Here is a 54,305-nt window from a genome sequence, read left to right as displayed (position 1 = left end):
CGAGCCGCTTCTCCGCAATCTTGACCGGAATATCATCATCCTCGTCGGGCTGGCCGTGAACCTCGGCATCGAGATGACCGCCAGGACCGCGAGTGAGAAGGACTATGGCGTGTGCGTTCTCTCGGACTGCACCGATCGGATGTTCGGCGCCTATTCCGAAGCGACGATGACCACGATCCTTCCGCATTTCGCACGCGTGACCACGTCCGACGTCGCGGTTCGGGAACTAGGATCACAATAGCGCGGAAAGGCGGGGCCGATCGTCAGGAGAGGAGCGATCGACCCGTCTCACCGCAACGATGAGGATCGACTCAGGTCTCGATCCTCAACTCGGCTTTTCGTTCGAAAATATGAAGTGGGGAGGGTGTAATGAAAAAAGAGATACTAGGAATCCTTTTGGGGTCGTCCGCATTGTGCAGCCAAGCGGCCCATGCGCAGGCGACGCAGATTGAGACCGACGGCGAGATCGTCGTCACGGCGCAGCGTCGCGAACAAGCGCTGAGCGATGTGCCGGTTTCAGCTAACGTTACCATGGGCTCCGAACTCGCACGGGGCAGCATCAAGAATATGGAGGATCTCAGCTACCGGATCCCGAACTTCCGGATCGCGCAGAACCCGTCATCGGATACGATGGCCATTCGCGGTGTTACCTCGGGCGCCAATACCGGCTTCGAACAGTCGGTGGCGACCTTTGTGGACGGCATCTATCATGCGCGATCCAAATCATCGCGCCTGATGCTGTACGATATCGAGCGTGTCGAAGTGCTACGTGGCCCGCAGACGACTTTCTTCGGCAACAACGCCATCGCCGGTGCGATCAGCGTGACCACACGTAAGCCCGGTAAGGAGTTTGAGGCCAATGCACAGGCTTACTACGCGCCGGGCCCTGGCGAATATACGCTCGACGCAGGCATCACCTTGCCTGCGACTGACGATCTGTCGTTCCGACTTGCTGGCCGCTGGAGCGGGATGAAAGGCTACATCAAGAATAATTATCTTGGTAGTAAGGGACCCAATCTCGACGATAAATATGGTCGTGCGTCGGTATCCTGGTCGCCCAGCGACACCGTGAAAATCACGTCGCGGCTTGATGTCGGCAAGATGCGCGACAATGAGAACTTCAACGTCGAGTTGCTGGGCTGTCCGCCGAACGCCATCTTCGGCGCGCCGCGCGGTGCCTGTGCCTCCTACCTGGCGGCCAAAGGGCCCGCGGCCGACAGCAAGCTTAATGGCGAGAGTGATGCCCAGCTTGGCTTCTTCAACATGAACTTCGTCGAGAATGCGACCACCGCCGAGATCGATCTGGGTGGCCCCAGCCTGATCTTCACCAGCGGCTACTATCATCACAAATATGACCAGATCACCGATCTCGTTCCTGTCGCTGCAACGGCATCTGCGGTCGGCACGCGATTTGTCCTGCCGGTACGCTATCTCGAGCGCTACACGCAGATCTCGCAGGAAGTCCGACTGCAGTCCGCGACTGGCGAGAAGCTGGAATATATGGTCGGCGCCTACTACGCGAACGCCAACTATTCGGTCGACAATTATCTTGGCGCCTATTTCGTGAGACTGGGCGCGGCGACTGGCGGCGCGCTGCCAGCTACGGCACCCGTGGTCTTCTTCTCGCGCAGTAAGGAGAAAGCCGAGACCAAGTCGGTTTTCGCGGCTGCGACGCTGCGGCTAGGGGACAGTCTGCGGATTAACAGTGGATTGCGCTATTCGATGATCGACAAGGATGTTCGGCGCTCGACCCAAGCGGGGTCGGCCTCGGCAGCGATCGAAGGCGGCTTGCCAGGACCAGGCAATTTCACGCCGACCACGACGGCTGGTCAGGCGGCTATCATCGGCGCATTGGGCTTTACGCCAGGTGACTTCGCGCGCCCCGCGCGTAGCGACAAGAAGCTGATGCCCACGATCGGCGCGCAATATGATGTCGGTCGCGATGCGATGACCTATGCGACCTACACGAAGGGCTTCAAGGCTGGCGGCTACACCGTTGGAACGGTGTCGTCGGACTTCCGCCCCGAAAATGTCGATGCTTTCGAGGTCGGCGTGAAAAGCGCATGGTTCGACAAGCGGCTGACCGTCAACGTCGCGCTGTTCCTGAGCAAGTACAAGGATCTGCAGGAGACCGTGACGCTCCCCGGTGCGGGCGTGGGCACCGGCATTCCCTTCGTTTCCAACGCAGCCAAGTCGCGATCGAAGGGCGTCGAACTGGAATCGACCCTCCGCGTGACGAGCGGTCTAAGGTTGATTGGGAACTTCGCCTATCTGAATGCGAGATACAGCTCCTATACCAACGGCGTCTGCACCATCCAGCAGGTAGCCCAGCGTCCCGCGCCCTGTATCCAGGACATGAGCGGGAAGCGCCGGACCTTTTCGCCCAAATATAGCGGATCGTTCACCGCCGACTTCACTCAGCCTCTGTCGGACACGCTGATCATGCGCCTTCAGGGGACGGCGTTCATGAGCTCGAGCTATTTCATGCAGGCGACGGCTGATCCGTTGACCAGCCAGAAGGCGTTCGAGAAATATGATGCGCGCGTTTCGATCGGGTCTTCCGATGGGCGCTGGGACGTGGCCGTCATCGGCAAGAACCTGACCAATACGCGGACGGCGGGTTATCGCTTCACTGTTTCCACGGCACCCGGCGCAACCCTGGCCTATCCCGAGCAGACACGGACGATCGGCCTGCAGCTTTCGACGCGCTTTTAAGGAACTACCACCGGCACGGGACTGCGATCTCGTGCCGGCGAAAGCAAAAGGGCGGCGGCATGAAGATGCCGTCGCCCTTTTCGCGTCGAGGGAGCGAGGCTCCTATCGCCGGTCGATCACCCGCCCGTTTGGTCCAGCCCATAGACACGGGCCGCAGTGCCGCTGAAAAGCTGGGCGCGATCTGCCGGATCAAGCTGTGCGGTGATCCGCTTGAAGGCGTTCCACAATATGGTCGCGCCGGTATCCATGCGATCGACCGGGAAATTGCTTTCGAACATGCAGCGATCCGCACCGAACAGGTCGATAGCGGTCAGAATATGTTCGCCATGGATCTCGGCGATCTCGATCGAGGTGCGTGGCCGCTCGGCGCCGACGCGGCCCATGCCGGTGAACCAGAGGTGCAGGCCGCCGAGTTTGACGAAGCTGTTCTTCTGGGCGGCGAATGCGGCCATTCCATCCTTCCACTCGTCGAAGCTCGCTGCGGTGCCGTTGAACCGGCCGATGCCGACCGGCCCGCCGACATGGTCGATGATGATCTTCGTATCAGGGAATGACCGTGCGAGATCGGCGACTTCGGGGAGCTGAGGATGGAGTATGAAAGCATCGTAGGACAGGCCACGCTTCGCGACCTGTTCGAAGCCGGCACGGAATGCAGCGCGGCCCATCATGCCCGGCTCGGTATCGAACGGCGGCGGCATCGGTATGTCGGCGTCATTGGCTGTCATGTACCGGGTTCCACGCAGCCTTTTGGGTGACGCGGCGCGGTGCGCGTCGAGTACCGCCGCCACGTCCGCGCCCAGCATCAGATCAGCATTGGCGATGATCGCCGCGCAGAGCCCGGAAAGCTTGCCTCCTTCCTGCTCGGCCTCTTCGCCGACGCGATTTACATATTCGGTTTCGCCGACCGGCCTCAAGGCCTCCGGGCCATCGGTGCGATAATTGGCGTGCGCCTCACAGAACACCGTCGCGACGATGTTGTGGCCGCAGTTGCGCTTGTACGACCGCAAGTCCGGCACATCCCAGTTTTCGAGCCCGGGTGCGGGAGCGACGGGCCAGATATGATGATGGGAATCGATGATGGGGAGATCGCGTTCCAGCGCGTCTTCCTGAACCAGATCGCGCCAGCTGTTCGGATCGGACATTACTTTAGACTCCCGATAATCGCTTCAGACATTCTGGATAGGTTAGGGCCCGCCAACGCGACACGATGACGGGCCCGGTAATGATCACACCGGATCTCTGGTCAGTGGCTCGGAGTGAGCGCCACGTTGAGCTTGGTGGAATAGACGAAGCTCAGATCACCCATCTGGCGAGGCTCGGCCTCACCGGCCAGGCCGAAATCCGAGAAGGTCTGGACGAAGCGCGGCAGGAAGATCTTGCCCTCCAGCCTCGAAATCTGCGAGCCGAGGCAGAAGTGGCGGCCGCCGCCGAACGACATGTGGCGTATCGACGGACGCTCGATGTTGAACACATCCGGATCTTCGTAGACATCTCCGTCCCAATTTGCCGACGCCAAGCCCAGCAGGATGCGAACGCCCGGCTGAACTTCGTGGCCCAATATGGTGAACGGTTCCCGGACGTAGCGATGGCGGAAATGGGATGGCGGCTCAAACCGCAACACTTCTTCCCAGCCGCGCGCGCCCAGCGACGGATCCTCGCGGAGCACGCGCTGCTGATCGGGGAACAGCGAAAGCGCGTTCACAGCATTTGTCAGCCCCACCATCGTCGTATGGTAGCTGCCGATGAACGCATCGACGATCGCGGAGGTGAGTTCCTCCTTATCCAGCGCTCCAGCTTCTTCAGCGTTGAGCAGAGCGCCCATGAAATCCTTTTCGGGAAGGCCGCGCTTCGCCCTGATATGCTCCTCGAAATAGTCGACGAAGAACTTGCCTGCGGCATCGGTGCGCGCCAGCGTCTCGGCGTCGAGATCGCCCTGACTGAAGATGGCATTGATGTCGTTGGCCCTGTCGATCATCATGCCGATATCGGCTTCGGGGACGTGCAGCAATCGACAGGCCACGTCCGCCGGGATCGTCTCGCCAAGTCGGGAGACAACGTCGATTTCTGTCTCGCCGCTGATTTCCTCGAGCCGGCGATCAATGATCTCAGTCATCCACTCGGTCATCCGCGCGACCGCGCCTGGGCTGAACACGGGGGTCAATATCTTGCGTAGGCGGGTGTGATCAGGCGCATCCAGGCTGACGATGGAGAGTTTGTAGAAATGTGCGGCTGGGCCGTTGCCGATCCGCGCCGGAAAGGCATTGGCCGCCGGCTGAACGCACAGATCCGGATTTTGCAGAATGTTCGAGACTTCGTTGTAGCGTGTCACGACGACAGCTGGCTCGCCATTCATATTGGCCAACGCGACCGGCGATTCCGTCCGCAATTTCCGGTAGCTACCCCTGCGATCGTTGAGAAAATTGGGATCGTCCAGATCAACAGTTTCGAGCACAAACACCCTCCAGGAGTTCAGAATTTTCGGGCGGGTTGGTTCATGCACCCGTTATTTGCATACAAACAGAGATTCTTCGGGTGTTTGTCAAGCCGCATTTCAGCGAAATCATACAGATTGCATACTATGTTATTGAACCCTACGGTGTTGCGGCCGTCGAGCTGCCATGCTCTGCGTAAGTATCGAGCGCGGGGCGCTCAGCAGGGAGAGAATATGGCCGGGGGCTTTCCGCAGCGTCAGATGTTTCGCGCGTGGCTGACAGTGTTGATGCTGTGCCTTCTCTACGCGCTTTCGATGGTGGATCGGTATCTGCTCGCGCTATTGGCCGATCCGGTAACGAAGTCGCTGGGCCTCAATGCTACGCAGATGGGCCTACTGCTGGGCATCGGCTTTGCACTGTTATATTCGCTGGTGGGTCTGCCTATGGCGCACTTGCTCGACAATGGTGTGCGAAAACGGATCGTCGTCTTTGGCGTGGTGATATGGTCGCTGAGCACGGTGCTATCGGGTTTCGCAGCGGATTTTCCTCAGCTTCTACTCGCGCGGGCCGGGGTGGCGATGGGTGAGGCCGTCCTAACCCCAGCTGCGATTTCGATGATCGGCGATCTTTTCGAGCCGGAGGAGCGCGCTTTTCCGGTGGCCATCTATTCCGCGGTCGCGAACGTCATGTCGACAGCTGCGTTCATCCTCGGAGCGGCGGCGCTCCAGCTCGCGACACATTGGAGCGGTACCGTGGATCTCGAGCCGTGGCGGCTGACATGCATCATTGTGGGCGTGCCGGGCGTCGGTCTTGCGGTCTTGTTCGCGATCTTGGTGAAGGAACCGACGCGCCGCGCCGTCGTCGGCGAACCGGCTGGTGAGCGCAGCAGCATCGGCGATGTGGTCGCCTATCTGCGAGATCGCTGGCGCTTCTATCTCGCTTTTTTCGTCGGCATGGCCGTGGTGGGTATCCAGCTGCTGGGGACGATGGTGTGGGCGACCACGCTGCTTACCCGCGATCATGCGCTCGAGCCCGCTACCGCAGGCTATTATTTCGGTCTTGTCGGAATGCCAGCCGGACTTGCCGGTGCGTTCACATGGGCCTTCCTTTCCGGCAAGTGCATCAGTTCGGATCGGCATGACGGCCCATTGATCATGATGCTCGCCTGTACCCTCGTGGGTGGGGTCGGCGCTGCACTGGTCGTTGTCTCGCACTCTCTCGGCCTTGCGCTTGCGGGACTTGCGCTGGGCGTCTTCGCCCTCATCCCGCCGACGACCGTGCTGGCCTCGATGCTGATCCAGGACATAACCCCGCCGCGCATGCAGGCGCGGCTGATCGCGCTCCATCTTCTTGTCGTCGGGCTGATATCCTACACCCTCGGCCCGCTGCTGATCGGTCTTTATCTTGACGCGTCAGCCGACAATAGCGTCGGTATCGGTCTTGCGCTGATGGCGGCGGCGACCTGCCCGATCGGGATATTGTCCTTTGAGGTAGCTCGAAGGAACCTGTGGCGTCGCGCTGCGGCGTGAGGTCTCCCGGTCCGGCCCTCGCCGGGCGATGTCTATAGGGTATGGCTGCGGCCCGTCTCAAGCCTCTGCGAGCGCAGATTTCGGACGTCGCGGAGCAAGCGGGCCGATCGCGCTCAGGCGTCGACCGGACGGCTCTCGAAACCCGTCTTCTTGCGCGTTTCCCATGCGTCGAGGAGCGCTTCGGCTTCGGCGCGATAGCGATCGAAATCCTCCGGCCGGTTCTCGACCCAATAGGTCATTTCCAGCCGGTGGCCATTAGGATCGAAGAAGTAGATCGAATGCGCAAAACCATGATCGACGGGCCCCAGCACATCAACGCCATATTGTTCCAGCCGCGCCTTGCCGGTCGCCAGGCATGCGTCGTCGGCAACATCAAACGAGATATGCTGCACCCAGGACGGTGTATTCCGGTCCGGTATGGCCGGCGCTGCCAGCGGGACTTCGAAGAAGGCAATGTAGCTGCCGTCATCTAGCTCGAAGAAGATATGGATATGCGGGCAATATTGCTGGATCGACGGAACGATGTCGTTCGTCACGGCATGCGCGAAAGGAAGTTTTAGGGCCTTGGTATAGAAGTCAGTGGTCTCGCGGGCATTCGTGCAACGAAACGCCACATGATTGAATCGGCGAAGCATGATGAGCGCCTTCTTCCTTCCGGACAGGCGCAGATTTTGCATACATTATTGATGCTGGTCAAGCGCGCTACCGGCGAGCGCTGCAAACCGCGGCTCCGCACCGATTGACGAAAGGCCGGTGTGACAACCTCTTTTCAGCGTTTGCGACGGGTTTTCGCGCTTCGTTTCGGCGGAGCGATAGCCTTTTTGATCTTCGCTGGCGCCTCGGAGCCGCAATTCGTGAACTTTGCCCGGATGTGATCGGCGGCATAGCCGATATGGCCGCGCATCACGGTTTCGGCGCGATAGCCTTCGCCTTTGCAGATCGCATCGACGATTGCGTGATGCTGCGCGTGGACGGTGCGCAACTGGAAAAGCCCCGCAAGATCGCCTTCAGCGAACCAATGCACGACCCTGCTCGACGAATATGGAATGTTCGTTGCGGACGTCAGCGCTTGTGCGAGCGGTATATTATCGGCTGCGGCGATGATCAGCCGGTGAAGCCGGTCGTTGACCTCTCCCCACGGCTCGCGCGCGGACGGGCTGAGCCTGTCGTCCGCCAACAGCCGGTCACCGTCCTCAAGGCAGCGTCTCAAGGCGTCCCGCATGGGTGTATCGATGCCCTTTTCTGCTGCCAGCCGGCATGCCAGCCCCTCGAGCGTCTCACGAACCGTGTAGGCATCCATGATGTAGGGCAGCGTGAAGCTGCGCACGACATAGCCGCGATTGGGCCGGTACTCGATCAACCCATCCTCGGCCAGGACGATCAGGGCTTCGCGGATCGGTGTGCGGGAAACGTTGAGTCGCTTGCTCAGCGGGACTTCGAGCAGCCGATCGCCTTCTGCGAACTGGCCGTCCATGACCATTTCGCGGAGTTGGTCCACGACGGCCTGTTGCCGTGTGGGCATCGTTTGCAGAGCAGTTTCAGGATCAGTCATTGCGGGTCTCTATGATCGGCCAAGCATAGATCGTCGATCTGTGCATGCAAAAGCCTTTTTGATCATTGTTGTAACGCTCTTCGCACGGCGCGAAAAGGCAGTCGCATTGACTATTGCATACAAAGACGCAAAACGGCCTCGCCGGAATGCGGCCGGCGCCATGCGCTTTTCGGCCGGAGCGGGATGTTCGGCACGTAATAAGGAGAGAATTCGTTGGTCATGCTGACAGGAAAAGTTGCGTTGATCAGCCAATGGATCGCGGCGGCACGGCAATCGCGGTTGAGTGACGATGCGCGGGGCTGAAGCAACCATGGGGGCCGTTCCGCACGGCCGGACAGCATTTTTGGAGAAGTTCTTATGACGCGTTTGGCTTTAGTGGTCGGGGGTGCGAGCGGAATCGGCGCGGCTTCGGCGGAGGCTCTAGCGGCCAACGGCGTTACGGTAGTCGTAGCCGATCTGAACCTTGAAAAGGCGGCGTCGATCGCTGCCGGACTTGAAGGCGAAGGCCATTTCGGCCATGCGGTGGACGTCTGCGACGAGATTAGCGTGGCAGCGCTGTTCGACACCGTCGAGAGGGCGAGCGGGCCGATCGCGATCCTGGTCGTCGCTGCCGGTGTCTCGGGCTTCATAAACAACGCACGGCCGACGATTAAGACGATCACAATCGAAAGCTGGGATCATGTCATGGCGGTCAACGCGCGCGGACCCTTCCTTTGTCTTCGGGAGATATTCCGGCGCCGCGCGGTCATGCCGGTCGACAATGGTCGTGTCATCCTGGTCGCGTCGATGGCGGCGCAGATGCTAGCGCGAAATGGTCCCCCGTCTTATGTGACGTCAAAGGGAGCTGTGCTCTCGCTGACGAAAGTCGCCGCTGGCGAGGCGTCGGAACATGGGATGACGGTGAACGCGGTCGCCCCTGGCGCAATTGACACGCCCATGCTGCGCGGCGTCATGTCGCCCGACAAGGACGCCGATTACTTCGGAAAATCTATCGCGGAACGGGCAGGTCGGCCTAGCGAAGTAGCGGCGGCGATCGCGTTTCTCGCGACGCCTGAGGCCGCCTATATTAACGGCGCTTGTATCGACATCAACGGCGGTATGCTCATGCGCTGACGAGGTCCGCCTCTACGGAACTGTATCGATTTCTGACGATCCGCCCCCATGTAAGGCGCGAAGAATTGAGCGAGATGATAGTGACCGACATTAAGGCCATTCAGATGCTCGGGATTTCCGGAAGCCTGAGAAAGCTGCTTTCAAAACAGCTGTTCTCAGGAATATGCAGGGGCTTGCCCCCAGCGGCATGGATATCCAGATTTATGACTCTCTCTCAGATATTCCTCCTCACGACGACGAGTGCGGTCATCCGGGCTGCCGCCATCCGTCGCTGCTTTGTGTAAAGCCATATCCGAAGCGGATGCGCTGATTTTTGCGACGCCCGAATATAATCGATCTTTCTCGGGCGTACTGAAAAATGCCATCGACTGGGTATCGCGTGCCGCGGAGCGCCCGCTTAGCGGAAAGCCTGCGTTCGTTACGGGTGTCGGGCCAGGAGCGCTGGGAACGGCGCTGGCGAACTATCAGCTCCGGCAGGTGCTGTCGATTACCGGCGTGCATGTCCTTCGGGGATTAGAAGTGCTGATCAACGCGGCCGCGGCCAAGTTTGATATCAGCGGGAAATTAACTGACGATCCGACGCGGCGTGCCCTGCGAGCGGCGTTGATCGGACTGTCCCGCCTTGCGCATGTCACTCGTGTCGCCCGCCAGCAAGATGGTATCGGCGCCGTTCGCCCGGGCGTGCTCTGCCAGCTTGCTGAGCACCGCATGGCGGGCTTCTCTCAACCGCCCTGGCAGATCGGCGGAGAAGTTCCCGAACCTCTTACCAAGATGGAGATCACTCGAATGGATGAATTTGGTCCTTGCCGCATGCGACGAGTCAGTAAACAGCCTAATTTTCAACATCCGCACATTCCATTCGACTTCGTTTCGGAAGGGAGCATTGCTGTGCTAGTGAGTCGCGGCCCCGGTACGCGGGCGAACTACCCCGGCAGGATGGTCCGCCGGGCTTCAGGTGGTGGAAGCGGCGCTGGTGCCGCTCCTTGGAAAAGGAACCACCTCCATGGCGAAAACGCTTCACATCGACGACCTAGCGGGAGCCCTGCTCGCATCGGCTGCCAAGATCGAGAACGGCATGCTGCTGCCGCCCCCTGCGGCCATCGCCAAATATGACGTGCTGGTCCGCGAAGCGGCCGGCCTTCTCATCGACCGTGGTCTGGCGGATGAGATCGAAGTGACTGAGCCCGCCATGAGTTGGCGGGCGGATGACACGAAGTTGTATGGCGCCGACCTAAACGATGCTGGCCGAGAAGTCGCAGATACTGACGGCACATCGCCTCCACTACCTAAAAAGACGGCCGGCAAACGGGATCAGGTCATTGCCCTTATGAAGCGCCGAGAGGGTGCCTCCCTAGCCGAGATAACTGAGGCAACCGGTTGGCTCCCGCACTCGGCACGAGCGGCGCTGAGTGGGCTGCGCAAGAAGGGCTACGAAATCAGCCGCACGAATAGCGACGCCGGTAGCGTGTATCGCATCACCAAGGCACCGAAATGAGCCGGAAGCTGGAAGAGGCGCTCGCTGCGCTGGTGACTATGTCGCCAGCGCAGCTCCGTGGCGAGTGGCTCCAGACTTTCGGTAGAGCCGCGCCACCGCTGGGCCCACGCCTTCTTGCGCTCGCCATCGCTTATCGTCTGCAGGAGAAAGCGAAGGGTGGCTTGCCCGCCAAGCTGGCTCGCGAAATCGACGCGATGATTCGGCAATTGGATAAGGGCGTGGATATCAGGGCGTCGGCATCAGCGACGCTCCGACCTGGCACGCAACTAATCCGCGAATGGCATGGCAGTACCCATAAGGTGCTGATTCTCGATGGCGCCTACCTGTATCGCGACGAGCGATATGGCTCACTCAGCGATGTCGCCCGCAGGATCACTGGTGCACATTGGTCGGGACCGCGATTCTTCGGACTGACGAAGGCCGCCGAGGTGCCCGTATGAGCCGTAGCAAGCCCGTCCAACCGCAGAAGCGCGAGAAGATCCGTTGCGCCATCTACACACGAAAATCGACGGAAGAGGGACTGGATCAGGAGTTCAACAGCCTCGATGCCCAGCGTGAAGCCTGCGCCGCCTACATCATGAGCCAGCGGCATGAGGGCTGGATGCTGGTGCCTGACCATTACGACGACGGTGGCTTCACGGGCGGCAATATGGACCGACCCGGCCTGAAGCAGATCCTAGCGGACGTGAAAGCCGGCAAGGTTGATGTAATCGTCGTGTATAAGGTCGACCGCCTTACCCGGGCGCTCTCGGATTTTGCGAAGATCGTGGATGTGCTTGATGAGGCGGGTGCCAGCTTCGTCAGCATCACACAGGCGTTCAACACGACCACAAGTATGGGGCGGCTCACGCTTAACGTCCTGCTGAGCTTTGCGCAATTCGAGCGCGAGGTGATCTCCGAGCGTGTTCGAGACAAGGTTGCGGCCTCGAAGCGGAAAGGCATGTGGATGGGCGGCAATTGTCCGCTGGGCTACGACATCCGGGATCGCAAGCTCATCGTCAATGAAGCTGAAGCCAAAACGGTTCGGCTGATGATGGAGCGCTATCTCGCGTGGGGTAACGTCTACGACCTCGTCGCCGATCTTCGTGCGCGGGGCATCACCTCCAAGGTTCACCGGAATGAAACCGGGAAGGTGTGGGGAGGTCAGCCCATCAAGGCCAGCGCGCTGTATCACCTCCTCCAAAATCCAATCTTTCTCGGTCGGATTGTCCATAAGGGGCAGATCTATCCCGGCGAGCACGATGCGATCGTCGATGAGAAGCTTTTCGATGCTGTCCAGGAAAAGCTCGCTTCGAACAGGCTGAACCGGCGCAATCAGGTCGGCGCCCGCGATGTCAGTCTGCTCGCCGGGATGATCCGGGATGGGGAAGGGCGCCGGATGACGCCCAGCCACTCGATGCGCGGCGATATTCGCTACCGCTACTACAACTCGGTCAATGCCGAAGACGGCGGACCGCATTCTCGACCGATCCGGGTCACGGCGAGGGATATCGAGAAGGCGGTGATCGAAAGCTTCGAGAGGCTGATTTCGGATCAAGCTCAGCTCATGTCGCTCTACCAGCAGCATGCCAGTGAAGGATATGAAATCGCCGACCTGTTGCGGACAGCCGGGTTACTGCGCCAATCGATCCCGACGATGGCGCCCTCCGCACAGCGCGGTCTTTATCTCGATCTCGGTTTGAAGGTGACGGTCTACACCGATCGTATCGAAGCAACGATGGCTCATGCCGGTTTGGCCCAGGGGCTGGGGATCGAGCGGGCCGACCTAGATCAGCCGCCCATCGAGCTAGGCATTCCGACGGTGCAGGTTCGTCGCGGCGATGACGTAAAGCTGAAAATCGAGTTCGATGCACCTGCGGTAGCAGCGCGACGTGATCCGAGGCTGCTCGAGCTGATCGCCAAGGCGCATCAAGCAAAGCGACAGCTCGGCCTCGACGGCAGCCCTCCGGACGAGGCAGCGATCTCCGATTATCAAACTCGGAATGATCTGGCCCGGCTAGCGCGGTTTGCCTTCCTAGCTCCCGATCTTACGATGGCGATTCTCGAAGGATCGCAGACTGAGGGTTTGTCGGTTCGCAGGCTGATCCGGACACCGGAACTGCCATTGGACTGGAAGCGACAACGCGATATTATCGCTGCCAGCTGAACCTCCAGCAGCCAAGAATGACGGGCGGCACCTCGGTGTCGCCCTTTTTCATTCGAGCCCCCTCGAATCTGCTCCATAAATTCTGTGTGTCACCAAAAAGGGTCTCAGAGACTTTGGCCTATTTTAGGCATTGCCCGCCGGCCAAATGCGTCTCTGTCCCGCAGCCGCAAAATCACGCCGCGCAAACCCACGGAAAAGCGGGAGAAATTTCACCCTCAGGCGAAAGTCTCGAAATCACGATTACGGCGTGGGAAAGTTGGCGCGCCCGGAACGATTCGAACGTCCGACCCTCAGATTCGTAGTCTGATGCTCTATCCAGCTGAGCTACGGGCGCGTTGTGGGGGGCTAGCTAGTCGGGTTGGGCGCGCTGTGCAACCCCGTTGCGCAGTTTTTCTGCGGAGCCTAGACCCGGCGCGATGATCATGATCCGACCCCGCCACGTCGCCGCGCTGCTGGCGCTGTCCGTCCTTGCCGCCTGCGCCGACACGCGCAGCGGCTATCCGTCGCTCGCGCCGCGCCCCGTCGAGCGCGCGGTGATGCAGGCCGATCCCGCGCCCGCCGCCGCGCCCGCCGTGCCCGCGCCGCTGCCGGCATCGGCGGACATCGCGCAGATCGTTGCACGGGCGCAAGCCGCCGACGCCGCTTTCCGCGCTGCGGTCGAGAAGGCGCGGCCCCTGATCCTGGCCTCCCGCACCGCCCCTGAGGGCAGCGAGGCCTGGGTCGCGGGGCAGCAGGCCTATAGCGACACCGAGTCGCTGCGCGCGCCGGTGGGCGAGGCGCTGGTCGAGCTCGATCGCCGCCGCGAGGCCGCGACCGCCGCAGGCCGCGAGGAGGAGTCCGCCGCGACCGCAGAGGCGGGGTTGCAGGTACAGGCGCTCGACGAGGCCGGGCGCGCGCTGCTCGCCGGATTGATGCCCGCCTGATCATGACAGACCTGTCGAAGCCGCCCGTCGCGGCGCTGCGCCCGCATCGCTACAGCCATCACGGCATTTCGATCGACGATCCCTATTCCTGGCTCAGGGACCAGAAATATCCGGTGATCGACGATGCGGATGTCCTCGCCTATCTGCGCGAGGAGAATGCCTATTTCGAGGCGGCGATGGCGCCGCACGCAGCATTGGTCGACACGCTGTTCGCCGAGATGAAAGGCCGCCTCAAGGAGGATGATGCGAGCGTCCCTCAGAAGGAGGGCGACTGGCTCTACTGGTGGGCGTTCAAGCCGGGTGGGCAATATCGGATCTGGTATCGGCGGCCAGTCGCGGGCGGGGCCGAAAGCATCGTCGTCGATGAACCCGCTGAGGCGGCGGATGCCGAATATTTCCGGTTGCAGGTACTGGCGATCAGCCCCGACGGAAAGCTGGCCGCCTGGTCTGCCGATACCAACGGCGCGGAGCGGTTCGTGCTCAAAATCCGCGACCTGGCGACCGGGCAGGATATCGAGACGGTCAGCCTCGTCACCAACGGTCTGGTCGCCTGGGGCGCGGATTCGAAGAGCCTCGTCTATACCGAGGTCAACGACAATTGGCGGACCTACCGCGCCCGGCTCCATATCCTCGGCAGCGATGCGGCGGGCGATCCCACGCTCTATGAGGAAACCGAGGAACTGGGCTTCAACGTCGGGGTCGGCAAGACCCAGGACGGGCAGTGGATCATCATCGCCACCGGCGACAATCAGACCAGCGAGGTCCGCATCGTCCCCGCCGCCGATCCGGGCGCGGCGCCGGTCATGGTCAGCCCGCGCCAGACGAAGCGCGAATATTCGGTCGACAGCGCGCATGGCTCATTGTGGATCCTGACCAACGACGATCATGTCAATTTTCGTGTCGCGCGCGCCGACCCGGCCGATCCCGGCAATTGGGAGACGGTGATCGCGGGATCGGAAAGCGTCTATATTCGCGGGCTGACCAGCTTTGCCGGGCATCTGGCGCTGACCGAGCGGGTTGACGGTCTCGATCAGGTGCGGCTGCGCGCTTATGACGGGCAGGAACATCGCGTCGCCTTTCCGGAGGCGAGCTACACCGCCGGGCTGGGCGGCAATCCCGAATATGATCCGCCCGCCTACCGGCTGCACTATGCGTCGATGGTCACGCCGCAGACGGTGTTCGACTATGATCCGGTCGCCCGGACGCTGACCACGCGGAAGGTGCAGGAGATACCTTCGGGCTTCGATCCCTCGCTGTATGCGACCGAGCGGCTGATGGTGCCGGCGCGTGACGGCAAGACGATTCCGGTGTCGGTGCTCTATCGCAAGGGATTCTCGCGCGACGGATCGGGCAAGCTCTTCCTCTATGCCTATGGCGCTTATGGCCATGCGATCCCGCCGGGCTTCTCAACCGTGCGTCTGTCGATGGTCGATCGCGGCTGGGCCTATGCGATTGCGCATATCCGGGGCGGGGATGATCTTGGCTATGACTGGTATCTTCAGGGCAAGGCCGAGGCGCGCTGGAACACCTTCCACGACTTCTCCGATGCGGCGAAGGGCCTGATCGCGGCGGGGCTGACCAGCGCCGGCAATATCGCGATCAACGGCGGATCGGCGGGGGGCGAACTGATGGGGGTCGTCGCCAACACCGATTCCGATCTGTGGGGCGCTGTGGTCGCCGATGTGCCCTTCGTCGACGTGCTCAACACGATGCTCGACGCTGATCTGCCGCTGACCCCGGGCGAATGGCCCGAATGGGGCAATCCGATCACCGACAAGGCTGCGTTCGAGCTGATCCGCAGCTACAGCCCCTATGACAATGTCGCGGCGAAAGCCTATCCGCCGATGCTGATCACCGGCGGCCTCAACGATCCGCGCGTCACCTATTGGGAGCCGGCGAAGTGGGCGGCGCGGCTGCGCGCGACCAAGACCGACAACGAGCTGCTGTTGCTCAAGATCAACATGGGTGCGGGGCATGGCGGCAAATCGGGCCGCTATGATTCCTTGCGCGAGGACGCCGAAGCCTATGCCTTCGTGCTGACGCAGATGGGCGCGGGCTAGAGTTTGTTTCACTTACGTGGAAGCGGGCCGGTACCGCCGTTTCAGCTTCGCTGAAACAAACTTTAGTCCCGCCCGGCCCGTAGCGCCGCGCCCGCCGCAAAGGGGGCGAGTGCGGTCAGCAGCAGCGCGGTCGCGGCGAGCAGTTTGATCGCGCCCATGCCGTTGTCGTTGAGCGCGCCCGCGCCGAAGATCAGCAGCGGCACGGCGAGCGGCAGCATCACGAGACCCGCGAGCGCGCCCGCGCCGCGCAGGCCCAGCGTCAGCGCGCTCGTCATCACGCCGAGCGCGGCGAGCGCCGGGGTGCCGATCGCAAGGCCGAGTTCGAGCCGGAGCAGGGTATCGCCATCGAGCTTGAGCAGCGCGGCGGCAGGGATCGCGGCGATCATCAGCGGCGGGCCGAAGCCCAGCCAGTGCGCCACGATCTTGGCGGCGGCGATCCCCTCGTCGGACAGGCCGCGCACCGCATATTGATCGAGCACGCCATTGTCGGAGTCGGGGGCGATCAGCCGGTCGACCGGCAGCAGCGCGGCGAGCAGGGCGGCCATCCACAATGCACCGCCCCCGACGCGGCCGAGCAGTGGACCGTCAGGCCCGACCGCGAAAGGGAAGAGCGTGGCGACGAGCAGGAAGAAGATCAGCGGCAGCATCGCGCCGCCGCCCTGATAGGCGATCCGCACGTCGCGCAGGATGATCGCGCCCCAGGGGTTCATGGCCGTGCCCCCCCACCTGGCTGACCGAGCGCGATGGTCATGGCATCGGGCAGGGCAAGCGGCTGGTGCGTCGCGACCATCACGATGCCGCCGCGCCCGCGATGGATCGCCATCGCTGCCGCCAGCCGGTCGAGTGACGCGGCGTCAAGGCCGTTGCCGGGTTCGTCGAGCAGCCACAGCGCCGCGCGCCCGGCGATCACCCGGGCGAGCGCCGCGCGCTTGCGCTGGCCGGTCGAGAGCATCTGCGCGGGCACCTGCGCGAGATTGGCGATCCCCATCATGTCGAGCGCACCCTCGACCTCGCGCATGCCGACCCCGTCGAGCCGCGCCCAATAGAGCAGCGCCTGTTTGAGCGGAAGCCGCCCGTCGAGCGCCGCCGCCTCGCCGGTGAAAGCGACCCCGCCCTCGCGCTCGACCGCGCCCGCCGAGGGGCGCAGCAGTCCGGCGGCGATCCGCATCAGGCTCGATTTGCCCGCGCCATTGGGGCCGGTGAGCAGCGCCGCTTCGCCCGCGCCGAGCGCGAAGCGCATATCCTCGAACAGCAGCCGCTCGCCGCGCAGGCAGGCGACCGCGTCGAAGGCGAGCCGCGCGGCCATCAGCCCGCCAGTTCCTCGAGCCGGTGCATATCATCGTCGGACAGGCCGAAATGATGCCCGATCTCGTGGATCACGACATGGGCAACCAGCGCCTCCAGCGTCACCCCGGTCTCGACCCACTCATCGAGGATCGCGCGGCGGTACAGGTGGATCATGTCGGGCATCGTCCCGCTATGGTCGACCGACTTCGATCCGACCGGCAGCCCGCTATAGAGCCCGGTCAACTCGAACGGATTCTCGATCCCCATTTCGGCGAGCGTGGCGTCGTCGGCGAAATCCTCGATGTGCAGCACGACATTGCCGAGATGCGCGATGAAATCAGCGGGAAGTTTGGCGATCGCCGCGCGCGCAATCGCCTCGATCCGCTCCGCGCTGGGCGCTATGGTTTGACCTTCGCTCATCTACCCGCGACATAGATGGCATATTCGCATCATGCCAGTAACGAGGACGCATTCATGGCCATAGAACCCCTGAGCGACGAAGAACGCGCCGACGCGCTCGATGCCTTGCCCGATTGGGATCATGACGAGGCCCGCGACGCGATCAGCCGCAGCTTCACCTTCAAGGATTTTTCGGAAGCCTTCGCCTTCATGACGCGCGTCGCTCTTTATGCCGAGAAGCACGACCACCACCCCGAATGGTCGAACGTGTGGAATCGGGTCGATATCCTGCTGACGACGCACGATGCGGGCGGGCTGTCGGTGCGCGACGTGGCGATGGCAGAGGCGATCGAGGGGCTTGCGGAGTAGCGACAAAACTCCTAATGTTCTTCTTTTGTTCTTTACATTCGCGCCGGACTCGTTATGAGCGATAGGCAGCGATAAGGCTGCGGCAACAGGAGAACGCCGTGACCAAATTTTCTCATATACCACTGGCGTGACAGCACCCCGGATAATCCGCGATCCTATTGGGATCGACTTATGATGGAGGAAGAGGCGCGCAAGAAAGCCGAAGCTTCGTCAATATGCCCTCCCGTTGGCCAGCAAGATATGGGGTCCAAGACTTGGGGAGAAAATTTAGCTGGACGACCCGGCTGGCAAGTTCTTTCGGCTGTCGGTTCGGGGCTTGCTGCCCAGCATGCGGCGGCGCAGCGCTTTCCCGATTCCAAACAACATAACGATGAGGCGGATGCCTATCGGCATGCTCTTTGGAACATAAAAATGACCCGAGCTATGAGTCCACAGTCTGCGGCTGATTTTGCCAACAGTTACGAGGTCAGCGGACAAGATCCGCCAGCAGAACATCGGATGGACCTATATAACAATGCGGTAGGAAGAGCTATGGCAACTGATCCGCGTTTTTCAAAGATGTCTGCTCAGGAACTAGCGTATTTGGCGTACCGAAATAATTGTTTTCAGGTAAGATCTAAGTGAATGCAAAGGTCCCATTCGTAAAGAATCTTACTGATGATTCCTTTCAGGAGCGTTCGCATGAGGCAATATATCGATTACCCATAGGTCTGGAGCTGCGCCTAAGCGAAGCGGCAAGATGCTGGTTCCAACACCGGCGCTGACTATCATTTGTTGATCTCCGTTTTTGATGAGGCCGCAAGTGAACCGCCGCCCATGGTGAGATGCTGTGAAAATCGGGCCGATGATGGGAAGACTGATCTGGCCGCAATGCGTATGGCCCGCTAACACCAACCCAATAAAGGTTGGCGTGGCAGGAAATATGTCGGGGCTATGGCTCAGCAAGATGGGGACGCCTCCAAGGCTTTTTAGTTCTCTGGCTACGGCGTGGATGTCTGCTTGGGCGGTGAAGTCGTCATCCACGCCACCGATTGAAATATCGCCGCGCCGGACCGCATGATTATCAAGGGTTGTAATCCCCAAACGAGAAAGTTCGTTCTGGACCGCAACCGCGTTCAACCAGTGATCGTGATTGCCCAACACGGCGATAATGCCCAACGAAGCTCGAAGCGAACCGATTGGGCGCAAGGCTGTCACGATATCATAGCGTCGAGTTATCAGCTTGCTTGCGCTGACGAAATCTCCGCCGAGCAGTATGATGTCGGGCCGAAGCTTGTTGATCGTCTCCACGATCTGCGCCAGCCGTTCTGGCGGCATATCAGGCCCCGCAACGTGAATGTCGGTCAGCAGGATTATGCGCTGTTTCCGCGCGATTTTAGATTCAGGCCCAGGCGAATATTGGAAATGGCGAACGACGGGTTCGCTGCCCGCTAGAAGCAGCATATATATGAGCAGAAGCCATCCGCCCGCTATGATCGTCAGCGTCAATCGCATGGTGCATCAGCTTGCGCGTCCGGGCCTTTGTCGATAGCGCCGTTAGTGCTCAGGCCAGCGACCACCGCGCGAAAATAGCTGTCGGCAGCAGTAGCCCGCGCGCTTCCTCCCGTACCGCCATCTCACCTACCTCGACCGTACCGCCGAGATCGGCCATCGCCTGCGACAGCAGTTCGCCGATCGCCAGCGCCGACATGCGGATCGCGTAGACGGTGAGGACGAGGAATTTCGAGTTCTCGTCGAGCAGCGCGCGGCAGTCGGCGATCAGTCCCGGCAGGTGTTCCTCCAGCCGCCAGACCTCGCCATCGGGGCCACGGCCGAACTTGGGGGGATCGAGGAAGATGCCGTCATAGCGGCGGCCGCGCCGCACTTCTCGCGCGGTGAACTTGGCGGCGTCGTCGACCATCCAGCGGATCGGGCGGTCGGCCATGTCGCTGAGAAATGCATTGGCCTTGGCGGCGTCGACCGACTTCTTCGACGCATCGACATGCGTGAGCTTCGCACCCTTGGCGGCGAGGGCCAGCGTGCCGACGCCGGTATAGCCGAACAGGTTCATCACTTCATCGCCCTCGCCGGTGCGGTCGCGCATCCAGCTCCATTGCGGGGCCATGTCGGGGAAGAAGGCGAGGTGGCGGAAGGGGGTGTTCTGTGCGGTGAAGCGCACTTCTTCCCAGCGCATGTGCCAGCCGCCGCGCGGCACATCGCGTGATAGATGCCATTTGCCGCCGCCATCCTCGTCCGACGCGCCGATGAAGTCGCCATCGGCTTGCCAGTTGGCGGACGCGGGGGCCCACATCGCCTGTGGTTCGGGACGGATGAAGCTGAAGCGGCCATAGCGTTCGAGCTTTCGGCCATGGCCGGAGTCGACGAGGCCGTAATCGTCCCAAGGTTCGGTGATGAGGGTAGTGAGGGTCATGCGGCTGTCGCCACCATTCCCGTCGCCAGCGTCTCGCGGCCCTCGAGGAGGCGGGCGCCGACCGCGCGAACCTGATCGAGGGTGCAGGCGTCGATCTTCGCGACGATCGCGGCGGGATCGAGCGGCTGGCCATGGACGAGCGTCTGGAAGCCGAGCCGGTCGGCGCGGCCCTGGACCGATTCGAGCGTCATCAAGATCGTCGATCGGATCTGCGCCTTGGCGCGGGCCAGTTCGGTGGGCGTCAGATCGATCGCGGCTTCGCGCAATATCGAGCGCGACAGATCGGCGGCGTGCTGCGCCTCGCGCCGCGCGGTGGCCAGATAGACGGTGAGCATGCCGGTATCGCGCCAGGCGGCGACCGAGCTGCCGATCGAATAAGCGAGGCCGCGATCCTCTCGCACCGCCTGGAACAGCCGTGAGGAACTGCCTTCGCCCGCTGCCTGGCTGAACAGCATCAGCGGATAATACTCAGCGTCGAAATAACCGACACCTTCATAACCGAACAATATATGTGCGGATTCGAGCGTGCGCCGCTCGACGAAGTGGCCGCCCGCATAAACCGCGTTTTCGGCGTCAGGGCGCGGGGCAGGTTCCATGTCGCCGAAGCGTGCCTCGGCCAGCGCGATGAGCTGGTCGACGTCGATCTTGCCGGCCGCCGCCAGCACCATGCCCTGCGGCCGGTAGTGCTTGCGCGTCCAGCTGTGGAGATCGCCGACCGAGATCTCCGCGATGCTGGCTTCCTCGCCCAGCACGGGGCGGCCGAAGGCCTGGCCGGGCCAGGCGGTCGAATGGAAATGATCGTTGATGATGTCGTCGGGGAGGTCGCGCGCCTCGCCCAACTCCTGCAGGACGACATCCTTTTCGCGGGTGAGGTCGCCCTCGTCGAAATGTGGCTTGCGGACGAGGTCCGCGATCAGCTCGACGCCGAGATCGAGATTTTCGGCGAGCAGCCGCGCCTGAAAGGCGGTCTGGTCGCGCGACGTGAAGGCGTTGAGATAGCCGCCGACATTCTCGACCGCTTCCGAAATCTCCCGCGCGCTGCGCCCGCCCGCGCCCTTGAACACCATATGCTCGAAAAGATGGGCGAGGCCGTTGGTCCGCGCTTCCTCATGCCGCGCGCCGCAATCGACATGCAGTCCGACAGCGATCGTCTCGACTCCGGCCATCGGCTCGGCGGCGATGGTGAAGCCGTTGGCCAGCCGATGGAGATGCGGGCCGGTCATCGGTTCAAGCTGCCGCCACAGCTTGATCGGCGACGAAGCCCTCGATGGCGCCGATTTCGGCTGGAAGGACAGTGTAGCGTTCCTGCCGCTCGAACAATTCACCGATCCGCGCGGGAAGCGCGGGGCGGATCCCGGTCGCGCGTTCGACGGCATCACCGAACTTGGCCGGGTGGGCGGTCGCCAGCGTTACCACAGGGATGTCGCGGTCGAGCGCGACATCCTGCGCGGCGGCGAGGCCGATCGCGCTGTGCGGATCGATGGTCTCGCCCGCGCGGTCGTGCGCCCAGCGCATCGCGAGTTGCATCCGGTCGGAATCGATCCGGGCGCTGGTGAACAGCGAAGCCGCCTCGTCGCGCATCGCGTCAGACAAGCTGAAACGCTTGTTCGCCTCGAAGCCCTTCATCGATGCGGCAAGCGCCGCGCCATTGCGGCCGTGCAGATCGAACAGCAGGCGTTCGAAGTTCGAACTGACCTGGATGTCCATCGAGGGGGCGGCGGTCGGCGTCACCGATCCGACCGAATAGTCGCCGGCAGAGAGCGCGCGGTGGAGGATGTCGTTGACGTTGGTCGCGACGATCAGTCTGGCGATGGGCAGGCCCATCTTCGCCGCGACATAGCCCGCGAAGACATCGCCGAAATTGCCGGTCGGCACTGAGAAGGCGACCGGGCGGTCGGGCGCGCCCAGCCGGACGGCGGCGTAGAAATAATAGACGACCTGCGCCATCAGCCGCGCCCAGTTGATCGAATTGACCGCGGACAGGTTGAAGCGGCTGGCGAAGGGGGCGTCGGCGAACATCGCCTTCACCAGCGCCTGGGCATCGTCGAAGCTGCCCTCGATAGCGATATTGTGGACGTTGGGCGCGAGGACCGTCGTCATCTGCCGGCGCTGCACCTCGGACACGCGGCCCTTGGGGTGCAACATGAAGATGTCGACCTTCGCGCGGCCAGCCAGGGCATCGATCGCCGCCGAGCCGGTGTCGCCGCTGGTCGCGCCGATCACTGTCAGGTGGGTGTCGCGATTCGCCAGGAAGCGTTCGAACAGCAGGCCGAGAAGCTGGAGCGCGACATCCTTGAAGGCGAGGGTGGGGCCGTGGAACAGCTCCATCAGCCATTGGCGCTGGTCGAGCTGCTTGATCGGCACCACCGCGGCATGCGCGAAGCGGCCATAGGCGGCCTCGCACAGGCTCTTGAGCGCGGCGTCGTCAAGCGCGCCGGCCACGAACGGGCGCATCACCGCGACGGCGGTATCGGCATAGGAAAGCCCACGCAGCGCGGCGATGTCGGCCGTGCTGAAGCGGGGGAAGTTTTCCGGCACGTAAAGCCCGCCGTCGGCGGCGAGGCCCGCGAGCGTTACATCTTCGAATCCGAGGCGGGGGGCATCGCCCCTGGTGCTGACATATTGCATGACCGGCGGCCCTTAGCGGGACAGCGGCCGCGCGGCAAGGAAATGAGCTTTGCTTGTGCGTTTCAGCGTGGGCGGATCAATCAGTCCGCATGGGCCGGATGCCTGCTTTCCATGCGCGCTGCGGTTTCGGGCCGCGCGCGCTCATGCCGGGGAAGGGCGTCGATTGTATCGAACCAGCCCACCCGGCTTTCGCGCCAGATATGGAAGGCGGGCGGCAGGTCGATCGAATCATCCAGAGTCACGACGGTAAAATCGATTTCGTCCGGGGCATAGTCGACGACCATTGCGATCGGCGTACCGCATTCGCCGCAGAACCAGCGCTCTCCAATGTTGGAGGAACGGCGGCAGGTGAGCTCGCCATTTTCGAGCAGGAAGTCGGCACGGGGCACCGTCGCGAAGACGACCGCGGGCGCTCCGGTGGTCAGCTGGCACATGCGGCAATGGCAATAGCCCGCATCATAGGGCTCGCTCATCAGGCGATAGCGGATCGCGCCGCACAGGCATCCGCCGCTTCTCTCGCTATGCTCGATCATCCACCTCTCCCGGTCTACAGAGAGGGAACGGGCGTCGGCGGATCCGGGTCCGCGCCGCCGCGCGAACGGTTGGATTTATCCGACGAACCTGTTTCGTCAGAAGATTCAGCCCTGCTCCGTCAGAAAATCAGGCCGAGCGAGATGCGGACGTCACGGGTTGAAATCGCGCCGGTTTCCTCGACAGGCCGGAAGTCGTTGAAGGTGGCGCCCACCGTCATCCGGCCCCGGGTCGCGCTGGTCGCGAGGCTCAGCGTATTGCCATTCGATGTGCTGATCCCGTTCGCGGCAAAGCGGCGATAGCTGGTTTGCGTCGCGCCCAGTTCGCCCAGGTCGAGCCGGCTGCCGATCTGCCAATAGGTCGGCGCACCGCCCGCCGCGTTCGCGACCGATCCGGTCTGGCGGACATAGCCCATCACATAGTTCAGCCTGATATCCTCGCTGAGCTTGCGGCTGCCTGCGAAGCGCGCGCCATAGATCTGGTTGAGCAGGCGGAACTGGCTGTCGGTGATGTTGCGCTGGTCGACCTGATAGGCATAGCCGCTGAAGGTGCCGAGCGGATTGGTCCAGTTGAGCTGGGCGAATAGATTGTCCCCGGGCACCGTCATGGGCAGCGGCCCTTCGGTGGCGGCCCACTGACTGCTGCTCGACCAGGCATAGGCCAGGTCGGCGCTGAGGCCCGGCAGGCCGGCCCAGCGGACACGGGCGGCATCGAAAGTCTGGTCGCCGTCGCGGTCTCCCGTCATTGCCGCGCTCGCCATGCCGAGATGCTGGCGGCCGACGCTGATCTGGGTGCTCGGCAGGCCGCGATATTCGAGCTTGAGCTCACCAAGCTGGATCGCCTCCGGACGGATCGGCACCCGGCCGGCGGTGGCGCTGGTCTCGGTCCGGCGGACTTCGACGGCGGCATCGCTCACCGCCTCTATCGACCAGAGTCCCGCCGACAGGCTGACACCCGGCCGCGCGCGAAACAGGATCGCGTCGTTGGCGCTGGCCAGCCGGTCGGCAGCATATTGTTCATAGCGTAATTCGGTGCCGAACAGCGGCGCGATGTCGAGCCCCTGCGCGCCCAGCGGCTGGGTGAGGACAAGCAGGGGCAGGGCGAGCAGGCGACGCATTTGAAAACCTGAATGAAGAAGCGGATCCAACGGATTTGCGTCATTTTTATCAGCATGGGGTTAATGCGCCCAGCGCGATGCGACGAAGCGTTTGACGAGTGCGGTCCCGCTTCTCTATATGCGCGCTCCGACAGGCGGCCGGGTGGCCGCCTTTTTGCGTTTCGGAGCCGGATCAAACGACGATCAGAGGAAAGAAGGAGTTTTTGCCATGACCATCACCCCGCTCATGCCGGTTTATCCGCGGTGCGGCGTGCGTCCGGTGCGAGGCGAGGGCTGCTATCTGATCGGCGAGCGCGGCGAACGTTATCTGGACTTCGCCAGCGGCATTGCTGTCAACCTGCTCGGTCATGGCCATCCGGCGCTGGTCAAGGCGATCGCCGACCAGGCGGCGACGCTGATGCACGTCTCCAACCTCTATGGCAGCCCGCAGGGCGAGGCCTTTGCGCAGAAGCTGGTCGACAAGACCTTTGCCGACACGGTGTTCTTCACCAATTCGGGTGCCGAAGCGGTCGAATGCGCGATCAAGACCGCGCGGCGTTACCATTATGTCAACGGCACGCCCGAGAAGACCAAGATCATCAGCTTCGCCAACGCCTTCCACGGCCGGACGCTCGGCACGATCTCGGCGACCAATCAGGCCAAGATGCGCGACGGCTTCGAGCCGCTGCTGCCCGGTTTCGAGGTGGTGCCGTTCAACGACCTCGAGGCCGCGCGCGCCGCGGTCGACGACACGACCGCGGGTTTCCTGGTCGAGCCGGTGCAGGGCGAGGGTGGCATGACCCCGTCGAAGCAGGAGTTCCTCCGGGGCCTGCGACAGATTTGCGACGAGAAGGGGCTCCTGCTGATTCTCGACGAGGTCCAGTGCGGCTATTGCCGGACGGGCAAATTCTTCGCGCACGAACATTATGGCATCACGCCCGACATCATGGCCGTGGCCAAGGGCATTGGCGGCGGCTTCCCGCTCGGCGCGTGCCTTGCGACTGAGGAAGCCGCGAAGGGCATGGTGATCGGCACCCATGGCTCGACCTATGGCGGCAATCCGCTTGCCGTGGCGGCGGGCGAGGCGGTGTTCGACATCGCGGTCAACGAAGCGTTCCTCGCCAACGTCACGAAGATGGGCGACCGGCTGCGCCAGGCGATCGAGCAGATGATGCCGAACCATGACACTGTCTTCGACAGCGTCCGCGGCCTTGGCCTGATGATCGGCATTAAGCTCAAGGACAGCGCCGACGCGCGTGGCTTCGTCGCGCACCTGCGCGACAATCACGGGCTGCTTACGGTCGCGGCCGGCGAAAACGTCGTCCGCATCCTGCCGCCGCTTGTGATCGAGGAAAGCCATATCGCCGAGTGCGTCGAGAAGCTCTCGGCGGGCGCGCGGTCGTTCCAGCCCGCATCGTCATGACGCGCCATTTCATCGATCTCGCCGGCGCGGGGTCTGATGGCTTGCGGGCCATGCTCGATGCCGCCCGGACCCGCAAGCAGGCGCGCAAGGGCCTGCCCAAAGGCAGAGCGGACAGCGATGCTCCGCTCGCGGGCTATACCCTGGCGATGATCTTCGAGAAGAATTCGACGCGGACCCGCGTGTCGTTCGACATGGCGATGCGCCAGCTCGGCGGCACGACGATCGTGATGGAAGCCGGGAGCATGCAGCTTGGCCGCGGCGAGACGATCGCCGACACCGCGCGCGTGCTCAGCCGTTATGTCGACGCGATCGTGATCCGCACCGACGATCATCAGAAGATCATCGATCTGGCCGAACATGCCGACGTGCCGGTGATCAACGGCCTTACCGACCAATCGCATCCCTGCCAGATCATGGCGGACCTGCTGACCGTGCTGGAGCATAAGGGGCGGGTCGAGGGGCTGGAATGGGCGTGGCTGGGCGACGGCAACAATGTCCTCCATTCGATCGTGGAGGCGGCCAGCCTGCTTGAGTTCCCGGTACGCATCGCCTGTCCGGAGGGCTATGATCCCGATCCGCGGGTGATCGCGGCGGCGCGTGAACGCGGCGGCGCCATATCAACCTCGCGCGACCCGGCGGAGGTCGTGCGCGGCGCGGACATCGTCGTCACCGACACCTGGATTTCAATGGGTCAGGAGCACGCCGAGGCCAAGCTGGCCGCGATGATGCCCTATCAAGTCAGCGAGGCGCTGATGGCGCAGGCCGCGCCCGATGCTGCTTTCCTTCACTGCCTGCCCGCGCATCGCGGCGAGGAAGTGGTCGACGCAGTGATGGACGGGCCCCAATCGCTGATCTGGGACGAGGCCGAGAACCGCCTCCACGCCCAGAAGGCGGTGTTGCTCTGGTGCCTGGGCAAGCTCTGACCCTTCTGTCGTCTTGAAAAAGCGTATCCGGATACTGACTTGGATGCCGATGGGACTTCAGCTTTGACCTCCGACCATAACGATCTTGACATCGCGCTCGGCTTCACCATTCCCGAGCGGCATGCGCGCGGGCGGCTCGCGCGGATCGGGCCCATGCTCGATACTATCCTTGGCGCTCATGGCTATCCGCCGACGATCGAGAAGCTGCTCGCCGAGGCGCTGGTCCTCGCGGCGTTGCTCGGCTCGACTCTCAAGCATAAGGACGGCCAGCTTACCCTGCAGGCGCAGGCCGAGGGTGGCGCGGTCGAGCTGATGGTCGCCGATTACAAGAATGGCGAGATGCGCGGCTATATCCGCCACGATGCCGATCGGCTGGCCGAGATGCCCGCCGATCCTTCGCTGTTCGCGCTGTTCGGCAAGGGCTATCTGGCGATCACCTTTGATCAGTCCGTTACCGGCGAGCGTTATCAGGGGATCGTCCCGCTGGAGGGCGGGTCGCTCGGCGAGGCGGCGGAAAGCTATTTCAGCCAGTCCGAGCAATTACCCAGCCTTGTCCGCCTTGGCACCCGCCGCCTGGCCGATGGCCGCCATGTCGCGGGCGGCATCCTGATCCAGCACCTTCCCGAAGGCGAGGAAGGCCGCGACCGCATCCACACCAGGCTCGATCATCCCGAATGGGATCATGTTCGTGCGCTGGGGGAGACATTGTCGGTCGGGGAACTGACGGATCCCGAACTCGCGCTCGACCGGGTGCTGTGGCGGCTGTTCAACGAGGAGGACGAGGTCCGCACCATGGCCAGGGTGCCGCTGTCGCGCGGCTGCCGTTGCGATCCGGTGCATATACGCACTGTCATCTCGCGTTTCCCGGCCGATGAGCGCGCGGAGATGGCCGACGACGGGGGCGAGATCCATGTCGATTGCGAGTTCTGCGCCAGGCGCTTCTCGCTCGCGCTGGATTCGATCTGAAACAATTGTCTGGCATCTGCCGTATCACGGTCGGGCAGATCACAGATTGCTTCAGGAAAAGATTTGTCGGTCTTGGGATATCGACGGTTGGTCGAACCGCGCTATCCTGCGGCAGGCGATATGGGAAGTCGGGAGTCATTATTTCCGGGCGTGAGGGCAAGATGGCTTTGGTGCGGCGTTTGAAGTTGCTTCTGCTGGTACCGATCGCGTCGCAGCTTTCTGCGGCGCCGACTGCCACACCTGCGCCCGCGCCATCCTCGCCTCCGTCCGCACCAATGTCGCTTGCCGCACTCAAGCAGCTCGAAGCCGGAATGTGGCAGCTGGACATCAAAGGCCGCGCGCCGAGGCAAGTTTGCGTTTCCGATCCGATGACGCTGGTACAGATCGAGCATGAACAGCCGGGATGCTCGCGCTTCGTGATCGCGAACGAGCCGAAAAGCTCGACCGTCCATTATAGCTGCGAGCGCGCCGGCTGGGGACGGACGACAGTGCGGGTCGAAACCCCGCGCGCGGCAACGATCCAGACCCAGGGCATCGCGCGCAACGCGCCGTTCGATTATTCGGTACAGGCAAAGCGCTTAGGCGCCTGTGGTGCGCAGCTTTCGGCAAGGCGCTGACGCCGGCGTTTGGCGTGGCTGAATCGCGTATTCGCGAAAGCGCATCATACTAAGGCGCATCATACTAAAGTCGAGTCGGGACCGTGCGCATGCGCATGCTCTGGTTAATGCTTTGTTTAGACCTGTGGCCCTAAAAGCAGATCGTGCCCTTCCCCTTTTGGGGCACAGTTTCTTCCCTTAGCAGGCTTTCGAGCCTCACTGGGCCGCCCTAGGGCGGCCCATTTTTTGCTTAAACCGACTTCAACGTCACCACATCGCCGGCATGCGTGCCTTCCTCGTCCGTGAGGAAAGGCGGGTTGGGGATCGCCTGCCGTCCCTCGTTGAGGATGACCGACCAGCGATCCGACAGCGCGCGCATATAAGGGTCTTGCGGCTCGATGCGCCGCTTGATGATCGGCAGGGTCGGATCGGCGCGGATCACCATCACGTCGAAGGGCAGGCCGACCGACTTGTCGGAGCGGATCGTCGAATCGAACGACAGCAGGCCGACCTTCACCGCCTCGTCGATCGTGCTGTCGTAATTCATCGCGCGGTCGAGGATAGGCTTGCCATATTGGGTCGCGCCGATCTGGTAGAAGGGACTGTCCTTCTGGCATTCGATGAAATTGCCGGCGTCGTAGATCAGGAAGAGCTGCGGCTGGTTGTTGCCGATCCGCCCGCCGAACAGTAGAGAGATGCCAGAGCTTACCCCGGCCGCGTGCAGCGCGGGCTTGAGCTGACGTCCCGCTTCCATCACCGCTTCGCCGATCAGCTGCGCGGCGCGAAACATCGTCGGCATATTCTCGATCTTGCGGGGCGGATCATCGGCGCCCAGCGAGGGCAGGCCCTCCGCGAGCATGCCGAGGACGAGTTGCGTCACCGACAGGTTGCCCGCGCTCGCGACCACGCAGAAGCGTTCGTCGGTGTCCGCCAGGACATGGAGTTTGCGGTAGGTCGAGATGTTGTCGATCCCGGCGTTGGTGCGGGTGTCGGCGATCATGATCAGCCCCTGACGGAGCATTATTCCCACGCAATAAGTCATGGCGTCCCCTCCTCGCCGGTGCCCAAACCGGCTTTGCCCGATCATATACGATCATTTCGGGATTGAGAGCCTGTATTTGCGCGGGGGCCGATCTTTCGCTCGGGTGCGAAATCGCCTAAGCGCGGGCCATGTCTTCACAGGTGAACAAGCAAGGCCGCCGCGCGATCGTGCTGCTGTCGGGTGGCCTCGATTCGATGGTGTCGGGTGGCATCGCGCGCGAGCAGGGGTTCCAGCTCGCGGCGCTGACGATCGACTATAACCAGCGGCATCGCGTCGAACTGGAAGCGGCTAAGCGCGTCGCGGCGGCGCTGGGGGTCGACCGGCACGTCACCCTGCCGCTCAATCTGCGCGCTTTCGGCGGATCGGCGCTGACCGACGATATCGACGTGCCCAAGGATGGAGTAGAGCCCGGCATCCCCGTCACCTATGTCCCCGCGCGTAACACCATCTTCCTGTCGCTGGCGTTGGGCTTCGCGGAGGCGACCGGTGCTCGCGACATCTTCCTCGGGGTCAATGCGCTCGATTATTCGGGCTATCCCGATTGCCGGCCCGAGTTCATCTCGGCCTTCCAGAACCTCGCCGACATCGCAACGCGCATGGGCGTGGAGGGGCAGGGTTTCACCATCCATGCGCCGCTCCAGCACATGACCAAGGCGGACATCTCGCGCGAAGCCGACCGGCTCGGCCTCGATGCGGGGATGAGCTGGTCCTGCTACGATCCGACCCCTGATGGGAAGCATTGCGGGCTGTGCGACAGCTGTCGGCTCCGATCGAAGGGTTTCGCCGAGGCGGGGCTTACCGATCCGACGGTCTACGCCTGATGGGCAGCTATGCCGTCAAGGAGATGTTCCTGACCCTGCAGGGCGAAGGCATGCAGGTGGGGCGCCGCGCGGTATTCCTGCGCTTTGCCGGCTGCAATTTGTGGAACGGGCGCGAGGAGGACCGCGAGGCTGCGATCTGCCGTTTCTGCGACACCGATTTCGTCGGTATCGACGGCGACAATGGCGGCCGCTATCCCGATGCGGACGCGCTGGCCGACAAGGCGCTGTCGCTATGGGGCGGCATGCTCAAGCCCTTCATCGTCATGACCGGCGGCGAGCCGCTGCTCCAGATTGACGATGCGCTGATCGCCGCGCTGAAGGCGCGCGGGTTCGAAAGCGCGGTCGAGACCAACGGAACCCAGCCAGCACCCGAAGGCATCGACTGGATTTGCGTCAGCCCCAAGGCCGGTAGCGAGGTCGTGCTGCGCAAGGGCAACGAGCTGAAGCTGGTCTGGCCGCAGCCGGGTCTGAACCCGCAGGAACTCGAACAGTGGGACTTCGACTATTTCCTGCTGCAGCCGATGGACGGGCCGACGCTGGCGAGTGCGCGCGACGCCGCAATCGGCTATATTTTGGAGCACCCGCGCTGGCGACTTTCGACGCAGACCCATAAGGTCGTGGGGATCAGATAGGTCTTGGCCGCCCCTCCCGGCGAACCGGGACGGCGGCCAATAGACGGATCAGCCGGCAGTCCCACCGCCCGACGCGGCCATGCCCCAGCGGCCGACCGCGCATTGCGATTTCAGCCGTTCCTTCTTGTCCCAGCATTGCTTGTTCATCGGCGGCACCTGCTCGGCGGGGATGTAGATGTGCCGCCGCGCATGGATCATGTCGCCGACCGGGATCAGGCTGTTGCGGAACTCGCGCATGCGATTGAGGGCCAGTTCGGTCAGCTTGCCCTTGTTGAGCCTGCGGGCATCGCGGCCGATGGCGCTCGCGGTCTCGCAGAAGCCGAGCTGGGCGTGCATCGTCGAAAAACCGTTATAGGTCTTGGTGGTGTACTGGTCGAAAGCCTTCTGCCAGGTCTTGCCGCCGGTACGTTTGAAATAGGCCTCCAGCAGCTTGTACGCGCTGTTGAGTTCGACCGCGTTCTTCGCCAGCAGATCGTTATAGTTGGGAACGGTCAGCAGGATCGGCGAAAACTGGCATTGCAGCGCAGCCACATTGAGGCCCGCGCGCATGTTCCACAACATATGCGCCTTCAGCTCCGCCGGCGTGGCCTTGGGCATCGCCAGTCCCAGCCCGGGCTCGTCGCCCACGACTGGTCCGCCGCTGAAACTGGGCTGGAACCAGAAAAGATATGCGGAAGCCGGGCCGGCCTGGGCCATCGCCACCAAGCCTGCCGCCGCTATAGCCAGCCATCGAAACGCCATTCTTACTCTCCTGAAGCCGTATTACCCCCGCCCCCGGAAGTTCGTCGCCTTACATGGCGTTGCTGGCATTCCCCGCTTCGGCGCCATTGTCGGCTGCCGCAGTGCCCGCCTGATCGAGCGTGGCGCTTTCCACCACGGTCATATCGTTCATCGAGCCGTCGCTGGCGTTCATTTCGACGACATTGGTATCGGCCTCGCCGCCCGACTTGCCGCAAGCCGAGAGACCGGTAGCCGCTACGATGAGGCTGCTGGCGATGAGGATGCTGGTCGATCGAAACATTGTTCACTCCCTGAAATCTTGCGCTTTGGGAGGACGATATAGTGAACGACTCGGGCACTCAAGCGGATGTGCGACATTCAGGCGGCGCAGCGCAGTCGATCGAGCATAGCTGGAAAATGGCGGGCCAGCGCATGGTCCACCGCCTCCATCTCCGCCGGCGCGCCCAGCTGCGCCATGCTCGTCACGGCGAAGTCGCCCAGGCCGCAGGGTACGATGCCGGAGAAGTGCGACAAATCGGGATCGACGTTGAGCGAAAAGCCGTGGAAGCTGACCCAGCGCCGCACGCGCACGCCGATCGCACCGATCTTGGCCTCGGTGGGGCCCTGGCCGGTCCAGATGCCGACCCGGCCCGGCTCGCTGCGCCCGGCGATGCCGAAATCGGCGAGCGTCGCGATCAACCACTTCTCGATTCCGGCCACGAAGCAGCGCACGTCGCGGCCGCGCTTGTCGAGATCGAGCAGGACATAGCCCACCCGCTGGCCGGGGCCGTGATAGGTATAGCGCCCGCCACGGCCGGCGCGGAACACCGGGAAGCGATCAGGCGCCAGCAATTCGTCCCCGGCGGCGCTGGTCCCCGCGGTGTAGAGCGGCGGATGCTCCAGCAACCAGATCAACTCGCGTGCCTCGCCAACGCGGATCGCCGCCGCGCGCGCCTCCATGGCAGCCAGCGTTTCGGCGTAGGGGGACAGGCCGGGCGACACCCGCCACTCGACATCGCTCCCATCGACCATCATGTCAACGATCGTCATCGCTTCGCATATTGACGATTTTCTCCGCCGATCAAGTGCGATGCGATTGCGCTCGACCATGCCGACAGGATAGGCGGGGCGAATATGGTTGGAGCAATGCGCGCATGACGGCTTTTTCGCTGGGCACCGTCTGGGAAGAGACGATCGCCTTCCTGCGCCGGGAAAGCGGTCTGCTCACGCCTGTGGCGCTCGCCATCTTCGGTCCGGCGCAACTCCTGCTGCGTTTTGCCATGGTCGGGGCCGCCAATCCGGCCGCCATGGCGGGCAAGGCTGTCAGCGCGCAGATATTCCTCGCCTTTCCGGCCCTTTTGCTGGCGCTGTTCGGCTATCTCGTGGTTTCGCTCCTCGTTCTCGTTCCCGGGATCAGCGTTGGCGAGGCGCTATCGCGGTCGATCAGGGCCTTTTTCCGGGCGGTCGCGGCCGGCGGACTGGTCATGGTCGCATGGATCTGCATCGCGATAGCGATCGTAACCGCCGCCACGCTAGGCGTCATGCTCTTCCAGTCGAGCCCGCAGAGCCCGGGCGTCGCCAATCTGCTGTCGATGCTGATCATTATACCGATGCTTGTAATTGTCGTCCGGCTGCTGCTGTTCGCGCCGGTGCTGGCGGTGGAGGAGGCCGGCCCGCTCGATGCGCTGCGCCGTATCTGGGGCCTGAGCCGCGACAATGTCCTCCGCTTCATCGGGGTCTGGCTGCTGTTCCTGTTCCTCGGCTTCGTGGTCACGATGGTCGACATGCTGGTATTCGGGTCGATCTTCCGACTGGTCGCGCTGGCGGTCGGCGATGCGGAACTGCTGTTCGTAGTCCAGTCGCTGGTAAGCGCCGGTCTTCAGTCGGTTCTCTCGCTTGGCATGACGGTCTATATCGCGCTCATTTACCGCCGGATCGCTACCGTCTAGTCCAGCACCGGAATATGTGGCGCTGCGCCGCGCGGCACGATTCCCGCCAACCGCGGATCAGCAAAGGTCTCTATGGCCCGCTCGAACGGTACGAAGCCGTGGCGGCGGTAGAAGCTCAATGCGCCGGGATGATCGAGCGTGCAGGTATGGACCCACATCCGTTCGACATTCTTGCGCCATCCGATCGATAGCGCCTGCGCCATCAGCCAGCCGCCATTGCCCTTGCCGGTGAGTTCGGTGACGAAGCCGAAAAAGCCGATTTCGGCTTCGCCGGCCTTGCGGAAATCCAGTTCGAGCATGCCGATCTCGATGCCGCGCATATCCTCCACCGCATAGATTTCGACTGCCGGATCATGGATGATCGCGAGGAGATCGGCCTCGGGCATGACCAGCCGGGAAAACCACATCCAAGGTTCGCCGACCCGGCGGAACAGTGCGCGATATTTATCCGGCGATGGTTCCTTCCAGCGCGTCAGCCGGAAGCGGGCGGCGGGAATCATCCGGGGTTTGGGGCGTTCGCGCATCTCCAGCGACGTCACGATCGTCGCGATCATATGCGGGGGAACGTGCGTCAGCGGCACGCGAGCCTCACTCCCACACCGCCACCGGCGGCAGGCTCATCAGAATCGCATCGATATTACCGCCGGTCTTGAGTCCGAACAGGGTGCCCCGGTCATAGACGAGGTTGAACTCGGCATAGCGGCCGCGGAAGGTGAGCATCCGTTGCCGGTCCTCATCGCTCGCTTCGGTCGCCATGCGCGCGCGAACGATCCGGGGGAAGATGTCGAGAAAGGCCTCGCCCACATCGCGGGTGAAAGCGAAATTGGCGTCGAAGCCGGCATCGTCCTCGACGTCGAGATGGTCATAGAAAATGCCGCCGACGCCGCGATGGACCTGGCGATGGGGAATCCAGAAATAATCGTCGGCCCATTTCTTGAATCGCTCATAATAGTCCGCACCGTGCACGTCGCACGCCGCCTTCAGCCGCGCATGGAAGGCGTCGGTGTCTTCCGCATAGGGGATCGGCGGGGTGGGGGCGGCCCCTCCGCCGAACCAGCGCTTGGTAGTGTTCAGGAAGCGCATGTTCATGTGGACGGCGGGGGCATGCGGATTGGCCATATGAGCGACCAGACTGATGCCGGTGGCAAAGAAGCTCGGATTCTCCTCGCCCGCACCATGGATGGTCTTTGCGAACTCTGGCGCGAAGGCGCCGCCGACGGTCGACACGTTGACGCCGACCTTCTCGAAGACGCGCCCCTTCATCAGCCCCTGGACGCCGCCGCCACCTTTCCCCTCAGGATCATTGTCGCGATTCCAGGGCGTGTAGGCGAAGCTGGCGTCGCTGCCGGCCTCGCGCTCGATCGCCTCGAACGCGGCGCAGATCCGGTCGCGCAGTGATTCGAACCAGCTTCGCGCGGCGGCCTGCTGGGAATCGAGGGTCATCGTCATTCGGGCCATCCTTCGGTCTGCCGCAACGCTTCGGCGAGCGCGATGCCAGCCGACACCGCGACATTCAAGGACCGGAAGCCGGGTCGCATCGGAATCCGCACCCGCAAATCGGCCCGATCATGGACATGTGGCGGCACGCCCGCACCCTCTGATCCCAGCAGCACTATGTCGCCGGGCTCGAAGCGCGCCTCGGCCAGCGTCACATCGGCGCGCGTCGACAGCAGCACCAGCCGGCCATGCCGCGCCGCATCGAAGCTTTCCCAGTCGGCGTGGCGGATTACCTCCGCATCGGCGACATAATCCATGCCCGATCGCTTCAGCGCCCGATCCGAAAAGGCGAATCCGCAGGGTTCTATGATGTCGACGGCGACGCCGAGGCACGCCGCAAGGCGCAGGATCGTGCCGACATTTCCGGCGATATCGGGCTGGTGAAGGGCTATCCGCATGGCTCTGCTGATATGCGAACGCATCGCAATGCCGCAATATTCGTGAAATGGGATTGGCAAAGCCGATGAACCGGCGCTATCAGCGCGCAGCCGCCGGGGATTTTGCGGGCGGTCGCGCATGCGCAGGGGGCAATGGCGGTAAGCTCGCCCCTCGTTGCAGGCGCCAGCATCGTGGCAGCGCAAGGGTTCCGGAATGGCGACGCTCGAACATACAGATACGGCCGGTGAAGTGGCCGAAGGCGGCGTCCGTCGTCGTGACTTCATCAATATCGCGGCAGTGAGCTTTGCGGGCGTTGGCGCCGCGACGGTCCTGCTCCCCCTGATCAACCAGATGAACCCTTCGGCCGACGTGCTTGCGCTGGCGTCGATCGAGGTCGATCTCTCGGCGATCAAGGAAGGTCAGGCGATCAAGACGATCTTCCGCAAGCAGCCGCTCTTCATCCGTCACCTGACGGGTGCGGAGATCAGCGCGGCGGACAAGACCGACGTTGCTTCGCTCCGCGATCCGCAGACGCTCGAAGAGCGCACGGTCGGCGGCAAGAAGCAGTGGCTGATCACCATGGGCGTTTGCACCCATCTCGGCTGCGTGCCGCTGGGTGCGGGCTCGGGTGAGATCAAGGGTGAGTTCGGCGGCTATTTCTGCCCCTGCCACGGGTCGCACTACGACACCGCGGCGCGCATTCGCAAAGGCCCGGCGCCGAAAAATCTCGAAGTGCCGAAATATGCCTTCAAATCCGACACCATCGTCGCAGTGGGCTGAGGTAGACCAACATGAGCTTCCCCTGGGCAAAACATTACGAGCCTAAGAACCCGCTGATGCAGTGGGTCGACCAGCGGCTCCCGCTGCCGCGGCTTGTCTACAATGCGGTCGGCGCCGGCTATCCGGTCCCCCGCAACCTGAACTATTTCTGGAACTTCGGCGTGCTTTCGGGCGCGGCGCTGGGCATTCAGATCATCACCGGCATCATCCTGGCGATGCACTACGCCGCCAATGGCGCGGTGGCCTTCGACTCGGTCGAGCATATCATGCGCGACGTGAACTCGGGCTGGATGATCCGCTACGCGCATGCGACGGGCGCGAGCTTCTTCTTCATCGTGGTCTATCTCCACATCTTCCGCGGGCTTTATTACGGATCGTACAAGGCCCCGCGCGAGATGGTCTGGCTGCTGGGCCTCGTCATCTACCTGCTGATGATGGCAACGGGCTTCATGGGCTATGTGCTTCCCTGGGGGCAGATGAGCTTCTGGGGCGCCAAGGTGATCACCGGCCTGTTCGGTGCGCTCCCCGTAGTCGGCGAGCCGATCCAGACCTGGTTGCTCGGCGGTTTCGCGCCGGACAACGCCGCGCTGAACCGCTTCTTCTCGCTGCATTATCTGCTGCCGTTCGTGATCGCGGGTGTCATCATCCTGCACATCTGGGCGCTGCACATCCCGGGTTCGAGCAACCCGACGGGCATCGAGGTGAAGGGTCCGCAGGACACCGTTCCCTTCCACCCCTATTACACCGCCAAGGATGGTTTCGGACTGGGCGTGTTCCTGATCCTCTACTGCCTGGTGCTGTTCTACGCGCCGAACGCGCTCGGCCACCCGGATAACTATATCCCGGCCAACCCGCTCTCGACGCCCGCGCACATCGTGCCGGAATGGTATTACTGGCCGTTCTACGCGATCCTGCGCGCCTTCACCTTCGACATCTTCGGCATTCCGGCCAAGCTGCTCGGCGTGGTGGCGATGTTCGCCGCGATCCTGATGCTCTTCTTCCTGCCGTGGCTGGACAAGTCGCCGGTGCGTTCGGGCAATTACCGCCCGGCGTTCAAGAAGTTCTTCTGGCTGCTCGTTATCGACGTGCTCATATTGGGATGGTGCGGCGGTGCGCCGGCCGAAGAGCCCTATGTGATGATCTCACAGCTGGCCGCGGCCTATTACTTCGCGCATTTCCTGATCATCCTGCCGATCGTTTCGCGCATGGAGCGCCCGCTCCCGCTGCCTAATTCGATCACCGAGGCGGTGCTTGAGGGCAAGAGCGGCGCTACGCTCTCCACGAGCACGCAGGGCTAAGGGGAAAGATAAGACCATGGTTCGTCCAATCGCATTCCTCGTCGGCCTCGGCTTCGCCGGGATCCTGCTCTACTCGCTGGTCATGGGCGCTATCGCCTATGTCGCAGAGCCGCCGCAGCCGACCGCCGAGCATGAATTCCATCTGCACCCGAAGGAGGTTTCCTTCAGCACCGATGGGCCGTTCGGCAAGTTCGACCTGCAGCAGCTGCAGCGCGGCTTCCAAGTGTACAAGGAAGTCTGCGCCGCCTGTCACTCGCTCCACCACGTCGCGTTCCGCGATCTGAAGGATCTCGGCTTCACCGATCCCGAAGTGAAGGCGATCGCCAAGACCTGGGCGACCGAGGTTCCCTCGATCAACCCGGAGACCGGCGAGCCCGCGACCCGCAAGGCGACGCCGGCCGACAAGTTCCCGGCGCCCTATGCGAACGAGGTTGCCGGCCGCGCCGCCAACAACAACGCGTTCCCGCCCGACCTGTCGCTGATGACCAAGGCGCGTCACGATGGTGGTGCCTATGTCTACTCGCTGCTGACCGGTTATCAGGCCAACCAGCCCGCCGAACTTCTCAAGAAGTTCCCGGACTCGAAGACCGGCGCCGGCCTCCACTACAACCCCTATTTCGCGAACCTCAACATCGCGATGCCGCCGCCGATCGTGGCGGAGGGGCAGGTCAGCTATGCCGACGGTACCAAGCCAACCGTGGACCAGATGTCGAAGGACGTTGCCGCCTTCCTGATCTGGACCGCCGAGCCCAAGCTGCAGAAGCGGCACGAGATCGGCCTCGCTGTCATCATCTTCCTGCTGATGGCGACCACGCTGGCCTATCTGTCCTACCGCAACATCTGGGCGGGCATTAAGCACTGAGCTTTGTCGGTTTGATGAGAAAAGGGGCCGTCCGGGATGACCGGGCGGCCTTTTTCTTGTTAGTGTCGCCCCTCCACGGAGGCCGGGGCCGGCAGATGGTTGAGGCGATGCTTGCGCCAGAACCGATAGTGGCCCCGGCCTCCGCCGGGACGACGGGAGGGGAGATGCCATGACCAACCGCCTCGGCCTGATCGGCGGCAGCGGCCTCTACCGGATGCCGGCGCTCGCTGATGGAGAGTGGATCGACGTCGATACCGCCTGGGGCAAGCCGTCCGATGCGCTGCTGATCGGCAGCATCGCGGGCCGCGATGTCGCCTTCCTGCCGCGCCATGGACGGGGGCACAGGATCGCGCCCGGCGAGGTCAACTACCGCGCCAATGTCGCCGCGCTCAAGGCGGCGGGCTGCACCGAGATACTGGCTGTGTCCGCAGTCGGAGGCTTCGACGCCGATGTGCCGTCGGGCGCCTTCGTGCTGGTCGACCAATATATCGACCGCACCGTGCGAGGTGGGCGCAGCTTCTTCGGCGACGGCATCGTCGCGCATGTGGGATTGGGCGACCCACCTGCGCCCGGCTTGGCAATGTCGTGGCGAATGCGCTGGTGGCGGATGGCGGCCAGCATCGGATCGGCGGCACGATGCTGGTGATCGAGGGGCCGCAATTCTCGACTCGCGCCGAATCGCTGCTGCACAAGAGCTGGGGATGCGACGTGGTCGGCATGACCGGGCTGCCAGAGGCGCGGCTCGCCCGCGAAGCGGAGCTTTGCTACGCCAGCGTCGCGATGGTGACCGACCACGACGCTTGGTCGGACAAGGATGTCGATGTCGGCATGGTCATCGCGACGATGGACGCCAACGTCGCCCGCGCGCAGGCGCTTGTCGCGGCGGTCGCCAAACGTACCGGCGGCGGTACGGCCTGTCCGCAGGGGTGCGACCATGCCCTTGACGGCGCGGTGATTACCGCGCGTGCCGCGTGGCCTGCCGGCAAGAAGCGGCAGCTGGCGACCATCGCGCCACGATTATTCGCCGCAGGGACATAAGCGACCGTCCGTTCGTTCTGTATGGATGGAAGTTCTTTGCGAAGAACGGACTGGAAGCTCCCCTGGGAAGGCGGTTGCCGGTGCGGGAAGGTCCGCATTCGCGTGACTGCGCCGCCGCTGCTCGCCTCTGCCTGTCACTGCACCGGATGCCAGACAATGTCGGCGAGCGCCTTTTCGATGAGTGTCGCCATCCCCGTCGGCGATCTTGCGGTGATCGAGGGCGAACCGGTGATCGGCGGGCTGCACGGTGACCAACACCACCATTTTTGTGGCTGGTGCATGAGCTGGATGTTCACGCGGGCCGAGGGGATGGGTGATTTCGTCAATCTCAGGCCCGCGATGCTCGATCGGCATGACTGGTTCATTCCATTTGCGGAATTCTGGACGTTGGAAAAGCTGCCCTGGTCGACGACCGGCGCCGTACACAGTTTCGAGACGCTGCCACCGCCGGAGGATTTTCCCGCGCTGATCGAGCAATATGCCGCGCGCGGGGTATGCCGTCCGGGCTAGCTGGGCCGTCGGCGCTGGATGTTAGTTACCTTCATGGTCAGCACCACCTCATCATCCTGATTGAGGACGGCGAGGCGGAAATTGACGAAACCGATCGCGGGTTTGGATTTCGGCGTGCTCTTCGACAGGACTTCAGCCTCAACGCTAAGCACGTCGCCGGGATAGACGGGCCTGGTCCAGCGCAGTTCGTCGACGCCGGTGCCGCCTTCCGAAAAATGGCCGTCTTCGGTCCAGTGGTCGGTCAGCATCCGCATGACCATGCCGCATGTGTGCCAGCCGCTGGCCGCGAGCCGGCCAAAGATGGGATTGGCGGCGGCGGCGGCATCGTCGAGATGGAAGCGCTGCGGATCATATTTCGAGGCGAAGTCGATCACCTCGTCGCGCTTCACTTCATAGGCGCCGAATCGTTCGACGCGACCTTCCTCATAATCCTCGAAATAGCGCATCGCGGACCTCAGACGTTGAACCGGAACAGCATGATGTCGCCGTCCTGGACGAGATATTCCTTGCCTTCCGAACGATATTTCCCGGCATCGCGCGCGGCGGCTTCGCCGCCCAGCGTGACATAGTCCTGATAGGCCATCGTCTCCGCCCGGATGAAGCCACGCTCGAAATCGGTGTGGATCGCGCCGGCGGCATTGGGGGCTTTCGCGCCCTTCTCGACCGTCCAGGCGCGGGCCTCCTTGGGGCCGACCGTAAAGAAGGTGATCAGATCAAGCAGTTCGTAGCCGGCGCGGATGACGCGCGCGAGGCCGGTCTCGCTGAGGCCGAGATCGGAGAGGAACTCGGCGCGATCGGCGGGGTCGAGGGTGACGATCTCGGCCTCGATCGCCGCCGAGACGATCACGGCCTTGGCGCCTTCGGCCTTCGCCTTTTCGAATACCTTAGCGGACAGGGCGTTGCCCTCGGCCGCCGCGCCTTCGTCGACATTGCAGACATAGAGCACCGGCTTGGCGGTGAGCAGCTGCGCCTGCTGAAAGACGCGCGCCTCATCGTCGTCCTTCGGCTGGGTCAGCCGCGCGGGCTTTCCTTCACGCAGCAGCTCGAGCGCCTGGCCGAGCACAGAGGCGGCGACCTTGGCTTCCTTGTCGCCCTGCGTCGCCTTCTTGGCGAAGGCGGGAACGCGCTTCTCCAGGCTTTCGAGATCGGACAGCATCAGCTCGGTCTCGACCGTCTCGGCGTCGGCGATCGGATCGATCTTGTTCTCGACATGGGTGACATCGCCGTCCTCGAAACAACGCAGCACGTGGACGATCGCATCGACCTCGCGGATGTTGCCGAGGAACTGATTGCCCAGCCCTTCGCCCTTCGATGCGCCGCGGACCAGCCCGGCGATGTCGACGAAGGCGAGCTGGGTCTCGATGATCTTGGCCGAACCGCCGATCTTGGCGATCTCATAAAGACGCGGATCGGGAACCGCGACCTGCCCGATATTGGGCTCGATCGTGCAGAAGGGATAGTTGGCGGCCTGCGCCGCCGCGGTCTCGGTCAGCGCGTTGAAGAGGGTGGACTTGCCGACATTCGGCAGCCCGACGATACCACAGCGAAAACCCATATTGTCTCAAGCCTTTTCCGGATGCGCGCCCGATAGCCGCTGCCGACGATAAAGGCCAGCATAGCCTTGCGATGCGGCGCGCCCGAATCCGGCGCAATCAGCTCGACAGCAGACGGGGCGGGCGGAGGATCGGCGTTATCTGAGCGCCCCTGTCACGATTGGCGAGCCGGACTTCGCCGCGATGGCATCCGGCGATCGCGCGGACGATGGTCAAGCCGAGGCCGTCGCCGCCCAATTAATCGCCGGCCAGTCGCAGCGCGATCTCGCTCATGAAGCGGGCGTCGTTGCCGTCCGCCAGCCAGTTGGCGTCACGTCCGATCGCGCCCAGCATGTCGGCGAGCGGATCGAGTTCCGCCTTCACATAATTGCCGAGGACATGGCCGGTGACGCGGTCCTTGTGTCCGGGGTGGCCTATGCCGATGCGGACCCGCCGATACTCATTGCCGATATGCGCCTCGGTCGAGCGCAGGCCATTGTGGCCGGCGGTGCCGCCGCCGGTCTTCACCTTGACCTTGAACGGGGCGAGATCGAGTTCGTCGTGGAAGACGGTGACGTCGCCGGTTTCAGCCTTGAAGAAGCGCATCGCCTCGCCGACCGAACGGCCGCTTTCGTTCATGAAGGTCGCTGGCTTGACCAGCAGGATGCGCTGGGAGCCGATGCGGCCTTGCGCGGCCCAACCCTGAAACTGCTTTTTCCACGGCTCGAAATCATGCAACTCGGCAATCGTATCGACCGCCATGAAGCCCACATTGTGCCGGTGCATCGCATATTGCGCGCCGGGATTGCCGAGACCCACCCAGATTTGCATCGGCGACCTCTATCCGTTCGTTACCCCAAAAAGAAGGGCCCCGGCGGATATCCGACGGGGCCCCGATCTTTCGAAAGGCTAAGGGCATCAGCCCTCGGCGCCCTCTTCGCCTTCACCGGCGCCCTCAGCGGTGTCATCACCGCCCTCGGAGCTCTTCAGCGCCGACGGGGCGACGATCGTCGCGAGGGTGATGTCGCTCTGGTCGACAGCAGTCGCACCCTTGGGCAGGGTGATGTTCGACAGGTGGATGTTGTCGCCAACGTCGAGACCCTTGAGCGAGATCGAAATCTCGTCGGGGATTTCGGCGGCGTCGACGACCAGGCCGAGATCATGGACGACGATGTTCAGAACACCGCCGCGCTTGATACCCGGCGAAAGCTCTTCGTCCTTGAAGTGGACGGGAACATTGACAGTCACCTTGGTGTGCTCGCCGATGCGCAGAAAGTCTGCGTGCAGCGGGCGATCGGTGACGGGATGGAACTGAACGTCCTTCGGCAGGGTGCGGATCTTCTTGCCGCCAACGTCGAGCATGACGACGCTGTTGAAGAAGTGCCCGGTGTGGAGCATCTTCATGATCACCTTCTCTTCGAGGTGGATCGCAATCGGTTCCTGCTTGTCGCCGTAAATCACGGCGGGGACGCGGCCTTCGCGACGCATGGCTCGGGAGGCTCCCTTGCCTGCCCGATCGCGCGTCTCAGCCGACAGGTCGAGCACTTCGCTCATAACATGTCTCCAGTTCGCATTTGAGTTTTCAAGACCCGTCTGCCTCCAGGGATGACCAGACGGGATGGGGGCGCATAGCGGCGGAGCACCCGAAACGCAAGGAAGCTCTTTGCAGTCGGGTGCTACGCGTGCAAGGGGGGCGGGTGCTAGACGAACATATCCTTTTCATCGATGGCGAGGCCATTGTGATCGACAAACCTTCGGGACTGCCGGTCGATCCGCCGCGCGATGGCAGCATCAGCCTTGAAAACCATCTCCAGTCGCTGAGCTTCGGCTTCAAGCGGTGGCCGAACGCGGTGCACCGGCTCGACCGCGACACCTCGGGCTGCCTCCTGCTCGCGCGCCATCCCAAGGCGCACAAGCGTTTTGGCCAGGCATTCGAGGAAGGGAAGGTTGAAAAGACCTATCTTGCCATCCTGGACGGCGTGCCGACCGAGCAGGAAGGGCTGGTCGACCTTCCCCTTGCGAAGACGTCGACACGGGAAAGCGGCTGGCGGATGGTTGGCGACCCCAAGGGCAAGCCCGCGACGACGGCCTGGCGGCAGATCGCGGTGGTGGATGGCCGCGCCCTCGTCGAGTTCAGGCCGGCGACCGGCCGTACGCACCAGATTCGCGTCCACGCCGCGAGCGGGATCGGCGTGCCGATCCTTGGTGACCCGATCTATGGCCGAAAGGGCGGTAGCGGCGGCGGGGTGACATTGTTGCACGCGCTGACACTTGTCATACCGCGCGAGGGAAAGCCGGCTATCGAGGCGCGCGCGCCGCTGCCGGAGCGGTTCACTGCGCTGGGCTTCGTCGAGCCGGAAAAGACTGTCTAGTCGACAACCCTGCCGCGTAGACTTTTGACTGTCGAACGCTTCGACTTTCCTTCCATCCGTCTGGCCTTGGCCGCTCTTGATGGCCTGGTAGGCTTGCGCTTCTTGGGGACGAAAGTCGCTTCCCGGATCAGGTCAAACAGGCGCTCGCGAATCTCCTGACGGTTGAGCAATTGCGAGCGCGCCCCCTCGCTCCGTAAGACAAGCACGCCTTCGCGGGTCAGCCGGCTGCCGGCGATCGCTTCGAGCCGCATCTTCACCGCCTCGGGGAGATTGGGCGAATTGCGGACATCGAACCGCAGCAGCACGGCGGAATCGGTGGTGTTGACGCCCTGACCTCCGGGGCCGCTGGCGCGGGTGAAACTTTCCTCGATCTCATCGCTGTCGATCGCGATCGAGCGGGTAACGGGAAGAAGCGGCATCGGCCCAGCCTACCGGGCCGATGGTCGATTGGCTAGGCGCTCACACTCCGCCGAGATGGTAGATGCCGAACGCCGTAACCGCGCCCATGAAGGCGCCGCCGATCGCTATCGCGCCCGCCAGTGCGGCCGGACGGACGATCCGTTCGGCAAGTGCCGCCTGCCAGACGGCGAGCGACAGCGGGAAATAGATCAGCGTTGCGGTAGCGAGCCCGGGCGATCCCTGATCATAGACCAGCACGCAGACGAAGTGGTAAACGAAGTTCCAGAACAGATTGCCCGCCGCCCAGGCGAGCATCCAGAAGATCGCCCCGATCGAGCGCGTCTTCGCGGCCCAGCCGGTCAGCAGCGCCATGATGATGACGAAGGCGATGTTGCTACCGAGAAAGGTCGGCAACTCCATCGCATGCCCGGTGATCGCGGTGGCCCAGGCAGGATATCCGCAGAGCAATTCCTCCACGATATGTAGCGCGAAAGCGATCGGCAGCGCCCAGATCAGGCGATAGAAGGATATCGTCACGGCAAGCTCCCCCCGGATATTTGCGGCGACGATACGCCAAGTGGGTTGAAGCGCAAGCAAGGCGGGGCCAGATCAGCGGCATGTACATATTCGATATCGATAAGCACGGCGACAAAGCGGTGCTCTATGCCGACCTGTCGGCAGCGCTGGCGGCGCTGACCGCCGACGAGCCCGATGCGATCGCCAACATGGCCAATGCGGCGGCCCTGGTCTGGGAATATCTGCCCGATCTTAACTGGGCGGGTTTCTACCGCGCAGTCGGCGACGAACTGATCCTGGGGCCGTTCCAGGGCAAGACCGCCTGTATCCGCATTCCGTTCGGCAAAGGCGTGTGCGGCATGGCGGCGGCGACCCGTGAGCCGCAATGCATCGCGGACGTGCATGAATTTCCGGGGCATATCGCCTGCGACGCCTATTCGGCCTCGGAACTGGTGATGCCGATCATCCATGAGGGCAGGCTGATCGGCGTGCTCGATCTCGACAGCCCGATCAGGGGACGGTTCGACGATGCCGACGTGACCGGCTGTGCGGAGTTGATGGCGGTGCTTGGGCCGAGAATCGCTGCTTAGCGTTGGCTGTCATTCAGCTTAATCGGTCGAGCGCCTCGTCATCGAGCGAGCCCGGTACGATCATCAAGGGGCAGGGCAGGCTGCCGGCTTCGCTGCCCGCGAAATGGGCGATGAGCTTGCTGGCAGGGCCGCTCTCGGGCGCACCCAGCACCAGCGCGGCGACATGCTGCTGCTCGGCGAGTACCTCACGGACGGCGGCGACGGGATCGCCTTGCTTGACCGTGATCGAAGGCATGATGCCGGTTTCCTCGATCAATGCGCTGGCGGCCTGGGCGACCATAGCTTCGGCGCGCAGCCGCGCCTCTTCCTCCATCGCGGCCTGAACCGCGCCCCACTGCACGAACTCCTGTTGCGCGACGAGAGCGAGAATTTCCACCGCGCCACCCGTCTTTTGTGCGCGGCGCGCGGCGAAGTGTAGCGCGACCCGCGCGGCGTCGTTGTCGTCGATGACAACCAGATAGGTACGCATATCGCCTCCGTCCCCCAATAGTAACCAGACTGGTGCGCTGCCCATGCTTTTTTGCGCCTGTCCTGCCTATAGCAGTCTTGACCTTGTCATGGCGAGCGGGGATGAGGGAGGCGCATCGACCCCAATCCCGTCCAGGGGACAAGAATATGCCGATAGAGTTGAAGATGCCCGCCCTCTCCCCGACCATGGAGGAGGGAACCCTCGCCAAGTGGCTGGTGAAGGAAGGTGACGTGGTCAAGTCGGGCGACCTGCTCGCCGAAATCGAAACCGACAAGGCGACGATGGAATTCGAAGCCGTCGACGAGGGCACGATATCTCAGCTGGTCGTCGCGGAGGGCACTGAGGGCGTCAAGGTCGGTGCGGTCATCGCGCTGATCCAGGGCGAGGACGAAGCGCCAGCTCCGGCCAAGGCCGCGGCCAAGGCAGAGGCGGCCCCGAAGGCGGAAGTCAAAGCCGTTGAGAAGCCCGGGGCCGAAGCGCCTGCGGCTTCGGCGGCCAAGGCCGCCGAGCCCGCGTCGAAGTCGCCCGCTCAGGACGATCGCGTCAAGGCGAGCCCGCTAGCCAAGCGGCTGGCGAGCGCCCAAGGCATCGATCTGGCGAACGTCAGCGGCTCGGGCCCAGGCGGACGGGTCGTCAAAGCCGATCTCGACGCCTCCGCGGGGACCGCAAAGCCCGCCGCTGCCGCGTCCGCGCCTGCAAGCCAGACCGCTCCGAAGCCGACGGCCGCATCCGCACCGGTCGCCGGTGTTGGCGACGACATTCCGCAGGAAGTCGTGAAGCTGTCGAACATGCGCAAGGTGATCGCGCGGCGGCTGACCGAGTCGATGCAGCAGAGCCCGCATATTTATCTGACCGTCGACATCCAGCTCGATGCGTTGCTCAAGCTGCGTGGTCAGCTCAACGCCTCGCTCGAGACGCGCGGTGTGAAGCTGTCGGTCAACGACCTGCTGATCAAGGCGCTCGCGGTCGCGCTGATGGAAGTGCCCGACTGCAACGTCTCCTTCGCCGGTGACACGCTGGTGCAGTATAAGCGCGCCGACATATCGGTCGCGGTGGCGATTCCGGGCGGGTTGATCACCCCGATCATCAAGGGCGCCGACAGCAAGAGCGTCGCGGCGATCGCCACCGAGGCCAAGGACCTCGCCCAGCGCGCCAAGGAGGGCAAGCTCCAGCCTGGGGAATATCAGGGCGGCACCGCCTCGATTTCGAACATGGGCATGTTTGGCATCAAGCAGTTCACTGCGGTGATCAATCCGCCCCAGGCGATGATCATGGCGGTCGGATCGGGCGAGAAGCGGCCTTATATCGTCAATGACGCGCTTGCGACGGCGACGATCATGACTGCGACGGGCAGCTTCGACCATCGCGCGATCGATGGCGCGGTCGGCGCCCAGCTGATGCAGGCGTTCAAGCGGCTCGTCGAAAATCCGCTGGGCATGCTTGCCTGATGGCCGATAACGCGGAGGCGTCGCCGCCCGCCGGCGAGCCGGCGATCCGCGTCGTCGCGATGCCCGCCGATACCAATGCCAATGGCGACATCTTCGGCGGGTGGCTGGTCAGCATGATGGATCTCGCGGCGGGTACGGTGGCGTCGCAGCGAAGCCGCGGGCGCGTCGCGACGATCGCGATGGACGGCATGACCTTCCATCGCCCGGTCAAGGTGGGCGATGTCGTATCGGTCTATGCAACATTGCTGGCGGTCGGGCGTACATCGATGCAGATCGAGGTTACCGCCTGGCGGCAATCGCGCAACGGCCTTGAAAATGAACGGGTGACGCATGCGACGCTCACCTTCGTGGCAATTGACGATGACGGGCGCCCACGCACCGTTACCCAATAAAGATATCTGAGGAGCAGACAGTGGCGGAAACCTACGATCTCATCGTGCTTGGCTCGGGCCCCGGCGGCTATGTCGCCGCAATCCGCGCATCGCAGCTCGGCCTCAAGGTCGGGATCGTCGAACGGGAATTGCTGGGGGGTATCTGCCTCAACTGGGGCTGTATTCCGACCAAGGCGCTGCTGCGCTCGTCGGAGATCTACCATCATATGCTCCACGCCGCCGATTTCGGGCTTAGCGCGGAGAAACCCGCCTTCGATCTCGGCAAGGTGGTGCAGCGGTCGCGCAACGTGGCCAAGCAGCTCAATCAGGGCGTCACCGGCCTGATGAAGAAGCACAAGATCGCCGTGCACGTCGGCGATGGCGTGCTGACCGGCAAGGGCAAGCTGACCGTCACCAAGGACGGCCAGAAGACCGAGCTGAGCGCCAAGAACGTCATCGTCGCGACCGGCGCGCGCGCGCGCGATCTGCCTTTCGCCAAGGCCGACGGCAAGAAGATCTGGACCTATCGCCATGCGCTCGTTCCGCCGGAGATGCCGACGAAGCTTCTGGTGATCGGATCGGGCGCGATCGGCGTCGAGTTTGCGAGCTTCTATGGCGATATGGGCGCCAAGGTGACGATCGTCGAGATGCTCGACCGTATCCTTCCCGTCGAGGATCAGGAGGTCAGCACCTTCATGACCAAGGCGCTGACCAAGCAGGGCATGACGATCCGAACGTCGACCGGCGTTCAGAAGATCGAGACGACGCCCAAGGGGATCAAGGCCGAGATCAAGGACAAGGACGGCAAGGTCACGACCGAGGAATATAGCCACGTCATCGTCGCGGTCGGCATCGTGCCCAACACCGAGAATATCGGCCTGGAAGGGCTGGGCGTGAAGACCGAGCGCGGCCACATCCTGATCGACGGCAATTGCCGGACCAATGTTGAGGGCATCTATGCGATCGGCGACGTTGCCGGCGCGCCCTGGCTGGCACACAAGGCGATGCACGAGGCGGTAATCGCCGCCGAGACGATCGCGGGCCAGCATCCACATGCGATGGATGTCCGCAACATTCCGGGCTGCACCTATTGCCGCCCGCAGGTTGCATCGGTCGGGCTGACCGAGGCGAAGGCGCTGGAGGCCGGCTACAAGGTCAAGGTGGGCAAATTCCCCTTCATCGGCAATGGCAAGGCGATCGCCATGGGTGAGGTCGAGGGTTTCGTGAAGACGGTGTTCGACGAGGCCACCGGCGAATTGCTCGGTGCGCATATGGTCGGCGCCGAAGTCACCGAGATGATCCAGGGCTATACGATCGGCAAGACGCTTGAGACGACCGAGGCCGAGTTGATCGGCACGGTATTCCCGCATCCGACGATCAGTGAAGCGATGCACGAAAGCGTGCTCGCGGCGTTCGGGCGCACGCTGCATATGTGAGTTCGAAAGACGCCTCAGAGAATTGAGGCCCTTTGCTCTCTATTTGTTCTTAACGTTCACCCTGTATTCGCCAGAGCTGTGCGGTAGGGGATATACCGTCCCCCTTTCCTTCGGGAAGAAATGCCAGTCATAAATGCGTTATGTCGTTCGTCGACGTTGGTCGGCGGTTCGCCGACGACACCGTGCGTATCCGCGGTCGCACGCTTAACCTTCGCGCCGGTAAAGGCGTCATCAAGGGAGGCGGCTTTGGGTTTGGGAAAGTTACTCATATTGGGCGCGACGGCCTTGTCGGCCTTATATGCCCAGGACGTACTTGCCTGTGAGATGCGCCCGAAGGCAAAGCCCGTTGCCGATGTCGCGCGCAAATCCGGGATACGGATCGCGGAAGCCGATCGCCGAGCGCAGCGCCCGGCGCCGTCCTATATGCCGATTTTCAGCCGTCGCCTGATCCTGCAATAGCGGTGGGGTCAGCGCGCGGCGAATAGCTCGCGCATCGCGATCCCCAAGGCAATGCCGATGGCTATGCCCATGAGCTGCGATCCATCGCCATAAAAAAGGGACGGACTTTCGCCCGTCCCATTCACCCCTCCCTTGCCCTCTCTGCGGAGGGGCTTGGAAGCTCTATTCGCCGTCACCTTCCTCGACATCCAGCGCGACGAGTTGCGGCACCGGACGGAGGCTGCGGTTAAGGGTGAAGCCTGAGCTGGACAGCAGCGCCGCCATATCTTCGGTGCCGCCGTTGCGGCGGATATCGAGCGCCGTGAAGCCGGTGTTGAGCAGGCTGGTGATGTCGCGGTCGCGCTGCCAGCCGGATGGCGAGCCGAGCACCACCGCGATCAGCCGGCGGCCATCACGGACCGCCGAGGCGGTGAGGGTGAAGCCGCTGTCGTTGGTGAAGCCGGTCTTGATCCCGTCGAGCCCGCGCACCACGCCGAGTAGCTTGTTGTGATTGGCGAGGCGCAGCTTGCCATAGCTGTAGCTCTGTTCGGAGAAGCAGCGATAGTGATTGGGGTGATTGCGGATCATCGCGGCGGAGAGGATCGCGATGTCCTGCGCCGAGGTGAAATGCGCCGGATCGGGCAGGCCGCTGGCATTGGCGAAGACCGTCTGGCGCATGCCGAGCTGACGAGCCTTTGCGGTCATCAGCCGGGCGAAATTGGTCTCGCTGCCTGCGACCTTTTCGGCAAGCGCCACCGAGATGTCATTGGCGGACTTTACCGCGACGACGCTAATGGCCTCTTCGACCGAAAGCGACTGGCCAATGCCAAGGCCAAGCTTGGACGGGCGTTGTGCGACCGCCCGGGACGACATGACGACGCGGTCGTCGAGCCGTAGCCGGCCGGCGTCGAGCGCATCGAAGACGATGTAGAGGGTCATCACCTTGGTGATCGACGCAGGATGGCGGATCGCGGTCGCCTGCTCGGCATAGAGGATCTCGCCGGTGTCTGCGTCCATTAGCACCGTAGCGAAGCGTGGTCCGCCGAGTGGGCTGGCCGCGCCGGCCATCGCCAAGGGCGCAAACAAAGCTGCCATCGCGATCGTCACGCAGGTCAGCCAGCGTCTCAAAACAAATCCACTCACTATCCAGTCCCCTCTTTTATTGACCAGATAGGATTGAATCTAAAGCATTTTTAGGAAGCGCAACAGTCGTCCTGACAAGGCCGATCATGCGCTTCGACTCATTTTAAGCACGATCGACCTTGTCGGCGTACAGCAGCCGGCCCGGCCCGAGCCGTGCCATCACCTGTGCAAGATCGGTCTCGCCGAACGCGAAACAGCCTTCCGAGCGGCCCAGTTTGCCGTGCTGGGCGATCATGTTCCGCTCGGCATACCAGGCGCCGTGGATTACGACCGCGCGCGGGCGGGCGTTGCTGTTGGTCTGGTCAAGGCCGTCGATCCGGCGCGAGCGGCCATGCTGGCCGACATATTCCTCGGCGGTCACATAGGCGCCGCTCGACGAAGCGGCAGAACCCATCGTGTTCGAGAATTTCTGCAGCCAGCCAGTGTGGCCCGGATCCGATCCACGACCATGCGCCACAAGGAGGCTGTTGACCCGGCCAGAAGCGACATCGAGCAGGTGGAAGCGGGGAGCCGAGGAGGGATCGTCGAAATCGCAGATGCCGATGACGTCGCGATTCCTGATCTGGCCAACATGGCGGCTCATCGCCGCGAGCGCCCGTGCCCGCACTTCGGGGCGGAGCTTCGCGGCGGGCAGCAGCTTGGCCGCCACTGCAGTGCCGCTTGTCGCCAATGCCAATCCACCGAAAATGGCCGAACCTAACAATCCGCGCCGGCTCACCGGCGTGTCGATCAAATTCTGCAAAGTGCCTCACCCGCTCTTACGCTAACAAGAGCCTCTTCTTATCAGAGCGGGTTTACTATTTCATTCGTGGAGTGGACGTTTGTTCCTCTTGCCAGGCGCTCCGGGCGTTTTCGGTGCACGGTTCATCGCGCCCATGCGACTTTAGTCGACATCCCTTGCATAATGCCGGTTTCCGGCGCGCCGGTTATCGGGCGGCCATCGTCACCCCGCCGGCGCCAGGGCGGCCGATTTGCGAAAGAAGCGCCTGATCGCGTTGATAGGGATCGCCAAGATAGCGGATCGTGCCGTCGGGCTGGGCCTCGGCCGTGAAATAGACGATATAGACGGGCACGCTCTTTTCCAGCTGCAGCACCCTGGTCTTGACCGGGCCGGCGAGGGCATCGTCCAATTCGCCGCCGCCATGGAGCAGCGCCGCGAGTTCCTCGATGTTCTGAACACGAACGCAGCCATGGCTAAGGGCGCGATCCGTCCGGCCGAACGCGGCCTTCTGCGGCGTGTCGTGCAGATAGATCGCATGTGCGTTGGGCATGTCGATCTTGATCCGCCCAAGCGCGTTGCGCGGGCCCGGGGCCTGTCGAACGGTCACGCCGCCATCGGCGCGGCGCGTCACGCTATAGCCCTTGCCCTGCCAGCGGCCCTCCTTGAGTACGCTCGGCGGTAGCGTCCAACTGGGGTTGGCGACGACAGACTGGGCGTGGAGCGCAAGTTGCGGGGTTGGAGTCTTCGGCGCGCCGACAACGACATTGAAGCTGGCTTCCTCGACCCCGCCGTTCATCAACTCGAGGCGATAGCTCGGCACATTCACATAGATGTACCGATCACCCAGATCGCGTGGCATCCAGCGCCAGCGCTCGAGATTGGCGCGCAGCTGCTCCCGAGTGGTCGTATCGGCGGGGCTGGTCGCCACATAGGCGGCCTTCAATGCGCGGTATTGCCTGTGGTCGGGCAACAGGCCGCGTATCCACGAGCCCAGCTTGTCGCGATCCAGCGCATCCTGCAGACCCTGCGCCAGGCTGTTTGCGTCGGCGGCGGGCGTCATATGCCAGTCGAGCGCCTCCTTGTCTTCGATCCGGCCATCCGCATAGTCATGGGCGAGGCTAAGCGCAGCGGCGGTCGCGAGGGTGTCGAGCGCGGGGCCGTTGCCGCCGGCGTCGACCGCTGCGCGCAGTTCGGCGAGCCGATAGTCCCGGGGATTGAGACCTTCCTGTTCGGACTCCTCGATCAGGTTCACCAGCTTGCGCGCCTCGCCGATCGACCAGCGCCCCTGTTGCTCGGCAATCGCCGATTCGGCGGAAATATCAGTCGAAATCTCGGCGGGCGCGGCGCCATTGAAAGTGAAGGCCGCGACGGCGATCAGGGGAAGGCTGGCGATCCAGTGCCGTAGCCGGGGCTTCGTCCGAGTACGCCGCGCGAAAGCGCTGCTATAGGTGCTGGGGATAGGATCGGAGTTGGCGCGGTACTCAGTCATCGTGACCCTCCCTGGTCGACGATGCTGAAACGGCTGGAAAGTCCCGTCGATCCATCGACAGGGCGCAAATATAGATAATTTCCTTTAGGAACCTTTTTGGCTTTCCGCAAACCAAAAAATGGGCTTGGTGCATTTTCTGCGACGGGGGCGTTTCGATGGAGTATCCAGCGACAAAGGGGTCTCATGACCGAACCGCCTGAAAGCCGACTGGTGCTGTTCGCGGCGCTCGCCGCAAATCTGGGCATTGCGATCGCCAAATTCGTCGCGGCGGCCATCACCGGTTCGTCGGCGATGCTGACCGAGGGCTTCCACTCGGTGGTCGACAGCCTCAATCAATTATTACTGCTCTATGGCCAGAAACGGTCGGAGCGGCCGCCCGATGATCGCCATCCGCTGGGTTATGGCCGGGAGCTCTATTTCTGGAGCTTCGTCGTCGCGATTCTGATTTTCGCGACTGGCGCGGGTCTGTCGATCTACGAGGGCATCCTCCACATCAGGAATCCCGATCCGATCCGATCGCCGCTGATCAACTATGTGGTGCTGGCGATCGCGTTGGTACTGGAAGGGGCAAGCTGGCTGCTTGCGGTGCGCGAGTTCAGCAATGCGCGCGGCGAACTTGGCTGGTGGACGGCGATCCACCGATCGAAGGATCCCCCGAGCTTCATCGTCCTGTTCGAGGATTCGGCGGCGATGTTCGGCCTGCTGGTGGCCGGCGTGGGCATCACTCTCAGCCTGCACACCGGCGACCCGCGTTGGGACGGCGTCGCGTCGATCGTCATAGGCGTCGCGCTGGCCGGCGTTGCGCTGGCGCTGGCGCGGGAATCGAAGGGGCTGCTGATCGGCGAGGCGGCCGATCCGGCGCTGGAGGCTGCGGTGCGCGCGGCGATAGATCGTCGGCCCGAGGTCAGCGGAGTCAACGAGATCACCACCATCCATATCGGTCCGCGCAACATCTTCCTCGGGCTCTCGGTCGATTTCGTCGATCAGGTCCCGGTCGGGCGGATCGAGGCAATGATCGCCGAAGCCGAGACGGAGTTGCGCGAGCGCTGGCCGTCTATCCGGGCCATTTATATCAAGCCTCAATCCGCGGGCTGGCCGGAAGACCATGACCGCCGCGACTAGCATCTATCGCTGGCAGGGTGCGGTCGAACGCGCCAAGCATGTCCTCCACATCAAGACGCACCCGCTGCTCGCCCTGCCGGTCGAGCAGCGGGTGCGGGCGCTTCACAGCCAGGACTCCCCGAGGTGCTGGTGCTGCGGG

62 protein-coding genes, 1 tRNA gene and 1 pseudogene (2 of these 64 running past the window's edge) are annotated in these 54,305 nt (G+C 63.1%); 32 read left to right on the top strand and 32 right to left on the bottom strand.

What is annotated here, in order from left to right:
• Window positions 1-241 carry the end of a cysteine hydrolase family protein gene (locus WP12_RS14505; RefSeq protein ID WP_046194377.1) on the top strand. It extends 428 nt beyond the left edge of the window, so only the last 241 of its 669 coding nucleotides appear in the window; the start codon falls outside the window, past its left edge; the stop codon is at window positions 239-241.
• A 128-nt stretch (window positions 242-369) separates the two neighbouring features.
• Window positions 370-2,715: a TonB-dependent receptor gene (locus WP12_RS14500; RefSeq protein WP_046194376.1), complete on the top strand. Its 2,346-nt coding sequence runs from the start codon at window positions 370-372 to the stop codon at window positions 2,713-2,715.
• Window positions 2,716-2,831: 116 nt separating this feature from the next.
• Here WP12_RS14500 and WP12_RS14495 read toward each other — a convergent pair whose 3' ends face one another.
• Together WP12_RS14495 and WP12_RS14490 are read right to left on the bottom strand one after the other, a co-directional pair.
• Window positions 2,832-3,857: an amidohydrolase family protein gene (locus WP12_RS14495; protein WP_046194375.1), complete on the bottom strand. Its 1,026-nt coding sequence runs from the start codon at window positions 3,855-3,857 to the stop codon at window positions 2,832-2,834.
• 101 nt (window positions 3,858-3,958) lie between these two features.
• Window positions 3,959-5,167: a cytochrome P450 gene (locus tag WP12_RS14490; RefSeq protein WP_160299224.1), complete on the bottom strand. Its 1,209-nt coding sequence runs from the start codon at window positions 5,165-5,167 to the stop codon at window positions 3,959-3,961.
• A 213-nt stretch (window positions 5,168-5,380) separates the two neighbouring features.
• Here WP12_RS14490 and WP12_RS14485 point away from each other — a divergent pair, with 213 nt between their 5' ends.
• The gene (locus WP12_RS14485) at window positions 5,381-6,676 is read left to right on the top strand and encodes an MFS transporter (RefSeq protein WP_046194374.1); all 1,296 of its coding nucleotides are present in this window, start codon (window positions 5,381-5,383) and stop codon (window positions 6,674-6,676) included.
• A gap of 113 nt (window positions 6,677-6,789) precedes the next feature.
• Here the strand turns inward: WP12_RS14485 and WP12_RS14480 are convergent, their stop codons facing one another.
• Both WP12_RS14480 and WP12_RS14475 read right to left on the bottom strand, forming a co-directional pair.
• Complete coding sequence (locus WP12_RS14480; protein WP_046194395.1) at window positions 6,790-7,311, bottom strand: VOC family protein; 522 nt, start codon at window positions 7,309-7,311, stop codon at window positions 6,790-6,792.
• 134 nt (window positions 7,312-7,445) lie between these two features.
• Complete coding sequence (locus WP12_RS14475; protein WP_084691156.1) at window positions 7,446-8,228, bottom strand: GntR family transcriptional regulator; 783 nt, start codon at window positions 8,226-8,228, stop codon at window positions 7,446-7,448.
• Window positions 8,229-8,585: 357 nt separating this feature from the next.
• Between WP12_RS14475 and WP12_RS14470 the strand changes: the two genes are divergently transcribed.
• Both WP12_RS14470 and WP12_RS26480 read left to right on the top strand, forming a co-directional pair.
• Complete coding sequence (locus WP12_RS14470) at window positions 8,586-9,341, top strand: SDR family NAD(P)-dependent oxidoreductase (RefSeq protein WP_046194373.1); 756 nt, start codon at window positions 8,586-8,588, stop codon at window positions 9,339-9,341.
• 240 nt (window positions 9,342-9,581) lie between these two features.
• A pseudogene (locus tag WP12_RS26480) lies at window positions 9,582-9,866 on the top strand (NADPH-dependent FMN reductase); the annotation flags it as partial.
• A 39-nt stretch (window positions 9,867-9,905) separates the two neighbouring features.
• Here the strand turns inward: WP12_RS26480 and WP12_RS24905 are convergent.
• Window positions 9,906-10,193, bottom strand: coding sequence for a hypothetical protein (locus WP12_RS24905; RefSeq protein WP_235399146.1), 288 nt, complete (start codon window positions 10,191-10,193; stop codon window positions 9,906-9,908).
• Between the two features lie 151 nt (window positions 10,194-10,344).
• Here WP12_RS24905 and WP12_RS25890 point away from each other — a divergent pair, with 151 nt between their 5' ends.
• From WP12_RS25890 to WP12_RS14445, 3 genes are read left to right on the top strand one after another with little or no spacing between them, the layout of a single operon-like run.
• Window positions 10,345-10,836 carry a DUF3489 domain-containing protein gene (locus WP12_RS25890; RefSeq protein ID WP_046194393.1) on the top strand — a complete coding sequence of 164 codons (492 nt, stop codon included), beginning with the start codon at window positions 10,345-10,347 and terminating at the stop codon, window positions 10,834-10,836.
• On the top strand, window positions 10,833-11,276 hold the full coding sequence (locus WP12_RS14450; protein ID WP_046194370.1) for a DUF2924 domain-containing protein: 444 nt from the start codon (window positions 10,833-10,835) through the stop codon (window positions 11,274-11,276). Before WP12_RS25890 ends, WP12_RS14450 begins: the two co-directional genes overlap by 4 nt.
• On the top strand, window positions 11,273-12,982 hold the full coding sequence (locus tag WP12_RS14445) for a recombinase family protein (RefSeq protein ID WP_046194369.1): 1,710 nt from the start codon (window positions 11,273-11,275) through the stop codon (window positions 12,980-12,982). The genes WP12_RS14450 and WP12_RS14445 overlap by 4 nt, the downstream gene beginning before the upstream one ends.
• A gap of 257 nt (window positions 12,983-13,239) precedes the next feature.
• On the opposite strand, the gene WP12_RS14440 is transcribed toward WP12_RS14445, so the two are convergent.
• A tRNA-Arg gene (locus tag WP12_RS14440) sits at window positions 13,240-13,316 on the bottom strand.
• Window positions 13,317-13,404: 88 nt separating this feature from the next.
• Here WP12_RS14440 and WP12_RS14435 point away from each other — a divergent pair.
• Window positions 13,405-13,905, top strand: a complete 501-nt coding sequence (locus tag WP12_RS14435; RefSeq protein WP_152664004.1) for a hypothetical protein — start codon at window positions 13,405-13,407, stop codon at window positions 13,903-13,905.
• Window positions 13,906-13,907: 2 nt separating this feature from the next.
• Window positions 13,908-15,965, top strand: coding sequence for a S9 family peptidase (locus tag WP12_RS14430; protein ID WP_046194367.1), 2,058 nt, complete (start codon window positions 13,908-13,910; stop codon window positions 15,963-15,965).
• Between the two features lie 62 nt (window positions 15,966-16,027).
• On the opposite strand, the gene ccmB is transcribed toward WP12_RS14430, so the two are convergent.
• From ccmB to WP12_RS14415, 3 genes are read right to left on the bottom strand one after another with little or no spacing between them, the layout of a single operon-like run.
• A complete protein-coding gene (gene ccmB, locus WP12_RS14425; RefSeq protein ID WP_046194366.1) occupies window positions 16,028-16,675 on the bottom strand; it encodes a heme exporter protein CcmB in 648 nt (215 codons plus the stop codon).
• Window positions 16,672-17,271: a heme ABC exporter ATP-binding protein CcmA gene (ccmA, locus tag WP12_RS14420; RefSeq protein WP_046194365.1), complete on the bottom strand. Its 600-nt coding sequence runs from the start codon at window positions 17,269-17,271 to the stop codon at window positions 16,672-16,674. Before ccmA ends, ccmB begins: the two co-directional genes overlap by 4 nt.
• Window positions 17,271-17,672 (bottom strand): metallopeptidase family protein, encoded by a 402-nt coding sequence (locus WP12_RS14415; protein WP_046194364.1) that lies wholly within the window; start codon window positions 17,670-17,672, stop codon window positions 17,271-17,273. Before WP12_RS14415 ends, ccmA begins: the two co-directional genes overlap by 1 nt.
• Before the next feature lie 54 nt (window positions 17,673-17,726).
• On the opposite strand from WP12_RS14415, the gene WP12_RS14410 reads away from it, so the two are divergent.
• Window positions 17,727-18,020, top strand: a complete 294-nt coding sequence (locus tag WP12_RS14410; RefSeq protein ID WP_046194392.1) for a 4a-hydroxytetrahydrobiopterin dehydratase — start codon at window positions 17,727-17,729, stop codon at window positions 18,018-18,020.
• Between the two features lie 171 nt (window positions 18,021-18,191).
• Window positions 18,192-18,644, top strand: a complete 453-nt coding sequence (locus tag WP12_RS24900) for a DUF6973 domain-containing protein (protein WP_152664003.1) — start codon at window positions 18,192-18,194, stop codon at window positions 18,642-18,644.
• Between the two features lie 27 nt (window positions 18,645-18,671).
• Here WP12_RS24900 and WP12_RS14400 read toward each other — a convergent pair whose 3' ends face one another.
• From WP12_RS14400 to WP12_RS14375, 6 genes are all read right to left on the bottom strand, one after another.
• On the bottom strand, window positions 18,672-19,514 hold the full coding sequence (locus tag WP12_RS14400) for a metallophosphoesterase (RefSeq protein ID WP_046194362.1): 843 nt from the start codon (window positions 19,512-19,514) through the stop codon (window positions 18,672-18,674).
• A gap of 49 nt (window positions 19,515-19,563) precedes the next feature.
• On the bottom strand, window positions 19,564-20,430 hold the full coding sequence (locus WP12_RS14395; RefSeq protein ID WP_046194361.1) for a class I SAM-dependent methyltransferase: 867 nt from the start codon (window positions 20,428-20,430) through the stop codon (window positions 19,564-19,566).
• Window positions 20,427-21,653: a M16 family metallopeptidase gene (locus WP12_RS14390; protein WP_046194360.1), complete on the bottom strand. Its 1,227-nt coding sequence runs from the start codon at window positions 21,651-21,653 to the stop codon at window positions 20,427-20,429. The genes WP12_RS14395 and WP12_RS14390 overlap by 4 nt, the downstream gene beginning before the upstream one ends.
• A 4-nt stretch (window positions 21,654-21,657) precedes the next feature.
• The gene (gene thrC, locus WP12_RS14385) at window positions 21,658-23,058 is read right to left on the bottom strand and encodes a threonine synthase (RefSeq protein ID WP_046194359.1); all 1,401 of its coding nucleotides are present in this window, start codon (window positions 23,056-23,058) and stop codon (window positions 21,658-21,660) included.
• Window positions 23,059-23,138: 80 nt separating this feature from the next.
• Entirely contained in the window at window positions 23,139-23,591 is a 453-nt protein-coding gene (locus WP12_RS14380; RefSeq protein ID WP_046194358.1) for a GFA family protein, read from the bottom strand.
• A gap of 119 nt (window positions 23,592-23,710) precedes the next feature.
• A complete protein-coding gene (locus WP12_RS14375) occupies window positions 23,711-24,706 on the bottom strand; it encodes a hypothetical protein (RefSeq protein WP_046194357.1) in 996 nt (331 codons plus the stop codon).
• A 208-nt stretch (window positions 24,707-24,914) separates the two neighbouring features.
• Here WP12_RS14375 and WP12_RS14370 point away from each other — a divergent pair, with 208 nt between their 5' ends.
• The 4 genes from WP12_RS14370 to WP12_RS14355 all read left to right on the top strand — a co-directional run bounded on the left by WP12_RS14370 (window position 24,915) and on the right by WP12_RS14355 (window position 28,614).
• The gene (locus tag WP12_RS14370; RefSeq protein WP_046194356.1) at window positions 24,915-26,108 is read left to right on the top strand and encodes an aspartate aminotransferase family protein; all 1,194 of its coding nucleotides are present in this window, start codon (window positions 24,915-24,917) and stop codon (window positions 26,106-26,108) included.
• Entirely contained in the window at window positions 26,105-27,031 is a 927-nt protein-coding gene (argF, locus tag WP12_RS14365) for an ornithine carbamoyltransferase (RefSeq protein WP_046194355.1), read from the top strand. Before WP12_RS14370 ends, argF begins: the two co-directional genes overlap by 4 nt.
• Window positions 27,032-27,094: 63 nt before the next feature.
• A complete protein-coding gene (gene hslO / locus WP12_RS14360; RefSeq protein ID WP_046194354.1) occupies window positions 27,095-27,997 on the top strand; it encodes an Hsp33 family molecular chaperone HslO in 903 nt (300 codons plus the stop codon).
• Window positions 27,998-28,158: 161 nt separating this feature from the next.
• Entirely contained in the window at window positions 28,159-28,614 is a 456-nt protein-coding gene (locus tag WP12_RS14355) for a hypothetical protein (protein ID WP_046194353.1), read from the top strand.
• 229 nt (window positions 28,615-28,843) lie between these two features.
• On the opposite strand, the gene WP12_RS14350 is transcribed toward WP12_RS14355, so the two are convergent.
• The gene (locus tag WP12_RS14350) at window positions 28,844-29,635 is read right to left on the bottom strand and encodes a peptidase (protein WP_046194352.1); all 792 of its coding nucleotides are present in this window, start codon (window positions 29,633-29,635) and stop codon (window positions 28,844-28,846) included.
• Window positions 29,636-29,763: 128 nt separating this feature from the next.
• Between WP12_RS14350 and queC the strand changes: the two genes are divergently transcribed.
• Window positions 29,764-30,456 (top strand): 7-cyano-7-deazaguanine synthase QueC, encoded by a 693-nt coding sequence (gene queC, locus WP12_RS14345; protein WP_046194351.1) that lies wholly within the window; start codon window positions 29,764-29,766, stop codon window positions 30,454-30,456.
• Complete coding sequence (gene queE, locus WP12_RS14340; RefSeq protein ID WP_046194350.1) at window positions 30,456-31,088, top strand: 7-carboxy-7-deazaguanine synthase; 633 nt, start codon at window positions 30,456-30,458, stop codon at window positions 31,086-31,088. The genes queC and queE overlap by 1 nt, the downstream gene beginning before the upstream one ends.
• A gap of 48 nt (window positions 31,089-31,136) precedes the next feature.
• Here the strand turns inward: queE and WP12_RS14335 are convergent, their stop codons facing one another.
• The 3 genes from WP12_RS14335 to lipB form a co-directional block, all read right to left on the bottom strand.
• Window positions 31,137-31,829, bottom strand: coding sequence for a hypothetical protein (locus tag WP12_RS14335; RefSeq protein ID WP_046194349.1), 693 nt, complete (start codon window positions 31,827-31,829; stop codon window positions 31,137-31,139).
• Window positions 31,830-31,878: 49 nt separating this feature from the next.
• Entirely contained in the window at window positions 31,879-32,109 is a 231-nt protein-coding gene (locus WP12_RS14330) for a hypothetical protein (RefSeq protein ID WP_046194348.1), read from the bottom strand.
• A 77-nt stretch (window positions 32,110-32,186) separates the two neighbouring features.
• Window positions 32,187-32,858, bottom strand: a complete 672-nt coding sequence (gene lipB / locus WP12_RS14325) for a lipoyl(octanoyl) transferase LipB (protein ID WP_443027874.1) — start codon at window positions 32,856-32,858, stop codon at window positions 32,187-32,189.
• A 104-nt stretch (window positions 32,859-32,962) separates the two neighbouring features.
• On the opposite strand from lipB, the gene WP12_RS14320 reads away from it, so the two are divergent.
• On the top strand, window positions 32,963-33,757 hold the full coding sequence (locus tag WP12_RS14320; protein WP_046194347.1) for a hypothetical protein: 795 nt from the start codon (window positions 32,963-32,965) through the stop codon (window positions 33,755-33,757).
• Here the strand turns inward: WP12_RS14320 and WP12_RS14315 are convergent.
• Genes WP12_RS14315 through WP12_RS14305 form a run of 3 tightly spaced genes read right to left on the bottom strand, consistent with a single transcriptional unit; the run spans window position 33,754 to window position 35,652 of the window.
• Complete coding sequence (locus WP12_RS14315) at window positions 33,754-34,338, bottom strand: GNAT family N-acetyltransferase (RefSeq protein WP_046194346.1); 585 nt, start codon at window positions 34,336-34,338, stop codon at window positions 33,754-33,756. The two genes, WP12_RS14320 and WP12_RS14315, sit on opposite strands and share 4 nt — an antisense overlap.
• A 7-nt stretch (window positions 34,339-34,345) precedes the next feature.
• Window positions 34,346-35,206 carry an oxygen-dependent coproporphyrinogen oxidase gene (gene hemF, locus WP12_RS14310; RefSeq protein ID WP_046194390.1) on the bottom strand — a complete coding sequence of 287 codons (861 nt, stop codon included), beginning with the start codon at window positions 35,204-35,206 and terminating at the stop codon, window positions 34,346-34,348.
• Window positions 35,203-35,652, bottom strand: a complete 450-nt coding sequence (locus WP12_RS14305) for a tRNA (cytidine(34)-2'-O)-methyltransferase (RefSeq protein ID WP_046194389.1) — start codon at window positions 35,650-35,652, stop codon at window positions 35,203-35,205. The genes hemF and WP12_RS14305 overlap by 4 nt, the downstream gene beginning before the upstream one ends.
• 193 nt (window positions 35,653-35,845) lie before the next feature.
• Here WP12_RS14305 and petA point away from each other — a divergent pair, with 193 nt between their 5' ends.
• From petA to WP12_RS14280, 6 genes are all read left to right on the top strand, one after another.
• Window positions 35,846-36,412 carry a ubiquinol-cytochrome c reductase iron-sulfur subunit gene (gene petA / locus WP12_RS14300; protein ID WP_046194345.1) on the top strand — a complete coding sequence of 189 codons (567 nt, stop codon included), beginning with the start codon at window positions 35,846-35,848 and terminating at the stop codon, window positions 36,410-36,412.
• An 11-nt stretch (window positions 36,413-36,423) separates the two neighbouring features.
• On the top strand, window positions 36,424-37,710 hold the full coding sequence (locus WP12_RS14295) for a cytochrome b (RefSeq protein WP_046194344.1): 1,287 nt from the start codon (window positions 36,424-36,426) through the stop codon (window positions 37,708-37,710).
• A 16-nt stretch (window positions 37,711-37,726) separates the two neighbouring features.
• Entirely contained in the window at window positions 37,727-38,572 is an 846-nt protein-coding gene (locus WP12_RS14290; protein WP_046194343.1) for a cytochrome c1, read from the top strand.
• A 169-nt stretch (window positions 38,573-38,741) separates the two neighbouring features.
• Entirely contained in the window at window positions 38,742-39,218 is a 477-nt protein-coding gene (locus WP12_RS25885; RefSeq protein ID WP_235399145.1) for an MTAP family purine nucleoside phosphorylase, read from the top strand.
• Window positions 39,158-39,610, top strand: coding sequence for a phosphorylase family protein (locus WP12_RS25880; RefSeq protein WP_235399144.1), 453 nt, complete (start codon window positions 39,158-39,160; stop codon window positions 39,608-39,610). The genes WP12_RS25885 and WP12_RS25880 overlap by 61 nt, the downstream gene beginning before the upstream one ends.
• 21 nt (window positions 39,611-39,631) lie before the next feature.
• Window positions 39,632-40,120, top strand: a complete 489-nt coding sequence (locus tag WP12_RS14280) for a GFA family protein (RefSeq protein ID WP_046194342.1) — start codon at window positions 39,632-39,634, stop codon at window positions 40,118-40,120.
• Here the strand turns inward: WP12_RS14280 and WP12_RS14275 are convergent.
• From WP12_RS14275 to WP12_RS14260, 4 genes are all read right to left on the bottom strand, one after another.
• Window positions 40,117-40,566, bottom strand: a complete 450-nt coding sequence (locus WP12_RS14275) for a MaoC family dehydratase (protein WP_046194341.1) — start codon at window positions 40,564-40,566, stop codon at window positions 40,117-40,119. The two genes, WP12_RS14280 and WP12_RS14275, sit on opposite strands and share 4 nt — an antisense overlap.
• 8 nt (window positions 40,567-40,574) lie before the next feature.
• The gene (ychF, locus tag WP12_RS14270) at window positions 40,575-41,675 is read right to left on the bottom strand and encodes a redox-regulated ATPase YchF (RefSeq protein WP_046194340.1); all 1,101 of its coding nucleotides are present in this window, start codon (window positions 41,673-41,675) and stop codon (window positions 40,575-40,577) included.
• Window positions 41,676-41,910: 235 nt separating this feature from the next.
• Entirely contained in the window at window positions 41,911-42,483 is a 573-nt protein-coding gene (pth, locus tag WP12_RS14265) for an aminoacyl-tRNA hydrolase (protein WP_046194339.1), read from the bottom strand.
• Between the two features lie 87 nt (window positions 42,484-42,570).
• Window positions 42,571-43,206: a 50S ribosomal protein L25/general stress protein Ctc gene (locus WP12_RS14260; protein WP_046194338.1), complete on the bottom strand. Its 636-nt coding sequence runs from the start codon at window positions 43,204-43,206 to the stop codon at window positions 42,571-42,573.
• A 143-nt stretch (window positions 43,207-43,349) separates the two neighbouring features.
• On the opposite strand from WP12_RS14260, the gene WP12_RS14255 reads away from it, so the two are divergent.
• Window positions 43,350-44,024, top strand: coding sequence for an RluA family pseudouridine synthase (locus WP12_RS14255; protein WP_046194337.1), 675 nt, complete (start codon window positions 43,350-43,352; stop codon window positions 44,022-44,024).
• Here the strand turns inward: WP12_RS14255 and arfB are convergent.
• The gene (gene arfB, locus WP12_RS14250; RefSeq protein WP_046194336.1) at window positions 44,021-44,443 is read right to left on the bottom strand and encodes an alternative ribosome rescue aminoacyl-tRNA hydrolase ArfB; all 423 of its coding nucleotides are present in this window, start codon (window positions 44,441-44,443) and stop codon (window positions 44,021-44,023) included. The genes WP12_RS14255 and arfB overlap by 4 nt on opposite strands.
• A gap of 40 nt (window positions 44,444-44,483) precedes the next feature.
• Window positions 44,484-44,960 carry an HXXEE domain-containing protein gene (locus WP12_RS14245; RefSeq protein WP_046194388.1) on the bottom strand — a complete coding sequence of 159 codons (477 nt, stop codon included), beginning with the start codon at window positions 44,958-44,960 and terminating at the stop codon, window positions 44,484-44,486.
• Window positions 44,961-45,040: 80 nt separating this feature from the next.
• Between WP12_RS14245 and WP12_RS14240 the strand changes: the two genes are divergently transcribed.
• Window positions 45,041-45,529, top strand: coding sequence for a GAF domain-containing protein (locus WP12_RS14240; protein WP_046194335.1), 489 nt, complete (start codon window positions 45,041-45,043; stop codon window positions 45,527-45,529).
• Window positions 45,530-45,542: 13 nt separating this feature from the next.
• Here WP12_RS14240 and WP12_RS14235 read toward each other — a convergent pair whose 3' ends face one another.
• A complete protein-coding gene (locus tag WP12_RS14235) occupies window positions 45,543-45,998 on the bottom strand; it encodes a universal stress protein (RefSeq protein WP_046194334.1) in 456 nt (151 codons plus the stop codon).
• Window positions 45,999-46,144: 146 nt separating this feature from the next.
• Between WP12_RS14235 and WP12_RS14230 the strand changes: the two genes are divergently transcribed.
• Genes WP12_RS14230 through lpdA form a run of 3 tightly spaced genes read left to right on the top strand, consistent with a single transcriptional unit; the run spans window position 46,145 to window position 49,253 of the window.
• A complete protein-coding gene (locus WP12_RS14230; RefSeq protein ID WP_046194333.1) occupies window positions 46,145-47,446 on the top strand; it encodes a pyruvate dehydrogenase complex dihydrolipoamide acetyltransferase in 1,302 nt (433 codons plus the stop codon).
• Window positions 47,446-47,838, top strand: coding sequence for an acyl-CoA thioesterase (locus WP12_RS14225; RefSeq protein ID WP_046194332.1), 393 nt, complete (start codon window positions 47,446-47,448; stop codon window positions 47,836-47,838). The genes WP12_RS14230 and WP12_RS14225 overlap by 1 nt, the downstream gene beginning before the upstream one ends.
• Window positions 47,839-47,858: 20 nt before the next feature.
• Window positions 47,859-49,253 carry a dihydrolipoyl dehydrogenase gene (gene lpdA, locus WP12_RS14220; RefSeq protein WP_046194331.1) on the top strand — a complete coding sequence of 465 codons (1,395 nt, stop codon included), beginning with the start codon at window positions 47,859-47,861 and terminating at the stop codon, window positions 49,251-49,253.
• Between the two features lie 621 nt (window positions 49,254-49,874).
• Here the strand turns inward: lpdA and WP12_RS14210 are convergent.
• From WP12_RS14210 to WP12_RS14200, 3 genes are all read right to left on the bottom strand, one after another.
• A complete protein-coding gene (locus WP12_RS14210; RefSeq protein WP_046194387.1) occupies window positions 49,875-50,786 on the bottom strand; it encodes a D-alanyl-D-alanine carboxypeptidase family protein in 912 nt (303 codons plus the stop codon).
• 151 nt (window positions 50,787-50,937) lie between these two features.
• On the bottom strand, window positions 50,938-51,576 hold the full coding sequence (locus WP12_RS14205) for a murein L,D-transpeptidase catalytic domain family protein (RefSeq protein ID WP_046194329.1): 639 nt from the start codon (window positions 51,574-51,576) through the stop codon (window positions 50,938-50,940).
• A gap of 184 nt (window positions 51,577-51,760) precedes the next feature.
• A complete protein-coding gene (locus WP12_RS14200) occupies window positions 51,761-53,044 on the bottom strand; it encodes a L,D-transpeptidase family protein (RefSeq protein WP_052730392.1) in 1,284 nt (427 codons plus the stop codon).
• 183 nt (window positions 53,045-53,227) lie between these two features.
• Here WP12_RS14200 and WP12_RS14195 point away from each other — a divergent pair, with 183 nt between their 5' ends.
• Window positions 53,228-54,166, top strand: coding sequence for a cation diffusion facilitator family transporter (locus WP12_RS14195; protein ID WP_046194328.1), 939 nt, complete (start codon window positions 53,228-53,230; stop codon window positions 54,164-54,166).
• Window positions 54,150-54,305 carry the 5' portion of a divalent cation tolerance protein CutA gene (gene cutA, locus WP12_RS14190; RefSeq protein WP_046194327.1) on the top strand. It continues 60 nt past the right edge of the window, so the window shows 156 of its 216 coding nt (coding positions 1-156); its start codon is at window positions 54,150-54,152; its stop codon lies beyond the right edge, outside the window. The genes WP12_RS14195 and cutA overlap by 17 nt, the downstream gene beginning before the upstream one ends.

It is taken from the genome of Sphingomonas sp. SRS2 (assembly GCF_000971055.1).
GTDB lineage: Bacteria > Pseudomonadota > Alphaproteobacteria > Sphingomonadales > Sphingomonadaceae > Rhizorhabdus.
This window is presented reverse-complemented; position numbering and strand designations above follow the sequence as displayed.

Bases quoted from the DNA above. Each gene is read 5' to 3' on its own strand.
- WP12_RS14500 (WP_046194376.1), top strand. From the start codon at position 370: ATGAAAAAAGAGATACTAGGAATCCTTTTGGGGTCGTCCGCATTGTGC.
- WP12_RS14495 (WP_046194375.1), bottom strand. From the start codon at position 3,857: ATGTCCGATCCGAACAGCTGGCGCGATCTGGTTCAGGAAGACGCGCTG.
- WP12_RS14485 (WP_046194374.1), top strand. From the start codon at position 5,381: ATGGCCGGGGGCTTTCCGCAGCGTCAGATGTTTCGCGCGTGGCTGACA.
- WP12_RS14480 (WP_046194395.1), bottom strand. From the start codon at position 7,311: ATGCTTCGCCGATTCAATCATGTGGCGTTTCGTTGCACGAATGCCCGC.
- WP12_RS14475 (WP_084691156.1), bottom strand. From the start codon at position 8,228: ATGACTGATCCTGAAACTGCTCTGCAAACGATGCCCACACGGCAACAG.
- WP12_RS14470 (WP_046194373.1), top strand. From the start codon at position 8,586: ATGACGCGTTTGGCTTTAGTGGTCGGGGGTGCGAGCGGAATCGGCGCG.
- WP12_RS25890 (WP_046194393.1), top strand. From the start codon at position 10,345: ATGGCGAAAACGCTTCACATCGACGACCTAGCGGGAGCCCTGCTCGCA.
- WP12_RS14450 (WP_046194370.1), top strand. From the start codon at position 10,833: ATGAGCCGGAAGCTGGAAGAGGCGCTCGCTGCGCTGGTGACTATGTCG.
- WP12_RS14445 (WP_046194369.1), top strand. From the start codon at position 11,273: ATGAGCCGTAGCAAGCCCGTCCAACCGCAGAAGCGCGAGAAGATCCGT.
- WP12_RS14435 (WP_152664004.1), top strand. From the start codon at position 13,405: ATGATCCGACCCCGCCACGTCGCCGCGCTGCTGGCGCTGTCCGTCCTT.
- WP12_RS14430 (WP_046194367.1), top strand. From the start codon at position 13,908: ATGACAGACCTGTCGAAGCCGCCCGTCGCGGCGCTGCGCCCGCATCGC.
- ccmB (WP_046194366.1), bottom strand. From the start codon at position 16,675: ATGAACCCCTGGGGCGCGATCATCCTGCGCGACGTGCGGATCGCCTAT.
- ccmA (WP_046194365.1), bottom strand. From the start codon at position 17,271: ATGGCCGCGCGGCTCGCCTTCGACGCGGTCGCCTGCCTGCGCGGCGAG.
- WP12_RS14415 (WP_046194364.1), bottom strand. From the start codon at position 17,672: ATGAGCGAAGGTCAAACCATAGCGCCCAGCGCGGAGCGGATCGAGGCG.
- WP12_RS14410 (WP_046194392.1), top strand. From the start codon at position 17,727: ATGGCCATAGAACCCCTGAGCGACGAAGAACGCGCCGACGCGCTCGAT.
- WP12_RS24900 (WP_152664003.1), top strand. From the start codon at position 18,192: ATGATGGAGGAAGAGGCGCGCAAGAAAGCCGAAGCTTCGTCAATATGC.
- WP12_RS14400 (WP_046194362.1), bottom strand. From the start codon at position 19,514: ATGCGATTGACGCTGACGATCATAGCGGGCGGATGGCTTCTGCTCATA.
- WP12_RS14395 (WP_046194361.1), bottom strand. From the start codon at position 20,430: ATGACCCTCACTACCCTCATCACCGAACCTTGGGACGATTACGGCCTC.
- WP12_RS14390 (WP_046194360.1), bottom strand. From the start codon at position 21,653: ATGACCGGCCCGCATCTCCATCGGCTGGCCAACGGCTTCACCATCGCC.
- thrC (WP_046194359.1), bottom strand. From the start codon at position 23,058: ATGCAATATGTCAGCACCAGGGGCGATGCCCCCCGCCTCGGATTCGAA.
- WP12_RS14380 (WP_046194358.1), bottom strand. From the start codon at position 23,591: ATGATCGAGCATAGCGAGAGAAGCGGCGGATGCCTGTGCGGCGCGATC.
- WP12_RS14375 (WP_046194357.1), bottom strand. From the start codon at position 24,706: ATGCGTCGCCTGCTCGCCCTGCCCCTGCTTGTCCTCACCCAGCCGCTG.
- WP12_RS14370 (WP_046194356.1), top strand. From the start codon at position 24,915: ATGACCATCACCCCGCTCATGCCGGTTTATCCGCGGTGCGGCGTGCGT.
- argF (WP_046194355.1), top strand. From the start codon at position 26,105: ATGACGCGCCATTTCATCGATCTCGCCGGCGCGGGGTCTGATGGCTTG.
- WP12_RS14355 (WP_046194353.1), top strand. From the start codon at position 28,159: ATGGCTTTGGTGCGGCGTTTGAAGTTGCTTCTGCTGGTACCGATCGCG.
- WP12_RS14350 (WP_046194352.1), bottom strand. From the start codon at position 29,635: ATGACTTATTGCGTGGGAATAATGCTCCGTCAGGGGCTGATCATGATC.
- queC (WP_046194351.1), top strand. From the start codon at position 29,764: ATGTCTTCACAGGTGAACAAGCAAGGCCGCCGCGCGATCGTGCTGCTG.
- queE (WP_046194350.1), top strand. From the start codon at position 30,456: ATGGGCAGCTATGCCGTCAAGGAGATGTTCCTGACCCTGCAGGGCGAA.
- WP12_RS14335 (WP_046194349.1), bottom strand. From the start codon at position 31,829: ATGGCGTTTCGATGGCTGGCTATAGCGGCGGCAGGCTTGGTGGCGATG.
- WP12_RS14330 (WP_046194348.1), bottom strand. From the start codon at position 32,109: ATGTTTCGATCGACCAGCATCCTCATCGCCAGCAGCCTCATCGTAGCG.
- lipB (WP_443027874.1), bottom strand. From the start codon at position 32,858: ATGACGATCGTTGACATGATGGTCGATGGGAGCGATGTCGAGTGGCGG.
- WP12_RS14320 (WP_046194347.1), top strand. From the start codon at position 32,963: ATGACGGCTTTTTCGCTGGGCACCGTCTGGGAAGAGACGATCGCCTTC.
- hemF (WP_046194390.1), bottom strand. From the start codon at position 35,206: ATGACGATGACCCTCGATTCCCAGCAGGCCGCCGCGCGAAGCTGGTTC.
- WP12_RS14305 (WP_046194389.1), bottom strand. From the start codon at position 35,652: ATGCGGATAGCCCTTCACCAGCCCGATATCGCCGGAAATGTCGGCACG.
- petA (WP_046194345.1), top strand. From the start codon at position 35,846: ATGGCGACGCTCGAACATACAGATACGGCCGGTGAAGTGGCCGAAGGC.
- WP12_RS14295 (WP_046194344.1), top strand. From the start codon at position 36,424: ATGAGCTTCCCCTGGGCAAAACATTACGAGCCTAAGAACCCGCTGATG.
- WP12_RS14290 (WP_046194343.1), top strand. From the start codon at position 37,727: ATGGTTCGTCCAATCGCATTCCTCGTCGGCCTCGGCTTCGCCGGGATC.
- WP12_RS25885 (WP_235399145.1), top strand. From the start codon at position 38,742: ATGACCAACCGCCTCGGCCTGATCGGCGGCAGCGGCCTCTACCGGATG.
- WP12_RS14280 (WP_046194342.1), top strand. From the start codon at position 39,632: ATGGATGGAAGTTCTTTGCGAAGAACGGACTGGAAGCTCCCCTGGGAA.
- WP12_RS14275 (WP_046194341.1), bottom strand. From the start codon at position 40,566: ATGCGCTATTTCGAGGATTATGAGGAAGGTCGCGTCGAACGATTCGGC.
- ychF (WP_046194340.1), bottom strand. From the start codon at position 41,675: ATGGGTTTTCGCTGTGGTATCGTCGGGCTGCCGAATGTCGGCAAGTCC.
- pth (WP_046194339.1), bottom strand. From the start codon at position 42,483: ATGCAAATCTGGGTGGGTCTCGGCAATCCCGGCGCGCAATATGCGATG.
- WP12_RS14260 (WP_046194338.1), bottom strand. From the start codon at position 43,206: ATGAGCGAAGTGCTCGACCTGTCGGCTGAGACGCGCGATCGGGCAGGC.
- arfB (WP_046194336.1), bottom strand. From the start codon at position 44,443: ATGCCGCTTCTTCCCGTTACCCGCTCGATCGCGATCGACAGCGATGAG.
- WP12_RS14240 (WP_046194335.1), top strand. From the start codon at position 45,041: ATGTACATATTCGATATCGATAAGCACGGCGACAAAGCGGTGCTCTAT.
- WP12_RS14235 (WP_046194334.1), bottom strand. From the start codon at position 45,998: ATGCGTACCTATCTGGTTGTCATCGACGACAACGACGCCGCGCGGGTC.
- WP12_RS14230 (WP_046194333.1), top strand. From the start codon at position 46,145: ATGCCGATAGAGTTGAAGATGCCCGCCCTCTCCCCGACCATGGAGGAG.
- WP12_RS14225 (WP_046194332.1), top strand. From the start codon at position 47,446: ATGGCCGATAACGCGGAGGCGTCGCCGCCCGCCGGCGAGCCGGCGATC.
- WP12_RS14210 (WP_046194387.1), bottom strand. From the start codon at position 50,786: ATGGCAGCTTTGTTTGCGCCCTTGGCGATGGCCGGCGCGGCCAGCCCA.
- WP12_RS14200 (WP_052730392.1), bottom strand. From the start codon at position 53,044: ATGACTGAGTACCGCGCCAACTCCGATCCTATCCCCAGCACCTATAGC.
- WP12_RS14195 (WP_046194328.1), top strand. From the start codon at position 53,228: ATGACCGAACCGCCTGAAAGCCGACTGGTGCTGTTCGCGGCGCTCGCC.